Genomic DNA, 57,671 nt, shown 5'->3' with positions numbered 1-57,671 from the left:
ATCCGAGCCATCCGGTCGAAGGCCGTGTGCCGCGTTCCGAGCCGGCCGCACCGATCCCGCTGACGCGGCCTCTGCGCGCCGCCTGACGGTCAGCTGTGGACTGGCGGGGCCGGCGGCCCCGTCAGAGTCTCCAATCATTTCGCACAGATGAGAGAGACCACGAATTTCCATGTCGAACGGCTGCGCCAGAACATCGTCGTGTTGTCAGGCAACACCCATAGGCCGTCGAAATCACGGAGGCTGGCGCATCATCTGGGTGAGGCACTGCGCGAAAAACTGTCGGTCACAGTGAATTTCCTCGATCTCGTCGATGCCGGCCGCGGTCTGGGTGCTGCGTTCACGCGTAAGGAATCGACGCCGGAGGCGCTGGATGTGGTGGCCGCGGTCGAACAAGCCGACGCGCTGATCGTGACGACGCCGGTCTATAATGGTTCCTATGCTGGCCTGTTCGACCTCATCGATCCGCTGGCACTCGTCGATCGCCCAGTCCTGATCGGCGCGACGGGAGGCGGCCAGCGCCACGCGCTGGTGGTCGAACACCAGCTTCGCCCGCCGTTCGGCTTCTATTCGGCGCTGAGGGTGCCGAGCGTCGTCTATGGCAGCGACAGCGATTTTGCCGACGGCAAGCTTTTGGATCCAACGGGCCTGGGCTGGCCGCACAGGCCGTGGACCAGTTCGCGACGTTGCTTTCAGCGCGGCAGCCGAAGAGCCAACCGGTCAGGCTGGCTTCAGGCTGACGGGTATCGGGCTCGGCCAGGTGCCGGCTGCCTCGGCAAACGGAACTAAGGGGTTCGGGAAGGTCGTGAACATCTTTTAGTGTAGTAGGGTGATGGCTGCCTGGAAGTTTCGCTATTCGTGCTCCATCTGAAGGCCAAACACCGAGCGTTCGGTGCTTTGGCCGTCCTCGGAACCATACGGAACGATGCGGGAAGATTTCTGATTTTTGCCCGCGAAAAACCCAACAAAATCGACGATTTTCGTTCGCCCTCCGGGCCTACCAGTCGCCTTGATGAACAAGGCTTTGCGTCGAGGGTAGACAACCTGGTTAGACAGTCGGTCAGACAAACCGCTTCAGAAGCTTCGCCATGCCCTCCACGGCGAGCCGCTCCTGCTCCGTATCGACTTTTTTATTGAAATCCCGAATTCGGTGGCCTTACAAGACCGATGTTGCCATTGCTCGTAGGTCGGCTGTGATGGATAACGTGGTTCCATTCCGCAAGGCCGTGCCTTGCGTCGAAGTGACAGAAACCTGCGGCGAATGGTTCGTCCGCGTGGTTGAGAAAGATCAGGAAATTGCCAGGTCATTCAATCAGGAATCGTTCGCGTTGTCCTTTGCAGAAGGCCAGCGGATACGCCTAGGGCTAGCGAAGGTCGTGCGCCTGTAGGGCGCTGTGGGGCGGCATTGTAGGCATTCAAGCATGAGCGGAACCTAATTTGCAGCCGCAAATTAATGTCCAATGAATGAACTCCCAAACCGGAAAAAACTCGTGCCTGACCCTCAACCTCGGCGCGGCTCCAACAAAGGTGTGTTGCTAGCGGCTGCAGCGCTGCTGTTTGCCTTTCTCGCTCTTATTCTGTTTGGGTTTTTTCAGTAAGTGCGCGCGGCGCCGGCTTCCTAGAGAGGGCAGAGCACCTGCCGACGTGATCTTCGATCGCTCGCGTCCTTGCGGCGGGGCGACTATCCAAGCCGGCTCGGTTCGTCGCTCCTGACGGGTTCGGCGGTCCCACCACAGCAGGATGATCATTCGGCAATTTTTGGCAGCGCCGGTATTCAACTCACGCCCAAAGCGATTGAACTGAAGCTGGCCGTCGATGTCGTGACTGACGCAGCATGAGCCGAACAGGCGAGGCAAGCGCAAGCCTTGGGGCCCAACCTCAGACAGACGAAGCACGCTCGTGCAGTCTGGAGACAGCGCAACGAGTTATTCATTCGGGCGCCTTCGCATCACCAGCGGAACGAAAGAGTTAACTGGCGGTTTACTAGGGAAGGATTGCAGGATGAAAAACATTGAGGATTTCTGCCATGACAATGTTGTTCGAACCACTCGACTCTGAAGGTTACAAGCGCAGCGTGGTCTACCATGCGGCACGCTTGTCCATGCTCCACAATCGAATGCTGAAGCGTTTCGACAAGGTCGATAAAGCGGCTGAAAAGGTTGAAGCCGAGGTGGAGTTGTTTGATGAAGCTGTTCGCACTCTCTACGAATGAGCGGCATGTTGACCGCCGACGTTCCTGCTAGCGCGTATACGGGCGCGGGGTTCACCGTTGCGTCACCAGGCGATGTCGCGCCGCGTATTTGGGCTTGATAAGCACGATCTAATGTATACGATTCACCCAGCCGGCCTGGCTCCCCCGCCATCGGGCCGGTCAGGCCCGACGGTTCAACGCACCACCCCAAACGACTGTCGGGCCGCTAGGACTCTCACTGCGCAGCCGGGTTCATGCTTTGCCTTTTTTTCTCGAAAAGCGCGAGCTTGGTCATATAACCAATTCTGATTTTTGCATGGCATTGGGTGCAGTTGAAGTTGGATATTACCTTCAACCACGATCCCTTTTTTATGATGACATGAGAACAGTTTGGACATTCCAGTTCCAGGTACTCGTCCCCCATATCGTTTGAAATCGGCACTACGACACTCCCCAACAGTTGCCCGTGAAACTTGCGCTTCGAGATCGGCCGGCACCTCCGTGCTCAAACCCCGAACGTGGGTCCTTGGCAGATGTTCCGCAATCCGACCTCTGGCGACCGGGATCGGACCTAAGTCCAAATCGCCGCAACAGGCCGAGAAGTGGAACCCCGGCGGATGCTTTTTGAACGCTGAATTTCCGTCCTCGCCGGTCGTAGTCCGCCGTCCTCATGGCCAAAGCGCCAATGTTGCCCTTTGTGAGACTGACCTCGTCCGGCCTACCAGGTCGCCAGGGCGCAACTCCGGTAATAATGCGGCGGAGCGAATGTCAGCGCGAAGCTGTGCGCAGGGACGCCAACTCGCTAACAGCAGCAAGGATGACAGCATCGGTTGCCGGCTTCGGCAGGAATCTGCAGTCGCGGAAAGCCGCGGGAACGTCGGCGGGGCCAAATCCCGACAAGAAGGCAAAGGGGATGCCTCGCGCCTGCAATATCCTCGCCACCGGCAGACCCGTTTCACCGTTCAGCTGGATGTCTAGCAACGCCACGTCAATCTTGTCCGATTCGACAAGACGCAGAGCGGCGGATACCGACGGCACAGGTCCGACCACCTGATAACCGGCGCGACGCAGCCGCGCGGCAGTGTCCTGCGCGACTAGCCATTGATCCTCAACAATCAGAACACTCACGCTTTCGCTCACGGCCCCTCTCTGCGATTGACCGGAAATGAGATGTCGATCCGAGACCTTCGGACAGTTGTTTCGACATGTCCGCAAACCTATAGGTAACCTCTCCATGCAGCAAGGTGAGGCTGATGCTGGAGCGGAGGCGCTTCCACCGACCACTTGCTGAATTACCGGAGCCGAAGATTAGCGCGTCAATGGAGCTGCGGTCCGCGCCTCCGCTCCATCAGAGTTGGATAGGCGTTTACCCCTCTCCACGATCCACAAAATCTAAAAGCCGCCGTACCGCGCCATTGGCTCTTCAAAGCATGAGCAGCACCTCTCTCTCCATCTTTGGCGACCTGAGATTGCAATCGGTCAATGAGCGTCAGAAGTGCGATGCACCGAGTTTGTGCCTGCAGTTTTTCGAAGGAAAGGCTTGAGAATTCATGATTTCGGAGCAGGTTTGGCTGGCGCATGAGCGCCGCAGATCTATACTGGGGAGATCAAGCGATGGGGTCGGCCATGAGCAAAGAGTTCAGTGTAGCTGATGCCTATGGCGCCGGCCGCGCCATGTTCATGGGACTTGAACTGCTGGTTTCGCCCGGTGCGCTCGTCCCCAGACCTGAGACCGAGTTGCTCGGCAAGACCGCGCTTGGTGTGTTGCATCAGATGAACCTGCCGGCTCCGCGCATAGTTGATATGTGCTGCGGCACTGGGAATCTGGCGTGCGCGATCGCCTACCATGTGCCCAGCGCCCTTGTCTGGGCAAGCGATCTCACCGATGAATGCGTCGAAACGGCACGCCGCAACACCTCACATCACGGCATGGCTGAGCGTCTTTCGGTGCTTCAGGGCGACTTGTTCGACTCTCTCATCGGCCTTGGGTTAGACGGAACTATCGACGTAATCGTCTGCAATCCGCCTTACATTTCTGAAAAGCGGCTCGAGGGCGACCGCGCCCATCTGATCGAGCTTGAGCCGCGCGAGGCGTTTGCAGCCGGCCCTTACGGCCTGAGCATTCATATGCGCGTACTGAAAGACGCACCGCGATACCTGCGGCGTGGCGGCATCCTGCTCTTCGAGGTCGGGCTTGGCCAAGACCGACAGGTAGCGGGTCTGCTGGAACGCAGCAAGGCATTCGAGAACATCCGTTCGGTCTCGAACGAAGCGGGCGAGGGCCGGGTGGTTCTGGGGCAAGTCAAGACGCAGGCATGAATCCTGCGACAATCAGACCAAATACGGGGCTGCTCTGGGCGTTACGCTTACCCATCAGTTCATTTTGCGGATGATGTATTGCTCGATCCCCTGGATGGAATCGAGGTTTTCAGGCAGAAGTTCGCTATCCTCGACGGTAATGCCAAAGGTCTCCTCGATGAAGCCGATAATCTCAAGCACACCCGTCGAGTCGACAATGCCTTGATCGAGCAAGGATGCGTCATCCAGCAATGCCTTGACGTCGCTGACGTAGAAATTCGAAACCAAGAAACTACGAATCTGCTCGCTGTAGATTCCGGTGCGTTCCTTGATGGTCAACATGAATTCGTCCTCCGTGGCGTCACCATTAAATCAGCGACTTGGTTCTGGCCCCGTATCATGACAGCGCCGTTTTCTTGAGTTTTCCCGTGTCCGTCATCGGCAGGTTCGCCACAACGACGATGGATTTCGGGACCATGAAGTTTTCCAGACGCTTCTGGCACTCCTTCTGCAGTTCCCTTTCGCCAATGGCTCTTCCATGCTCCATCACCACAAAAGCTTTCACCGCTTGCCCGAGGAGCTCGTCGGGAACACCTATGACAGCCGCTTCTCGGACTCCTGGAATGTCCATCAGTACATTTTCCACTTCCCTTGGCGCCACCTTCTCGCCTCGCGACTTTATGATCTCATCCCCACGGCCAACGAAGTAGAGGTAACCCTCCGTATCCATCCGGCAGTAGTCGCCGGTGTATAGGACCTGCTCGCCGGGCAGCGGGCCGGGTTTGAGTTTCCTGGCCGTTGCCTCGGGCTTGCCCCAATACCCGTTCATCACCGTTGCGCCGCGAATGACGAGTTGGCCGACAACGCCTGGGCCTATCCGCCTGTCATGCTCGTCAACGATCCACATCTCCGTATTCGGGATTGCGATCCCTACGCTCAATGGCTTTCGCTCGAGGTCCTCTGGCGGCAAATAGGTGCAACGTTTGCATTCGGTGAGACCGTACATCGAATAGATGCGTGCACCCGAAAACAGCTCGCGAAGCATGAAAATATGCTTGAGGGGTAGGGCTGCCGCAGTGTTTGTGACGTAGCGGATGCTCGAGAAATCCTGGTCTTTGAGGGACCTGAGTTCGGAGAGTGCGGCAAAGATTGTGGGCACGCCGGGAAAGCCCGTAACTCCCTCCTGCCTGATCAACCCGAGGATCTGTGCCGGGAAAGCGAACGAGCGTTCGAGCACCAGCCGGGCGCCGGTACGAAAAGCCATGATCATCTGGTACAGTCCATAATCGAAGGCGAGGGGTAGGACATTGAGGATCACCTCGTCCTCGGCAATCGCCAGGTAGGAAGCGACAGACGCGCACGCGGCCATCATGTTTCTGTGCGTCAGCATCACGCCCTTGGGTTCGCCCGTCGACCCGGACGTGTAGATGATGGCTGCCAGATCAACATCGATGCACTGCCGTGCCGGCGGCGTATCCGCGCCATTGGCGAGGGCGGCGTCCCAGCGCACGGCAAACGGCAGCTGGGCGAGTTCGACGTCGTCGATCGGTCCCGATACGATCACCCGCAGAAGTGACGGGCAGCCGCGCGCCGGCTCGCGGAAGATCGCTTGCAGATGGCCGTCCGTGATGAGCGCCGTCGGCCGGCAGTCGTTGAGCAGATAATCGAGCTTGTCGCTCTTGGTGAGCGGGTTGACGATGCACACCACCGCATTCGCCTTTAGCACCGCCCAGAAGCTAACCACCGTCTCGACGGTGTTGTCGGCGAAGATCATCACGCGATCACCGCGAACGACTCCGGATGCGGACAGGTCCCAGGCGATCGCGTTGGCTCGCGTTTCGAGTTCGAGGTAGGTGACACGCTGCCTGTTGCACACCAGCGCCACCTTACTTCCGTGTCGGACGGCGGAATGGGCGAGGTAGTCATGCAGCAATGGTACGGCATCATGCAACATACAGGCGCTCTTCCCGATGTTCGCAGTCGACGTCGACGCTGAGCGTGCATTCGAGCGTTGCACTGGGACAACCCGCGACGAACTGCTGATGAAGAAGTTGGGTCGACAACACGCCGACCAGCGCCATGTTGTCGGCATTGGACAGGTCGCCATCGCCAGTTCTGGCCTGGCATTTGGCAAGCAGGTGCGTGACCCCCTTTGGATCGAAGACATTCGCCTCGCGCAGGGCCTTCTGCGAAACCGCCTCGCGAGCGTAATCCGGAGCGTCTGCGCCGACGAAGCAAAGCGCGTTGGGCGCGCGGAAGGGCTGCTTCTTGCGGGCTACGATCTCGGAGGGCAGGATGGGTGCCGCCATGCGCTTCAGCACGTGCTTTTCGTCGAGGCCGCGGAGTTTGAAGGAGGGCGGCAGCGAATTCGCGAGCCTCACAAGTTCATCGTCCAGGAACGGGAAGCGCCCCTCGACGGAGTGAGCCATCAGCATCCTGTCGCCTTGCGAGGAGAGCAGATAGCCCGACATCAGTGTTTGCACCTCGAGATACTGGTCCTGCGCAAGGGGACTCCAACGGGCAAACTGCGCGGGCAGACGGGCGAGCAACTCGGACACGGCGTCGCGGCCCTGCGTTCGAGCCCGCATATCGGCTGTAAACAAGCGCTTGATGGCCCTGGTGGTTTGCCAGCGGGTTTCATGAGCAAAGCCCGGCGCGTCGTAAGCCTGAATATTTCGCCCGAAGAACTGACGCGCCATCGCCTGCTGTTGCACCGGCGAGCGGGTGAGATAGGGGTAAAGGCGTTCCAGGAGCCGAGAGCGTCGTGTCGAAGTCGGGTGGCGCCCCCAGAAGCGGCGGACCTTGCCTTCGCGGAACAGGTCGTAGCCGGCGAACATTTCGTCAGCGCCTTCGCCGGTCAGCACGACCTTGATTCCACGCTCGCGCACTAGGCGCGAGAGCAGGAAGAGTGGCGCCGGGGCAGTCCTCAGTATCGGGCGTTCGGTGTGTCGGATTACCTCCGGAAAGATTCCGGCTATATCTCTGCGCGAAACGACCACTTCATGGTGCTCACTGCCGGTCGCCTCGGCAACCATTCGCTGGAAGCGGGTCTCGTCATATTCGGCGTCGGCAAAACGCAAGGAGAAGGTTTGGAAGCGATCGCCCGCGAAGCGCCTCGCGAGCGCGGCCACAAGCGAACTGTCCAGCCCTCCGGAGAGGTAGCACCCGACAGGCACGTCGGCGCGCACCATTCTGAGCGCCGTCGCGGCCTCAAGAGCGCTAGACACGCGGTCCACCGCGTCGTTGGAGGACCCGGGGAACTCGCCCTGCCGCGATCCGAAATTGTCGGGATAGGAAGGCTGCCAAAAAATCCGCTCACGAACGGTGCCATCCTGATAGATGCGGACACGACCCGGCTCGAGTTCGTTGATTCCGTGGAAAACTCCTTGCGGCGGAACGACCGTCCAGAGCGTGAACGTCTGATCGATGCCGGCTGGATCAAGGGCGCGAGGTATGGTTCGATCGGCCGCGAAAATGGCTTTCACTTCGCTGGCGAAATAAAGCCGGTGCGCATGCTCGCTGAAATACAGCGGGCAAATGCCGAAGCGGTCGCGCGACAATATAAGACGATTGGCCACTGAATCCCAGATCGCAATTGCCCATTGGCCGTTCATCCGCTCGAAGGCCGTTTCTCCCCACTCACGATAGGCGTGTAGCGCGACCTCCGTGTCGCTGCGGGTTCGGAAGCGGTGGCCGAGCGCCGTGAGTTTTTCACGCAATTCGACGTAGTTGAATATCTCGCCGTTGAACACGATCCACGTCGTATCGCCTGTGTCCGCCATCGGTTGCTGGCCACTGGAAAGATCGACGATGGACAGGCGCACATGCGCCAGCCCCGCGCGTCTGTCCCGGTAGAGACCGCGCCCGTCGGGGCCGCGATGCGCCAGCGCGCCCATCATCTGCATCAGCGCCTGCCGCGAAGGAGAAGCCGCTGTGGCATTCAGCGCCACGATTCCAGCGATGCCGCACATGCTCAGTCAATCTCCGCCTTCCGCGGACAGCAAAGGCCGCGCGTGAAGATAGTGGGCCGCCCTTCGTTTCGCTTCGATGTCCTTGAACACTTTCTGAAGCTGGGGCTCGGTGAGGCCAGCAACCGCCGCGAGCTCATTGCTGGCGACCCCGTGGTTCAGGCCGTAGAGGCATAGATCCATCAGGTGATAGGGCAGCGCGAAATAGAATTCTTCCTGGCTTTGGGTCATGGAAAAGGTGTCGGTGGTCGGTGGCCGCTGCCGGATTTCATCATCCACCTCGAGATATTCCGCGAGTTGATAAACCTGGGTTTTGTAAAGGTGAACGATCGGCATCACGTCGGCGGCTCCGTCGCCCTGCTTGACGAAAAAGCCCTGGTCGTACTCGAGGCGATTTGGAGTGCCGACAACCGCGTATTTGAGGCGGTCGGCGTGATAGTATTCCGTCATCTTGCGCAGGCGCTGCTTGTAGTTTGTCGCAGCAACGATCTGCAGATAGGCAGCTGGCGGCAGACGCACGGTATCTACTTTACCCTGCGGATCCTGGACCGTGAGGCGGGTTATATTGAGCCCGCTGCTCTCCAGAACCGACGCGATCACCAGCTTGCATTTCCACCCTTCCCCATAGTCGGGAACGACGGTCTGGATCGCATCGATCTGCCGGCGGTAGGCCCCAATGGCCTCCAGTGCCGGTGCTATGTCCTCAAGGACGCTTTCAATGCCAAGCTGTGCCGCGACGCGGCGGCCAAGTCTCAGGGAGTCGCCGGAAGAATCCCGCTCCGGCATGAACAGTCCCAGGACCTTGTCTTTCCCGAACGCGCGCATGCACAAGGTCGCGACGACGGAGCTGTCGATACCGCCGGAAAGACCGACAACCACGCCGCGACGATGCAGGGTGCCGAGAACCTGAGTGCGCAAGGTGTCAACGATGCGATCGACCTCCGCGCGGGCATCGAGCGTCAGCATGTCCTTGCTGAATTCCGGAATTATGTCGATGACAAGTCCTCCCTTTTGCGAGATTCGGCGGGGGAATAGGTCTGCACGATGGCCGTCTCGATAAGCGGACGGTTGGTGGCAAGGTTTGGTTCGACGACAAGGTCGATGTGGCTGCCCGTGATCGAAATGACGTCCAGGTGTGCCAAGACGCTGTCCCAGCCCAAGGCCCGCGGCATTCCCTCCCTGCGACATCGGAACAAGGTACCGGAGAGGGGCAGAGCCGGTTTCGGTGCCTCAAGCCATTGGAAGAATGACTTCGCCCTTAAAACCTCCTGCAGTTCCAGTTTGGTCCTGAAGATCGTCGGGTTGAACTCTCCATTGGCAAATCTGTCCAGAATCCTGGCCAGACGCGCTTCGCCGCCCACGGCGACGGTGATCTTCGCAAGGGCTCTGCAAGCCATCCGATGCGCGGATATGCGGTTGGTGCGAATACGATAGAACGTACGGGTAAGTGTCTCCCAATGGTTGCTCGGCTCGTCCAGAAGGCTCGTGTCGAGGATGCCCAGGAACCGCACCGTTCGCCCGGCCTTCATGAGCCGTGCGGCAACCTCGAATGCAACCGCGCCACCCAGAGAATGGCCGAGAAGTCGCACGGGGCCCGCAGGTTGGATGCGGCTTATCTGCTCGAGTGCGGCGCCAGCCATGGCGCTGAGGGTGTTGTGTCCGTCCAGTATCGCCGCAAGGCTCGGATATCGGATCGGGTTTACACGGGCGACTTTCCCTATGGCGGCTGCGAACGCAGCCAGGCTCGGACCATAGCCAACGGACCCTGGAAACAGGAAAAGAACCGGGGGGTGGTGCTTCTTTTCGCGCCCTTCGCCCGACCGTGCAGAGACGACCGCCTCAACCATCTCGTCCAAGCTCATGCCGACGGTGAATGCTTCGAGGCCCAGCTCTTGCCCGATGGCGTTTTCGATCGCCATCACGCAGTGCAGCAGCTGCAGCGAATCTCCTCCAGCATCATCCCAGTTTCCCGTGGCAGTGCCTGTGTTGAGAACCTGCGTCCACGCGTGCTGCACTATTTGACGTGTGTCCTTTGCTCCTCCGGCGGGCGGAGCATCGAGAGTGGACGACCGGGCGACTCGCGCCCTCCTTCCGTGCGGACGATCTATCTCGGCCAGTGTTGCCAAATCGACCTTACCTCCCGACAGGCGTGGGATTGCGTCAACGGGGTGCAATCGCAAGGGACGCAATGGTGCCGGCAAGGTCATTCTGAGGAGCTGGCGAAGGTCGTCTGCAAAAGCGCCGCCTGCGAAGCGCTGGGGAACCGCGAAGGCGATGAGTTCCTGCGCGGCCGTTACCATCACCACGGCATCCGCCACCGAAGGCGCGCAACGCAAGACCCGTTCGAGTTCGGCGGGCTCGATGCGTCGACCATTGATCTTGATCTGGCGCCCTTTGCGGCCGACGATCCTCAAGATGCCATCATCGTCGAGCCGAACGAGGTCCCCGGTCGAAAAAAGCCGAGCCTCGGGATCGTCGGGGTCCGGCTGCGCGGGAACGACCACACCGTTCTCCCAATGACCAAGCAGGACATAGCGGCTTTTGATCAGAAGCTCTCCACTTTCGCCTGGCCCTACATTGCGCTCCGCTTCGTCGACGATAGCGAATGTCATACCAGGGAGCAGCCTGCCGACGGGAACCGACGCGTCTTGCTCGGGCCAGTCAGGCGGCAAGAACCATTGCGAACCGATGGTTTCAGTCGATGAGTAGCCGATCTGGATCAGACACTGGTCCGAAACGGCTTTGCGCAGCAAAGCGATGTCCATCCATGACACTTTCTCCCCACCGATCCGGGCCACTCTGAGCGGCCAGGAAGCGTCGGCGGGCGCCTCAGCCAGGAGGGCTCGAAGCAGTGCCGGCACAAGATAGGCGATCGTCACACCTTCGGACTGCAATCGAGCGCGCGTAGCGCGCAGGCCGACAGCCTCCACCTCGAGAAGATGCAACGTGGCGCCCGTCAGCAGCGCCGCAAAGATCTCCCGGCAACCGGCGATCGTGGCTGGCCCGGTCAGCGGCAGGAAAACGTCATCCGCGCTGATATGGCACGCATCGACATATTGCCGGACCCGCCATAGCAGGCTGCGTTGGCTGTTGACGATTCCCTTGGGGCGCCCGGTGCTGCCCGAAGTGTAAAGCACCAATGCGGGCGCATCGACCGAAACCATAGGGGGCTTATGCTGCTGTTCTGGGTGTTGATCGTTGGACGCCACGGCGGCCGCAATTTCGATCCAGACGATCTCTTGGGCCAATTCGACCGGGCGAACATTTTCGGCGCCTATAATCGCGCCGAGCCCCGCGGCACTGACTATATCGAAAATGCGAGAGGCGGGATCTCTTGTGTTGAGCGGGACCGAAGGCCGTCCCGCCGCCATGGTCGCCAACATCGCCACAGGATACCAAGCGGAGTTTGCTTGCAGGATGCCGATGGCCTGCCCTTCGGGGACGACGGCAGCGATATGAGTTGCCAGCGTCTCGACCGCCCGGAAAAGCTCAGAAAAAGTCAGGCGGTTCGCGCCGTCGCTGATTGCGAGCTTGTCAGGATACCGCCTGGCGACATCTCCAAGGTGGTCGAAGATTGGAGTGTCCGCAAATTTGGCACCCATCTGTCGGTAACGGCGCCAGACTGGCCCCCCTTGGTCAAGATCATATTCGGGAACGACTGACCACTTTCGGGTGGGTCGCAGATCCACCTGTAGGTTTTGATTTGCCACTTCCGAATGCAAACACACTGAGGACATTCAGGGCCCCGCCAAGCTGACGGTCGAACATCGCTCGCCGCGGAGATCTTTTCATCAATCATTCGGATGATGCCTCGATCTTGCCTAGCCAGCGCTTCCCGAGCGTCCTTCAGAAGTTTTGCCATCTGTGTCCAGCACCGGTCGTTTTTCCTTGCAAGCTCCGTCGAGCGCAAGACGGCTTGCCCAGGCGAACGGAGCGATCGGCATCTCCGCTAGAATCCGGGCTCGGTGCCCAGATTCACTGACTGGAACAATCATTCAAATGAACGTTGGTGTGATCTGAAATCCGGCTAAGCTTGATCCGTAGGGGAATGACTGCTCGTTCGGAGACGCTTGAGCATATGATCATCGAGTTGTTTGGGCCGCCTGGCGCGGGTAAAACCACGCTGCTTCGCGGCCTCTGCCAAGGGCTGGCGAGACACGGCATCAATGTGAAGACAGTAAATGGGTATCGCCTGATTGAACCTGGATCGGCTCAGGATGACGCTCCGGAAATCCGCCATGGCATAGGAAGAATTGGCAAAAAGATTGCCACATCCGGTCCTATCTTGCTGTCGACCTTGCCAAAGGACAGTGTCGCGGCCCGGCTTCTGGCATCGATCCCTCTTCGAAGCCGCGTGTGGTCATGGCGAATGAAGGTCGACATCGCCCAACTGTGCCAGTCCTGGCGCCAAGCGCGGGAGTCGCCCGGTTGCTTCATCTTCGAAGAGGGCATGATTCAGGCTTTGTGTGCGCTGGGTGTGCTGGCTAGAACTCCAAGCCTCGACGCGGTCCGCGAGTGCCTGGCGTTCCTGCCGCGGCCGGATCTCGTTGTGCAACTCGACGCGCCCCAGGAAACGTTACGCCGCCGTCTTGTGGATAGGCATGCGCAGCAACCGCTCCTCGAGGTTATGCTGTTCGAACTTGGCGTGGACAAAGGATTAAGGCAGGCCGAAATCTCAAGAGAGGTCGGCGAGTGCCTGCGCCAGGACCGATGGCCGTTGATACAAGTCAATGGTGCTGAACCTCACGACGTGGACGGGGTCGTCGCGCGCGTTCTGGGAGAGCATGTTGGTCATGCTGCCTAGGCTGGCCCATGACCTATGATCCATGACACATTTATGCATTTGGCGCCAAGCCGGGCAGCATCTGCCGCCAAGCGCGCAATCATGTCGAATCGTGCTGATCGAGCACTTCGAGCATGGTCGTCAACATGCTTCCGACTTCCTCAGAGATTTCCTCGGGGCGGATTCCCGCTCTGATGGCATCCGCCGTTGCTTGGTCCGCAAGTTTCGCCGCAAGAGCCGGATCGGCCTTGGTGTAGAGTGGGATCTTATCCTCTACCCATTTCTGCAGGAATTCGATGCCGCGCGCGCTCATACCAAGTACAAGCTCGGCGGGGCTTCTTGGTTCCGTCAGCCATATTCAAGAACGTCAGACCATCTTGCTCAGGCTGACGTCCCACGGTCACGTCACGATGAACGAGGACGCCGTCAGAGCCAGATGTGGCGATAGAGTGGCAAATTGGATCTGATGTGCGCCGCCCGAGCCGTCGCTGTCAAAGGAAAGCGCGCCGGTCGTGCTGTTATAGACGATGTGATCGCCGCTGTCGTGCGCGGCCCTGCCGGCGTAAAACGCCGAAGAGGGAAGGGCGCCTGTATGCAGGCCGGCAAACACGGTGTGGTCGAGTTGGATCTTGTCGTGGCCCACTTTGAAATCGGTGACCTTGTCGATATTGCCGACCTTGAGAGCCGAATCGAAGACAAAGACGTCGTTGCCGCCATGTCCGGTCAGAACGTCTCTCCCGCCACCGCCGTTGATAGTGTTGCTCCCGGAATTGCCATCGATGGTTTGGGCGAATTCGTTTCCCGTGAGCTTGATGGCGGCAGTTCCCAATTTGCTGGTGGTCGCAAGATGCTCGACCTGCGAGCCGGCCGACAGCGCGTAGCTCACCGATGCCAGCACGCTGTCGTTGCCGCTGTGCCGCAGTTCCACCACCTTGTCGCCGGCGTTGTTGACATAGTAGGTGTCGTTGTAGCCGCGGCCCATCATCGTGTCCGCGCCAGCGGTGCCGCGAAGCACATCCGCGCTACCCGTGCCGTAGAAAATGTGATCGCCGGTGCTGGTCGGAGGGACACTTGTGGGCGGAGGCGCTGTGCTGGTAGGCGGCGGCGTCGGTTCGCTGGCCGAAGGACCGCTTGCGGTGCTCTGGTTGTGTTGAAGGAACAGAGCCTGCAGCGTCGGCGAGCTCTCAAGCGCCGTGTCGCCCTGTTGAGAACCCCAAGCATAGGCATAGTCGAAGGCCGGCGAAGGCGCTACCTTGGCCCAGTGGTCCAACATGGTCTTTTCCTGAGCAACGCTGGGCAGGACATAGCGACCGCCCGTGTCGGTCGTCCAGTCGCCGCCGCCGAAGGTCTGATACACGGGAACGACCTGACTGAGCGGGATGCCCGAGGCGACGGCCGCCGCCACAGTCCTGTCGATCATGTTGTAATCAATCGTGCTTGTTCCGGTCCGTACCGGGTAGGGATCCAAGCCGTAATAGTCGATATGCGTGTTGGCAGGATTGAAGGTGTTTGAAAAGTCGGGGTTAGCGGAAGACCCCATGTTCATCATTGTTATGAAGGTCTTGGCGCCGGGCAGGTGGCTGTGGATCCAGTCTGACTCCGCCTTCAGATCAGCGGCGGTGGCATAAGTTCCCCATTTGCCGGTCGGGTCCGGCTCATCGACGAGGAAGAAGCCAAACACTTTCGGATTGCCGATGAAGGGCGTGACCTTCTGGATAAAGGAGGAGGTTGCACCATCTGCTTCATTGAGCCACACTAGGCCTTTCTGGCCGGCCGGCAAGGCGTTGAGCTGGTCCAAGGAAGATACATCGACAAGATTGAATCCGGCTTTCGCGACCTCGGAGGCCGACCCGCCCGAGGCGTAATGGAGTGTTGTCATTGACATACCCTTCGTCCGATTCGGTAGGCGCCCCACACCTGCCTAGGGAAAGGATCCATTAGCGACAAATCAAATACGGGCGTCCCTTGATAGAATCTTTGATCATCGTCCGGAAAACACAACAGCCTCGATGCTACGCTTGCGTCAGAGGTTTGTAGATGATCCAAGTATGTCGAGCGCTCAAGCCTGCAACGAAAGCATTGCAGCGAAGTCTGCCGGAGCGCCTGCGCATTTGCAGTGGCGGCAATCGGCCAATGCGCGCTTCGGTTGCGCGAGCCACCGCCCAAATGCGCGCTTCCGCAGGATTTACTTGAGCCCAGGCAGCAAAAGGAAGCGCGTCCCGGCGGAGCCTTCATTTCAGCCACTCGATGCTCCTCGTGAGCAAAGCCTCGGCGCCAAATGAGCAACAAGGCATTAGTCCGCAAGGTCATGCGAGGCGCGCGCCGCTGGCAATTGCGGAGAGGCACTGAACTGGATCCCGCCGGGTTCAACGGAAAGGCGGGCGTGCCGGTCCGAATGACGGCGAACATGGCAACGCGGTCGCCCATCCGCGGGAAGAGGCGGCTGGTGGTCCGACCATATCCAGAGACCGGGTGAAAGCCTGTTCCAGACGAAGCGGTCGGGAGAACTGCCGGTGCGAGTCATCACACCATCTGGGCGCGATGTTGATCCGGCGTGAGAAGGCGGGCGGAGATTGCTTTGAACGCGAGCGCGCGGACCTTCGAACACAGCCCTCTTTTTCTAAATATCCGGCCCGCCGTGTCGTACGCGAAGATGTCGTCCTTGCACCGTCAGACCGGATGAATCCAACTCACTGACCGAGGCGACAGCGATTGTGGCTGCATTGCCGCTTCGTTGATCAGCTTGCTTCATGCAAACAGACGAGGACAGCACGAAAGCCTGCTCCTAGCGTGGGACTGGCTGTTGTGCGTTCAGGGGCGATGAAACCGGCCATGGAAACCGCGGATAGGATCAGCTGTTTTACGCGATTGGTATCGCATCCAGGAGCGACAGGATGAGTCCGCATCTGGTTTGCGTTGGAGGCGAGGATCATAGACTAAGAATCCCGTTTCTTTTGGCGCTTCGCGAAAGGGGTTTTCAAGTCACTGCCGTTTCGAGTGATCTCGGAGCCGCCTTCTCACCCCATGGCATTGCCCATCGCCGATTTGGGTTCGACCGCTTTGGCAGCGGCGGTGCAGAATGGGGTGCTGTCAGCGCGATCCGTGAACTGATGTCCGAACTGCGTCCGGACATCATTCAAAGTTTCGACACCAAGCCCAATATCCTAACTCCACTGGCGGTGCGCGGGCACGTTCCCGTCGTTCGCACCATCAACGGGCTTGGTTGGACATTCTCGTCGCGGGAGCCGCGGGCCCTGGCATTGCGTCCTTTCTTTTGCGGCCTTCAGGGGGTGGCGTCTCGTTGGACAGCCATGACCGTCTTCCAGAATAGTGATGATCAGGCCTTCTTCGAGCGCTACCGGCTGGTGGCTCGCGGCAAAGGGCTACTGATCCGGAGTTCTGGCATCGACCCCGATGCATTCTCGATGGCAAGGTATCGTGGTCCTTCGGCTGCCACGATGCGCGAGGAACTTGGCCTACAATCGGCCCAGGTCATAATATTTGTCGGTCGGCTCACGCGGCAGAAGGGGATTCCAACCCTCATCGAGGCGGTTCCTCGCGTTATCCGCGAGAGGCCCAACGCGCGTTTCGTACTTGTCGGCCCGCAAGACTCCGAAGGTCCGTTTGCCGTCAGCAGAGCCGATATCGAGCGCCATGTTCCCCACGTTGTCGCATTGGGGCCAAGGCGCGACATTCCAGCCCTCCTTGGCATGGCGGATATCTTTGCGTTTCCGACGCAATATCGCGAGGGAATTCCGCGTGTCCTGCTGGAGGCGGGATTGTCCGGATTGCCGATCGTCGCCTCGAATATGCCGGGCTGCAACGATGTGGTTGAGGATGGCTGGAACGGCTATCTCGTGGCGCCGCGCGATGCGGATGGCTTGGCCTCCCGGATAGTCGATCTTCTTTCCGACCCCGCCCGTGGCAAGACGATGGGCAGCCGTTCCGTCGGATTCGTGCGGGAGCGGTTCTCGCTGTCGTGGGTGATCGACCAGTATTGCGACCTGTATAAGACAATACTGGGTGGCAGATATCGCAGCAGGCTTGTTCAAGCTGCGCAGGCGAATCCGAGGGAAGAGGCGGTGCCAAGCCCCCATCGACTGGGTGAGGCGCGGCAATGATGCGTGATGCGCTTCTGGCCTTCGGCGTGGCGATGTCCTACGCGGCGCAACTCAGCATCCCAGGGCTGCCCTTCGGCTACAGCGAACTGTGCCTCACGCTCTGGATAATGCTGTCGATGACGCGAATCCTTGCTGGCGGCCAACTGGAGGTTACGCCGGCCCTGGCCAAGCTTGGGCTTTTCTGGCTGATCCTGGCGCTTGCCATGGGCGTGGGTTACATCATCGGTTTTCTGACAACCACGTTGTTCCTGGATCCGTTGTTGCACGACACGCTGGCCTATGTGCTGTTGGCGTGCGTCACCTGTCTGGCCGCTGCGGAGCCCAACGCGTCTTTCCGTTTGCGTCGTATCGCCTGGTGGATGGTTGCTATCGCGAATGCGGGCTTCATCATTCAGGTAGGGCTTGGCTTCGGCTGGCTCCATCAGGCTGGGGTCGAGCCCTGGTACTGGGACCGCTTCTGCGGATGGTCCGACAATCCGAACCAGCTTGCGCTCTACTGCGCCCTGCTCGGTCCACTGGCCTTGCATCTTGCCACAACCACCAGCAATAAATGGGGAAGATGCCTTGCCCTATGCAGCCTCATATTCACCGTTTACGTCGGAAGGCTGACAAAAAGCGATACCTACCTTTATACCACGGTCCTGGCTTGTCTGATCCTTCTCGGGCTGCGGGTCCGGGCCTGGCTGACGAGCGACGGCAATAAGGCGAGCCTTTCGAGGCAGCTTGCCGTCCTGATGGCCGTTGGCTTCCTGCCGCTGGCCCTGTCTATTGCGCCTTATGCCCTCAGCGAGGCCGCCAGCGCCGAAGACTTCGCCAAGAGCCTGACCAAAGACAAGGGCGGGGAAGCGACTGCCCAAACCGCGGCGCTTCGCCTCTACCTCTGGAATGCAGCCTTGGAGAAGGGGGCACGATCGGGATCGCTTGGACTGGGTCCGGGCCCGCACCTAGATAGTCCCCCCGTGGTCAATCAACAGTTTTTGCCGCGGCCCTTCGAGGCGCACAGCACCATCCTGGATCTCTACACTCAGGGCGGCCTGATTTCGGTTCTAGCCCTGATGTGGATCTTCGGCTCGGCTGCGTTGTCCGCCTGGCGGGCGAAGCTGGATGCTCTGGTGGCGCTCGTGGCATCGATCGCCGTCTTCAGTGCTCCGCATTTGGTCATCCGCCATCCGATCGTGTGGTTCTGTCTGACCCTCTGCCTTGTCGCTGGGACGCCGGAAGCGATCCCCGCGATTGTTCGCCAGAGGAGATGCTAGAATGTGTGGGATCGCCGGAATTTTGTTGGCGCCCGATGCACCCAACGCAAGTGCGCTTAGGGCCATCGGACCGATGGCGACGGCGCTTCGTCATCGCGGACCTGACGGTGAGGCCTTCTGGGTGAGCCGTGAAGGGGGGGTAGCCTTCGGCCACCGGCGACTGGCCATCGTCGATCTGTCCGGAGCGGGTCGCCAGCCAATGCTCTCCGCGAGCGGTCGGTATGTCATCACCTTCAATGGCGAGATATACAACTTTCGCGATCTGCGCCGTGAACTGGAAGGGGCGGGCCATCATTTCCGCGGCGCCAGTGACACGGAGGTCATGCTGTGCGCGATCGAAAGCTGGGGCCTTGATGCAGCCCTCGCGCGCTTCGCTGGCATGTTTGCTTTCGGGCTGTGGGACCTGGAGAACCGAACGCTTCAGCTTGCCCGCGACCGAATGGGCAAGAAGCCACTCTATGTCGCCTTGACACGTGACGCGCTTGTCTTCGCCTCGGAGCTGAAGGCGATCACTTGCTTCCCAGGCTTCACTCCGGAACTCGATGTCGATGCGGCGACGACGATGGTTTCCAACGGCTGGGTGCCGGATGACCGTTGCATTTGGCAAGGCGTGTTCAAGCTGCCGCCTGGTTCAATCCTGTCGGTCACTGCGGCGCAATTCGCCGACGCCCGCGGCACCGGTTCGCTTGAGCATCGCATTCACCCTTGGTGGTCGCTGGCCGATGTCGCCAGCAAGGGACAGCGCGATCCGATAGCCGCCAGCGACGAGGACCTCGCGACCGAGCTCGACAGCCTGCTCCGCCTGGCCGTCAAGCAACGAATGATTGCAGATGTGCCGCTGGGCGCCTTTCTGTCCGGCGGAATCGACAGCTCGACTGTCGTCGCCCTGATGCAGGCACAGTCCCGAAGCCCCGTTCGTACGTTCACCATAGCGTTCGGCGAAGGTGGGTTTGATGAAGCTCCCCATGCGGCCGCGGTTGCTCGGCATCTGGGCACCGATCATACGGAACTTCATCTCTCGCCGGCCGCCGCGCTTGAGGTCGTTCCGGAGCTGCCCCGGATTTGGGACGAGCCGTTTGCCGATGAATCGCAGATACCGACGCTGCTGGTGTCGCGCCTCGCGCGTCAACATGTAACCGTGGCGCTTTCAGGCGATGGTGGCGACGAGTGCTTCGCAGGCTATTCTCGACACTTCCTGGCAACCCGCCTCACAAAGCAGCATGAGCTGCCATTGTCATTTCGCCGGCTGTTGGCATCGGGGGCTGGGTTGCTGGCCCAGGCCTCTCAGAAAGATATCTTCGGCAATCTGCCGCTTTCGGCGAATATGCGGCATGGCTTGCGCGGTGACCGCCTGGCTCGCCTTGCCCGCCTGCTCGCGGCGCGAGATGAGGACGAACTCTTTCTGCAACTGACAAAATCTTCAGCCAACGACCTTGTTCATCGCAAGCCGTCGACAGCACCTACCGACACCACAAAGCTCGACGGCCTGCTCTCGCGTCTCCTATTCGCCGACATGACAGGCTATCTACCGGGCGACATTTTGGTGAAGCTCGATCGAGCCACCATGGCCAACAGCCTCGAGGGGCGATGCCCGATCCTGGACCATCGCGTCGTTGAATTCGCCTGGCGCTTGCCAGCCCGCGCCAAAGTCCGAAACGGGAAGGGCAAATGGTTGCTTCGCCGACTGCTTGATCGTTATGTACCACGCCGACTGGTCGACCGGCCCAAGCAAGGTTTCGACGTTCCGGTCGGGACTTGGTTGAAAGGGCCCTTGCGCGGCTGGGCAACCGATATCATTGCCACGATCGGCCGCTCCGGGGACGGGGTCATCGACCGTGAGAAGGTCGACGCATGCTGGCGCAATCATCTGCATGGAAGCCAAGATAATTTCCGCGACCTGTGGCCGGTGCTCATGTTTCAGGCGTGGCGCAACGAAGCCATGCGGCCATCGACGGTCGCCACGCACCCTTCTTACCATATCGAACTGACAGGGGATTGAGATGGAAGGTTCCATAGCCAACCGCGCCCGGCGTCCGCGCGCCAAGCAGATGGAAGTTGGGACACTTGAAACCAATCTGCGCTTGATGCGGCCGCCACGCGAGCCAACGCAATCGTCACCCTTCCACCAGCTCGTCATCATCCTGACGACGCGAAAATGGTTCTTGCTTGCCATGGCCCTTCTGGGCGGCATTCTGGCCGGACTGGCAGGCTTCACCCGCCCGGTGCTGTTCGAGGCAACGACCCAGGTCATTATCGATGCCCCGAGCAGCAGTGCTTCGGGCGGCGTGGCATCCGCCCAGGACTCGCTGGAATCGAACATCGATGATCATCTGACGATGCTCTCCTCGCAAGGCCACCTGCGTCGGGTCCTGGCAGCACTGCGCAAAGCCCAACCAGTCGACGGTAACGGAAAGACCGTCGTCAATGCCGTCCCGCCCGCGGCTGGCTCGTTCCTCATCGATCTCCTGAACAGGGCCTGGAGACAGGATAACACGGTGGCGGAAAATCCGGACGCAGCGGACGCGCCCGAGCTGAAGGCGCTACGCAACGGAATCAGGGTCGGACAAGAGCTGCGATCGCGCGTCATCACCATCGGCTTCACCGATCCAAGTCCGGCGCGTGCGGCACTTGTCGCGAACACGTTTGCCCAGGTCTACATTCAAGATCTGGTACAAAAAAGCCGGGCATCGGATCAGGTTCATCTGGATTCGATAGTCGCCAGCCTTCCGCAAGTACAAAGGGATCTTGTCGAAGCGACAGATCGGCTGGAGACATACCGGCTCACGCATGGCGCCGTCGATCAGACTGCGGCCAACAACGCAGCCAGTGAGACAGCGGAACTCGGCCGGCAGATATTCCTATCGAGAGCCAGTCTTTCCGCGTCGGAAGCGCGCCTTCGCCGTATTGAGGACCTGCGCAAGGCGGGCGCCCCGGTCACGGCCATCGCTGAAGAAATCGGGTCGCCCGTGTTGACGGACCTGGTGACACGCCAGTCGGGTGCCGCCGCCGACGGCGATCTGCGCAACGCGATCGCCCGCGAAATGGAGCAAAGCCTTGCCCGAATCGCTGCCGAGGCAAATGTCTACCGGTCCCAGGCTACGGCTCTTGAAAGTCGCAAGGCGATGCTCGACGCGGCCGTGGCCGACACGGCGAGCCAACTTTCGGGGCTGCGTTCCCTTGAACCTAGGGTAGCCATCGTGACGCAGCATTACAACGAACTCCTGAGCCGGCAGCAGGATCTGATACGTCGCATCGCCGCTCCTTCGCCAGGCGTAGCGGTCCTTTCGACCGCCTGGCCGCCGTCGACCCCCGTGACATTGTCGCCGATTTTCCTGATTCCCCCCGGCATGGTCGTCTTTGGTCTCATGGGGGCGGTCATTGTCCTGGTCCGCAACGGTTTCAACCAAACCTTGCGCAGTGAAGCCGAAGCCGAGGCCGAGCTTGGGGTCCCGTGCGTAGGACTGCTTCCCAGGGTTGCGGGACTTAATGCCAGAAAGCTGCGGCATCTGGTTCTGAGCCAGCAGAACTTGCCGTTCAGCCGCGCCGTGACTTCGCTGCTCGTCACTGCGGCGCCAACTCAGGGGAAGGGGCAGCCGCCGCATATCATTCTCGTGACGTCCAGCATCCAAGACGATGCCAAAACCGAGTTGGCATGGAGCCTGGCGCTGGCGGCAACGCGGCTGGGAGGAAGAGTGCTTTTCCTCGATCTCGATCGCAAGGATGTACGGCTCACGAACGGGTTTCGTGGTGAATTCAGCACCGACAAGGCCCGGAACTCCTTCGGCGACTATGTGAATGAACGTTGCGTGCTGAAGGATGCAATTACGAGGATGCCGGAAATCGGTATCGACCTCATGGCCGCTCCAGCACCTTCCGATGATCTCCTGACCCTTCTGTCCACCGTCGACAAATGCCAGTTCACCGAGGAGCTGCGTTCGGCCTACGACGTGGTCATCATGAACGGTCCCCTGGGCCTCGGGGGGCCTGAAACCAGGCTGCTTAAGCGCTGGGCCGATTCGGTGCTTTTTGCCGTTCGCTGGGCAAGGACGAGGCGCAGCATTGCCCGTGGTGCTCTGGATGCAATAGGGACCGGCGGATCCGCCACCGTTCCAGTAGGGAGTGTGCTCACCCGGGTGAACCTGAAGAGGCTAGCCGGCTCCAGGCTCGGAGACAACGCCGATCTTCTGTTGGAGAGGGTTTGAAGATGCGTGTGCGATCTTCAACAGAAGCTCCAGGGAGCGATCGCGCCCCTAAATCGAGCCAGCTACACGATGATCATTGAATTTTTCGGACCTCCAGGATCCGGCAAAACAACCTTCGCACATGCGCTTGCGCAGCAGCTGCGCGGGAAAGGCTATCACGCCAAGGTCGCTCTCAGCTACAAGCCAAGCACCAGGGCCGCCAAATATGATCTCGGAATCTTTCTGTTCATATCACGGATCGTATCGGCGATATTTTCAACAGCCAGAATACTGCTTTTTTCGGCAGGGCGAGCCGATGATATTTCCAATTCCTTTGCAATGGTGAGGATGATACCGCCAAGAAACCGAATTTGGCGCGCGCGAATCTGGCGATACATCCTGCACCTTTCGCGTTGCTGGAAGTCTGCTGAGCAATCGCCCGAAATTATAATTTTCGATCAAGGATATGTTCAAGCGATTGGTTCGCTTGCGATGTTTAATGGGAGCACCAACCCCAGAGCGCTGGAAAAGGCGCTCAGCCTCGCACCGGCGGCCGATCTCACCGTCAGGCTCTTGGTGCCAGCTGCGGTCGTGGAAAGTCGCCTTCGTCGGCGGATGGAGCTTGAGCCGCCGGCGGAACGGATTTTCGAGGCCGACTTGAACGTGAACATGCGCTCGTTCGCCGTTTTTGAAGCGATGCATGACCTCCTGACAACATCTGGCCGGGAAATCATCTCCGTCGAAAACACCGATGGTCCATCGACCTTTAAAAGTATTTGTCGGATTGAGAGACAAATACTTTCTACATTGTCGCGCTTCGATAGGGCGGTCGGCGAAAAGCAAATTGAGTTGCCGGCTCATCGCGCAGATGTAACTGGTTCAGCAACCGCACCGCCGCGCAACAAGGACATGGGCTCGCGGCTCGCTTGGGCAAGCATATTCGCCTTGCTGATCTATATTGGTGGCGCTGGTTTGACCAGTCTTGCCCAGTTGGCAATTGCACGCCTTATCGGACCTCACAACTACGGCATCTATTCCTACGTTCAGGCTTGGACGTCAGTGCTCGCCTATCTGGCAACGCTTGGTTTTAATGTATCATTGTTGCGTTTCCTCCCGGCCTATAGGGCCAGTGGCAGGCTTGATCTAGCCCGCGGGGTGATAAGATTTGCGCTGCAGAGATCGCTGATAGCGGCAACCTTGTTCGGGATGATCGGCGCTGCGTCCGTCCTGTTCCTTTCAGATCCAACGGAAAGAGGGCTTGAGACAAGCATCGTGCTCGGCATGATGGCTGTGCCCTTGGTTACGGCCTATGCTCTCGGAGCCACGCTTGTGCGTGCTTTCGGCGGCGTTGTCTCGGCGTTGTTGCCGGAGCGCATCATGCGGGACGGACTCCTGCTCGTGTTGGTAGCGCTCCTGGCATTGTCGGGATTTCGAACAGTGGATGCGCCCTCGGTGACGATGGCGGTGCTTGTGAGTTCCGCTTTCACAGCGGCGCTGGTGTTCATCATCGCGAGGAGGTTTGAACCACCCGGCCTGGGACACGCCAAGCCAAGTTATGCCTCGAGGGAATGGTGGCTTGCCGTCCCCCCGCTCATGCTCATCACTGGGCTCGATGTTTTCGTCAGTCGGGCAGGAGTCCTGGTTTTGGGCTGGACAAGCCATATTGCTGAAGCGGGTATTTTCGCGCTGGCCTTGAATGTCGCGATGCTCGTGGGCCTGTCCCGTATCGCCGTGGCAACCATGTTTTCGCCAACAGCAGCCGATCTCTACGTCAGAGGCGATCGCAGAGGCCTACAACAGCTGTTCGCGCGCGCAACCCTGCTTTCTGCTGGCGGTGCCATCCTGGTGGCCGTCCCAATGATGGTGATAGTCGAGCCGTTCTTGAGCTATTTCGGTGAGGGTTATAGCGCGGGAGCGCCGATCGCACGGGTTCTGATTTTGGGATATGTCTTTGTCGCGCTGTGCGGGCCCCAACAGAATCTCCTGACCATGACTGGAAATGAATGGGCTGCGGCAACGACGATGGTAGCGGGTGCTGTGGCCAATATAATTGCCTGTGCAGCCGGAGTTGCGGTGTACGGCCTGCTTGGCGCTGCGGTGGGTGTGGCACTTGCACTGAGCATCTGGAGCATTGCCATGGCCGTTTATATCCGCAAGCGACTGAAAATCATGCCAGGCTTGGTTTTTGCCTTGCTGTCGATGAGGCCGAGCGCGGTCGATGCCCGTCAATGGCATTGGTTCTTGAGGGCGAGCAAATGAGACCACTGTTTTCGCTACGGTGATCGCCGTCGTTCGGGCAGGAAGTCACGAAGCCCGGATCGCACAAAGGCCATAGGGCTGCGCAGACGCTTCGGCGTATACCTGTTCCGGACACCCGCGTCCCCGCGGGCAGCCGATACTTTGCGGGCGGTGTCCGTCATTTGAAGGATGCATCAGTTTCGGAGGTGCACCACGGTGTGCTCACAATCTGCGGAGCATCCATGGAACAAGCCCGAATGGCGAGCGCCTCGGCGCCTGCAGTGCGCCGTCGCTCGGAGAGATCGACGCCTGTCGAGCGCAGCCAACGCGAAACCCTCACCCAGGTCCAGGTCCTGCGCGCCCTCGCGGCTAGTTCGGTCGCGCTGCGACACGCCCAGCATGATGCGGCCACCCTGGAATTACAGGCCGGCCGCACCTTTCAGAGCTGGAATCCGATACCATGGAGCGCTGGAGTCGATATTTTCTTCGTGATTTCCGGGCTTATCATGGTGCATACGTCGCGACAGCTGTTCGCAAAGCCCGGGGGCGCGCGTCTCTTCATTTCCCGCCGGATCGCGCGAATTGTCCCGCTATATTGGGCGCTCACCTCGCTCTACATTGCGGTAGCGGTGGCCGCCCCAAATCTTCTCAACCAGAGCTACGTCGATTTCAGGTTTGTAGTCGAATCCTACTTATTCGTTCCGGCCAGTCGCCCTGACGGCGTCGTTCAGCCGGTCTACGAGTTGGGTTGGACGCTCAATTATGAGATGCTGTTTTACGTGCTGTTCACGGCGACGATCGTGCTGCCCATGCGGTGGGCAGTTACGGTCCTGCTCACGATCCTGGTTGGGATGGTGCTCTTGGGCGCTCTTGCGGCTCCTTTGCCAGAGCCTTGGGGTTTCTGGACCAATCCGATCATCCTCGAATTCGCTTTCGGCGCGATGATCGGGGTCATGTGCGCCTCGGGCCTGCGGCCTTCCGGCCCAATCAGGGCCTGTATGGCCGCAACGGGACTGGGTGCCCTGATGCTTGCGGCGGCGTTTCCTGATATCTCGGCCGGCTTTGGTCGCTCTGTTGTGTATGGCATCCCGGCGTCTCTAATTGTTTGGAGTGCTGCCTTGGCACCCCCGGGTAAACTGAGGCATGACAGCCTGGCGGCGAGGTGGGCCGCTGGCGTTGGCGATGCGTCATACGCTCTTTACCTCATGCATCCATTCGTGATCCGCGCCATGCGCATATTGTTCTGGCGTACAGGCTTGATCTTTGTGCTCGGCCCGTGGGCCTTCATCGGTTCCGCCTTGGCGATCACCCTGGGCGTGGCATTTATCATCCACCGTCTGTTCGAGAAGCCGCTCACCCGCTATGCGCGGCGCCTTTTGGGGGTCGGGCACGGCACAGGACGGCAGCTTGGGTCCCTTCCATTGCCGGCGTATCCCAAGACAGATTGAAGGCGAGCCGCGACCCTGCCACACCAAGGAAATGCCGCTGTTGTGCTCACTATGCCGTTGCCGTAAGGCCGGTTGGTCGCACCTGTCCGACGGGGCATGCATGGAATTCCCGATACCATTCCACGAAACGTTGCACGCCGTCCTCCAGTGTTGTCGCCGGTGCGAAGCCAACGGCGCGGCGGAGGTCCCTGACATCGGCGCGGGTTTCCAGGACGTCACCTGGTGGTAAAGGTACGTTGACGCGAAGGGCGCGGCGACCAAGGGCCGTCTCGATGAGCGCGATCAGATGGTTGATTTCTTCCGGCCGATCATTGCCGATATTGTAGAGCCTATATGGCGCCGAACTGGTGGCAGGATCGGCAGCGCGACCGTCCCAACCGGGATCCTGACACGGTGGTTTGGCGAGCACGCGAACAACCCCCTCTACGATGTCGTCGATATAGGTGAAATCCCGCCATACGCGCCCGGCATTGGCGATTTCGATCGTTCGGCCCTCGGCGATGGCATGGGTGAAAGTATAGACTGCCATGTCGGGCCTGCCCCAGGGGCCATAGACGGTGAAGAAGCGCAGTCCGGTTACGGGGAAGCCGAACAGATGGCTGTAGGAATGCGCCATGCATTCGTTGGCGGCCTTGGTGGCGGCGTAGAAGCTCACCGGATGATTGGCACCATGATGCTCGGAAAAGGGTATGCGTCGATTGGCGCCATATACGGAGCTCGACGAGGCATAAACGAGATGGCTAACGCCCGCGTGTCGGCAGCCCTCCAGAACGTTGAGAAATGCGACTATGTTTGACTCCACATAGGCATGCGGGTCGACGAGCGAATGACGCACCCCGGCCTGGGCGGCCAGATGCACGAAGTGCGATGGCTGGAATTCGCAGAACAGCGCTTTCACCAGCGACCGTTCCGCCAGGTCGAAGCGCTTCGGCGTGAACCTCGGCTCGGCGCAGAGCCGTGTAAATCGCGCCTCCTTCAGCTTCAGGTCGTAGTAAGGCGTGAAGTTGTCGACGCCGATGACCTCGGCGCCGAGCCGCAAAAGGCGTGACGCAACATGAAATCCGATGAACCCAGCGGCGCCCGTGACGATGATCGGCCCCGTGTGCGTAAGGTTCGACGCAGCACCATCCTGCAGCGCGTGAACGATATCCGCCAGCTTGTTGACCTTCGAATCTGCTTCGGCCATGGCAAGTCACTCCCGTTTCCAGGTTCCGCGTTCCGCGCTATCTCGGCAGCGCTTGAACGATCGGAAATGGCGCCGCCGGCCTTGTGATCTACGCGACAGCGCGCTCAATGCGGGCCGCCGCTGTCTGAATCAAAGCGGATGCAGACAGCAGTCGATTTCTCATGGCAAAACCGAAATGCGCCCCAAAAGAGCCACTAGTTCCGCCTGACGCCTCGTGTCGGTCTTGGCGAACAGCGAGGCGAGCTGAGAGCGAATAGTCGTGCGACTGAGATGCCAGCTACGGGCGATCTCCAGGGGCGCGTCGCCATGGGCGAGGCGTAGCGCCAACTGCGTTTCCGCGCTGGTCAAACCGAACATCCTTTGCAACGTGCGAGGGTTGGCCGCCGATTTGTTATCCCGGTCCAGCAATGCGACGACGGTTGTCCCGTCCGGTGTAACGACGCCCGTCTCGTTCATGGTCACCGGCCTGTCGCCTCTGCTGTGGATCACTACCCATGAGAGTGAGCCCGGCTGGAGGTGGACCGGAACATTCGCGACCAGCCGCCTCAACCCGGCAGCAAGCTCGACGGCTGTATCAGTTGCTTCGCCCTGGCGTGCGAGGGTGTCCCGAGCGGCAGCGTTCCATTCTATTACTTTCTTGTCTCGGTCCAGGACGAGATAGCCGCAACCCATACGATCAAGCATGCCGGTGATGGATTCCAGGCTGCGTCGTCGAGATCCGCCGACCCTTGCGTCCGGTCGGTCCACAAGGCTTATCGGCCTTTCGTGGCGGGTATCGTTCAATACAATGTATTGCCTGCCTGCAAGCGCATCGTTTCGCGTTTCAATCAGTGTCATCGCTTCCACCCAACCCATTGCTACTGACGCAAATCAAATCTGATGAAGTTGCTGCTTCAACTTGAATTTCCACATACTGCGAGAAATCTGCGAATGGTTTTTTCGCAGCGTCTCTTGGATATATCTTTCTGAAGAGCGCTCCTGACACCATGATTTTATTCGCCGGCAAAGTCATGGCAATCGGGCATTGGGATTAGGTGCCACCCCTTCGGCCTAGTCTCGACGGACTAGACCGAAAGTTGTAGTCTTTGCGCATGGGTTCGGACCTGCGCTGGCTCAAATCGAATGTGTCGAGCACTACGTGGGCTCATCTAGCTTCGCTTTTGGTGTTTGCAGCATCGATAGCATTCGAGGCGATAGGTACGGTATATGGCGGCCAGCCGTTGCCGCTTGTTGCGTTTATCCCCATAACCGTTGTCATCGTGTATCTTGAGGGCCGTTTTGTTGCCATCGCAGCAACGCTTCTGATGGCGGTCGCCGGCTTGTGGATGCGACACCTGTTGGACGGTCACCTCACTGGTCGAGACTGGACCGGGGCCGTCTTCCTTCTGGGTTCGGGTAGCCTGATCGCAACCGTGTTCCACCGCCTGCGACAAGATCTGCACGGCGCGCTCAGGGTGGCAGAAGCGAGGCTCGCTGCCATCGATGCTGCCGCCTTGGGCTTTGCTAATACCAATCGCCATGGCGAACTGCTGCAGTCGAACAGACGGCTTTTGGAGATGACCGGCTACGCGCACAAGGAACTTGCCCAACTGGAGCTGGAGGAACTCATTTTCCCCGACGATCGAGGTACTGTGCGGAAACTTTTGCAAGATTTGGGCAATGGGACCGCGTCGGCGACGGATATCCGCGTTTTGCGCAAGGATGGCACGGCATTTTGGGCTCACCTGGCCCTGTCTTCGTCGCGGCCGGACGAGGCGCCAAATGAGAGCGTATTCGTGGTGGTTGACGATATTTCCGAGCGACAAGCGGCACGCGAGGCCCTTCGGGCTCAGAAGGAATGGCTCGATCTCGCCGTATCTGCCGGGCGCCTGGGCACATGGCAAATAGACATTGAGGATGGGACAGTCGCCGGCTCCGGCAAGTTCTGGGACATCCTTGGTCTGCCTCCGGCCCCAGTCCGCCGCTTGGAAGAACTCTCGGCCGTAATCCATCCCGTCGACTGGCCGAAGTTGTCCGCCTCGGCAAAGCCTTCATCGGCATTGAACTTTGACGTCGAGATTCGCGTCCGGCAAGTGGATGGTCACACACGCTGGATTGCATTGCGTGGACGGCAGGAAGAGCACGGCGACCGCAAAATGCGCATCGGGGTGGCGGCGGATCTGACCGAACGTCGACAAACAACTTTGCTTCGCGCCGCCGTAAAGAGACGCGAGCGCATAATGCGCGAAGAGCGCCATCGGTTCAGCAATGTGTTTCCAGTGATTAGAGCTCTGGTCAACATGATCGATATTCCCGACAATGATGTTGCCAAATACAAGGAGATGTTGATCGATTGGATTCGAACACTGGAGGCGACCCATCGCATCCTTTCTCGTCATGCCAACCTGTCAGGGATGCTCCATGAACTCGTGGACCGGGAATTGCAGCCCTTCAAGGAGACACGCGACATTACGATCAGTGGACCTTCCCTCACTGTGCCAAGCGGCGCCGCCGAGGGCTTGGCGATGATCCTTCACGAGTTGACGACAAACTCGGTGAAACATGGTGCGCTGGGTGACCCAAATGGCAAGGTCGAAGTTAAGTGGCGATTTGCATCCGAGGACGAAGGTGACGACCTCGTGTTCGATTGGGTGGAATCGGGCCGACGGAAGAGTTCAAAAGTCGTACGCCGCGGGTTCGGGTCACTGATAATCGGTGTGGACAGCACGCCGCTTGTCGGGCATTCCCCGAATATGGAAATAACCGAAGATGGCGTTCGATATTCGCTGCGTGTATCGCGCAAAGAAATTGAGGAATTTGGATTGCAATAGAGCCCCTACAAGTCGAAGCCGAATTGGCCAATTAACCGATGGTGTGGGCCCTTTGCTGCGATTTCCTGCAAGCAAACTCGGGCCGGTTCGAGGGGCATACGTCAACTCGCCTGTCTCGTCAGCCAGCTTTGGAGCAACACAGCTGCTTCGGTACGGTTTCTAACCCCAAGCTCACGCAGCACGGCTGCGGCATGGATTTTCGTTGTCGCCTCGGCAATGTCCAGATTACGGGCAATCTCCTTATTCGAGTACCCCTCTGCCATCAGCTTGAGGACGTCCTTCTGTCTAGACGTCAGCCTAGCGACGTCGCCCGAGCCCTCGTGCCGGCGGCTGGGATTTTGAACCGGAGGTGGGGGGGCATGCGATCTCTGGTCGGCAGACGTTCGAGATAGCAGAGATGGCACATAGATCCGGCCAGCGAGGATTTCGTTTACAGCCAGCACGACTTCTTCGTCGCTCTGCGATTTGACGATATACCCGTGAAGTCCGATCGAAAGCGCGGTCAGTATCTCCGAGCGGGAATCATCCCCGGAAACGATCGCAAAGCGAGTGTCAGGATAGGCAGCCATAAAGTCGCTGAGCACTTCCTGATGGAACAGCCCAGGCATGTTCAGATCGAGGATCGCAAGATCGATGGACGCCTGCTCCTCTAGAAGATTGACCGCGGCATCGAAACACGAAGCTTCGAATATTTCGGCGCTTGGAATTCCAGCCATGAGTGCCAGCCGGAGACCACGCCGATATAAGCCGTGATCGTCGGCAATGACGATCCGAGCCATGCAACTACCCCAACGCGTTACTCGGTTCCCGACGAGAAAACCCGCTGGAACCTCCCATTCGCCTATGATCGACAATCCGTGGTGGTCCTAAATGGCGGCCATCCACTGGTCAACGCATCACAGTGATGTCCGCAGCGTCCCATCCACGCACATCCAGAACGTCTAATATAATACTAAATTGCGAAGCTCATCCATAGATTTTTAACCCTGGCGTGCGGTGCCTGTCCGCAAAACGATGCCGGTTTCCCATCTCTGGGTCCAAGCCAGCTGTTCAGGACCATCGTAATCATGTGGCATCTGTTATGTCGCCACCCGCTGTCGCCGGACCTGTAGGCCGGTCCGGCCCTGGCGGATCGCAGCTTTCTTGAAAGCAACTGTTTTCGTTTTATCGGCGTCATGATCAGTGCCCAATCGCGCTTCTGTAGGCTGTTGATCTCGTGGCCATCTAATACCTTGAACGTTTTGAATCCCTACCATTCGAATGCACGACGACAGCCGCCCCGGCTGTCACATACCTTTTCGCATATGATGTTCGGATTGCCGCCGAGGTTTGGCCGGATTTGAGGGTGTGCCCTGGCCGGACAATGGAACACCGATCCCGAACAAAGCCAACTGCAGATCAGGAGGATCGAATGAAAGCGGTGATTCAATGTGGTGGGATGGGTACGCGCCTTCGACCGTTTACATCGGTCCTGCCGAAACCATTAATGCCGATAGGGGCCAGGCCTGTTCTTGAGTTGCTTTTGAAGTGGCTGCGGCGCAACGGCATTGAAGAGGTATATATTACGACAGGGTATCTAGGACATTTGATCCGGAGCGTCTGCGGCGACGGATCGCAATGGAACTTGAAGATCAAATATACCCAGGAAATGGAGCCACTCGGCACCGTCGGACCTCTCTCTCTGATTAGGGATGAACTGAACGAAACATTTGTCGTTCTGAACGGCGATGTCCTCACAGATCTAAGCCTGAGCCGGTTTGTAGCCGCGCACCGCTTGCATAGGGATCCCGTTACGATCGCCACGGCGTGCCGTCATATCAAGATGGACTTCGGGGTCATCGACGAGATCGACAATACCGTCCAGCTCTTCCGGGAAAAGCCGACGCTTTCCCATCTCGTCAGCATGGGGATTTACTGCATGAACCCAGATGTCCTGCGGTTCATTCCGTCCGGGATCCCATTTGGGTTCGATGACCTGATGCTGCAGATGATGCAGGGCGGCACGACCGTGCATGTTTACAAGCATGACGGTCTTTGGCTCGACATCGGTCGTGTCGATGACTTCCAGAATGCACAGGCAATTGCCTGGGAAGATCAGTCGTCCTCAATCGAGGTCGCGGCTGCCGCTGCAGCCGCATGAAAGTCTGATGCAGAGGTCTAGCCACTAACAAGGCTTTCAGGAGGTCAAGATGCTCTTGGTGAGCGCCCCGATCCTAGGCGTGCCAGAGAAGGCAGCCCTGTCGCAGGTGATTGATAGCGGCTGGCTTACGATGGGGGACAGGGTACGAGAGTTCGAACAGGCCTTTGCCAGCATGCATGGCGCGCGAGATTGCGTCGCGGTTGGTTCCTGCACCGCAGCGCTCCATCTTCTCCTCCATGCTTTGGGCATCGGCCCTGGCGACGAAGTACTGGTTCCTTCGCTGACGTTCGTGGCGACGGCGAATGCGGTGCTGTATGTAGGGGCGACGCCGGTCTTCGTCGACATCGAGTCCGTCGACGTGCCGTTGATCTCGGTTGCGGAAGCCGAAGCGCGGTGCACGACGCGCACGAAAGCGGTCATTCTCGTTCACTTCGCCGGGTATCTCGCCGATCGGGAACAATGGCAGCGGTTCGCCCGGCTTCGCGGGCTGCATATCATCGAGGACGCTGCGCACGCGCCCGGGCTTAGGGAAGTCGGGACCTTCGGCGCCGCGGCCGCGTTCAGCTTCTATGGCAACAAGAACATGACAACGGCCGAAGGGGGCGCCGTGATTGCACGTGACCCCGATCTGCTCGACAGGGTTCGCCTGGCCCGCGGGCACGGAATGACCACGGGGACGCATCAGCGGCTGAACAGTCGTACGCCGCAATATGATGTCACGATGCTTGGGTTCAACTACCGAATGGACGAGATGCGAGCGGCAATAGGCCTGGTTCAGCTGCAGAACCTGCAAGAGTGGAACGAAATCAGGCGTATCATAGCTGTCTTGTACCGACGCCTGATCGCGGACCGTTGCCCAGCTATTGTCATTCCATTCAGCGAACCCCGGACGTCGGCTTACCACATCATGCCGATCGTCCTGCCGCGCTACGTGAGCCGGCAGGATGTCATCGACGAGTTGCGGACACAGGGCATACAAACCACCATCCACTACCCGCCGGTGCACCAAATGACGTTCTACCGCGAGCGCCTTCCCGGCGTGAGTTTGCCCCACACAGAGGATTTCGCTCAGCGAGAGCTCACAATTCCGCTGCACCCCCAGGTCACTTCCGCCGCCGCCGAATCAGTCGTGGCTGCCCTGGCAGCCGCGCTCAAAACAGGCGCGCTCAAAGCAGGCGCCCAAAGAGGAACTGCTGCATGAATGCGTTAGACCCTGCCTTTCACCGGATGTTCGTTCCAAATCCTGATCACGGCTTTGCGAGACGCGCAATCGATCTTGCGGTGGCGGGCATCGCTACCGTCGCATTGGCGCCATTGATGCTGCTGATCGCCGGAGCGCTTCTGCTCGAGGGCGGTGGCTCGATCTTGTTCGCTCAGACCCGCATCGGGGCCGGCGGCCGAACCTTCCGCATGTACAAATTTCGCAAATTCGGTGTGAACTGCGGCTCTCAAGGCCTTGCGCTGACGGTCGTGGGCGATACACGCATGACCACCGTTGGCCGCTTTCTCGCAGCGACGAAGCTGGACGAATTACCGCAGCTGTGGAATGTCCTCAAAGGCGAAATGGCGATCGTCGGTCCACGACCCGAGAGCCTAGCTTTCGCCGATTGTTTCCGGGGCGAGCTTAGGGCCGTGCTGCAATACAAGCCAGGCCTGCTGGGTCCAGCCCAGGTCGTTTTTCGGCACGAAGCACATTACTTCCCCCAATCCGTGGATCCGATCGTGTTCTACCGGGAGGTCATGTTCCCCGCCAAGGCAACACTGGACCTCTCATATTATCCGCGACGCACCATCGTCTCCGACCTCGCGTGGATGGTGCGGGGAGTGCTGGCAGTGGTCGGTTGGGTTCCGGTACCGCCGATCGACGTTTGAATATCCAAGGGAAGCGTTCCAAACAGCCAAGAGAATGCGCAGTGATGAGCTACAATGGAAAGAAAGTCCTGGTGACCGGCGCGGACGGATTCATCGGTTCGCATGTCACGGAGGCGCTTGTTCGCAACGGGGCAGATGTCACAGCCCTTGCCCTTTACAATTCCTTTGACAGCCATGGATGGCTAGACGATCTGCCGGACACCATCCGCAGCCAGTTGAGGCTCGTCCGTGGTGACGTCCGCGACAGTGCGTTCCTTAACCGGATCATGCGCGGCCAAGCCGCGGTTTTTCATCTGGCGGCGCTTATTGCGATTCCATACTCCTACGCCGCTGCCCAGTCCTATGTGGAAACCAACATCTTAGGCACGGTGAATGTCCTCGAAGCGGCGCGCCTATGGGAGACGGAGCGGGTGATCCATACCTCGACGAGCGAGGTCTATGGAACTGCCCAAACCATGCCGATCGGCGAAACACACCCCCTGCAGGGACAGTCACCATATTCGGCATCCAAAATCGGCGCCGACATGATGGCGGAGTCCTACGCCAGGTCGTTCGATGTCCCTGTGGTCATCATGCGACCCTTCAACACGTATGGCCCGCGCCAGAGTGAGCGCGCCATCGTGCCGACCATTATCCGGCAAGTCCTCGACCCGAAATGTCCTGCGATCATGGTCGGGGATACCAGCCCGATCCGCGACCTGACCTATGTCGAAGACACCGCGACAGCGTTCCTGACCGCAGGTCTCGCCCAGCTCGAGTTCGGCCACGCGTACAACGCTGGCAGCCAACGCGCTGCGACCGTCTCGGACGTATTGGCCATTGTTCTTGAGTTGACCGATTGCAAAAAGCCGGTCCGTCGTGATGAAAGCCGCCTGAGGCCGCAAAATTCCGAAGTTCGCGCCTTGCTCGCCGATTCCTCGCGCTTTGAACGTGAGACTGGATGGCGGACACAGACCAGCCTGCGCGATGGGCTGGAGCGAACAATCACGTGGTGGCGCGAGCGCCTTAGTGAAGGCCGGGTACGGCGCGAAGTGGGTTACATGACATGACCCTGGGCGGCCGTCATGCGTTGGCGCTGTTGCTGGCTGCCGGTGCCATATCTCCCAACATCTACGTTGCCGGCGGCCGTCAAAGCAAGGCAGCGGAGGCGGCGGCCACAGCGGTTGTGGACAACCTGCCGGGCTATGTGCACGAAACAAGGGATCCTTGGTCTGGCATGGTTTTCGCACGGATCACCAGACCGGGCGTTCTCGGCCGGGCAGGTGTATGCGGGAAGAAGTACTGCACCCACCGTTACTCAAGCGCACAGGCTTGGAATGCCGACCAGAGCCTGCTCCTGATCGCCAATGGTTGCGGTGGCCTGTGCTTTCTCGACGGACAAACCTACTTGCCTTTGTTCCACCGCAACCGCGCTACCGAATGCGAATGGCATCCCACTGATCCCGAGTTGATGATCTGCGTCGGGGGCCGGCAGATTGCGACATGGGCGCCACGTACCGATCATGAGGACGTCGTGTTTGCCTCCGCAGCGTACTCCAACCTCAAATTTGGACCCAACAAAGGCAATCCGAGCCGCGACGGCAGCCGGATTGCGGTGCGTGCAACGAACAATGACGGCAGAGCGGTGGTCTTTGGCTACGATCTAAAGCTACGGCAGAAATTCCCCGATATCGATCTTGCCGAATTCCCGGGAACAACCGGCTCCTGCTCGATCTCACCACTCGGAATCAACATATTGTGTTCCCAGCAATTACCGGACGGAATCGAAGCGAGTTTCGTCTTCTCCATAGACGGCATATTGCGCCAGAAGTGGATGGAGCACCATCGACCAGGCCATGGCGACATGACGGTCGATTCCGACGGAAGCGAAATCTATGTCGGGATCAGCAAATCGGATCCTGACAAATATCAGGTGATCAAGCGCCGCTTGGCTGATGGCAAGGCTACCTCGCTGATGAAATATGGCGAGGCCATGCATGCGTCACTCAGGTCGCTCGGCAGGCCCGGCTGGGTGTTTCTGAGTTATGGCGGCGCGCCAGCCGAACTATCGCAGCACCCGGATTGGGCGCCTTACGCTCAGCAAGTCATTGCGCTGTGTCTAGACGGCAGTGGAGAGGTCCGCCGTGTCGCAGACACGCACAACGCGCCCTTCGACTACTGGAGCGAGACGCATGCCTCTCCGTCTCCAGACGGCACCCAGGTGGTCTGGTCCAGCAACTGGGGCGTGCCCGGTGGCCCGGTATACGATTTCGTTACTCGTGTTGAATGGCCTTTGAAGCCGGTGTTCGACCGGAAGGAGATTGTCGCAAATGACCTTCAGTAGACGATACGTTCTTGGCGCAGTCGTGATGATGTCGCTAACCTCGATGGCTTGCGCAGGCGAGGTCGAGCCCTATCAACTCTCACCTGGCGATACGGTCGAGATAGGAATAGCGCCGATCCCTGATCGGACGCAGCGCGCCGTAGTCCAGATGGATGGCAATATCGCCCTTCCGGAGGCGGGGATGATCATGGTCGCAGGCCTGACGGCGTCTCAATTGCAAAGGCGAATGCAAGAGCTCTTGCCAAGCAAGATTTTTCACGTGCGTCTGACTGACGGGCGGGAGCAGACAGTTACTGTCGAGCCCGACGATGTCACAGCAATCATAGCGGACTATCGCCCGATCTATGTAACGGGCGATGTGCTCACCCCAGGACAACAGGCCTACCGTCCGCTCATGACTGTACGGCAGGCGCTGGCCGTTTCCGGCGGCTTCAGTCTTTTGCGATCACGGGCAGGCCAGGCCGGGCCTGATCCGGTTGATCTCAAGCGCGATTACGAAATGCTCTGGGGAGATTACACGAAAGAATACCTTCACGCCGCCCGCATTCGCGCCGAGCTTCAGGGCCAGGCGGATTTCGACAAGAAGACACCACAGGGATCACCTCTTTCGCCGAGCGTTGTAGCCGCGATGGCACAGGCTGAAGCAGAGGCGCTGAAGGTTGCGCTGAGTGATTTCCGGCAGGAACAGGATTTTCTGGAGAAGGGCCGGACGGACGCTGCCGAGCAAATTGACGTTTTGCAGAAACGCGAGCAAGTCGAGGGCGAGAGCGTGAAGGCGGATGAGCAAGATTTGGCGCGAGTGACGAAGGCATTCGATGCAGGCAATCTGACCAACACCCGGCTCGCGGATGTCAGGCGCGCGTTGCTTCTGTCTTCAAGCGGCGCGCTTCAAACCTCGGTCGAGCTGATGAGGGCGCGGCGCCAGCAGGAGGACTTTGTCAGACAGCACGAACGCAACGACAATCAAAGAAGGATTGGCTTGCTGACGGATCTGAAGGACACCAACGCTCGGCTAGCGGATGTCACCGCCAGGCTCCATGCCGCCAGCGAGAAGCTGCAGCCGACTGGAGCATCCACACAGCCATTGCCGATTGCCGGCGAAACGGTACGGGCCCAGGTGACCATCGTGCGCAAGATCGGCAATGAATGGCGCAAGCTGTTGGTTGACGAAGATGCGATTGTGCTGCCGGGGGATACTGTCGAAGCCAGATTCAGCAGTGAACTGCAAAGTGTGGCGGTCCAATAGGGCGTCAGCCGCAGTCCGTGCGGAGCTTACTGTTCTATCGGGGGGGGCGAACCCAACTGAACGGAGATCCAAGGTGAGGCGCATTTTCAACCAGGGAGCGACCCTGACACCCTCAACGAACGCGGATCAGATGACGCAGTCTGCAAGTTATGCTTCCCATATGCCGTCAGCGCGAATTGTGCGGTCCAGGTCGCGCGCCGGTGAGTCCGGAAATTGGCAGGAATTTACGTCCAGCAAGGAGAGCAATGCGCAGGGCGGCTGGGTGTCGGACGGCTATAGGACCAGCCATTGCGCGCCCGGCTACGGCCTACATTACAACAAAACGCACAGTTCCGGCTATTATGGCGCGCTTTGGGAGAACATCGAAAAGCCCCTGATCCTCAACGTTCTTCGCCCCTTGAGCGGAGCGAGCCGAAACTGCCTCGATTTCGCATGCGGAACAGGTCGCATCGCCGAGGTAGCCGCCGGCCTCTTCAGCGAGGTGGTTGGCGCCGACGTTTCCAGAACTATGCTCGACAGCGCTCAAGTACCGCCCAATGTGAGTTTGCGTCACGTCGACCTGACAAGGGAGAATTTGGGTATGACGTTCGATGTGGTAACCGCATTTCGTTTTTTCCTGAACGCAGAGGATGAACTGAAATGGCATGCACTGAAAGCGATCAATGAGCACCTGAAAGATGGCGGGCGGCTTGTGTGCAACGTTCACATGAATGCGACGTCGCCCGTCGGCCTGGCGTGCCGGCTGCTCAATCGAGTGTCTGGACGCACAATTCGCCACACGCTGAGCGCGGCGAGGTTCAAGGCCCTCCTGACTGCCTCGGGATTCACCGTCGAGCAGACGATACCGTACGGTTACCTGCCTCGGCCGGGAAACCTGTTGCCAGGGTTCTGTGAAATGATGATGCAGCCTGTCGAGAAGGCCTGCAGAAGGCTTTGCGTTCCTGGCCAGCTGGCGCAACACTTCCTGGTTGTTGCGAGGAAGCGCTAAAGCGCGAAAATGTCCCGAAAAAAGGGCAGGGGGTGGTTTTCTTGGGCCGCTCCGCTCGGCATGAAGCCCCGCCCAAATACCATGGAACGGCAGTTTTCCCCCGATTTGACATGTGGGTTCCGGGTTTCTGAGGGCAGCGCCACGATTTTGCTACATTTTGACTAAAGTCCAAGCATGTTAGTGGGGCGTAATATTAGAAGGCTAAGGGGATACGCTCCTGAACAGCAAGAGATTGTCGGTGCCCAGTGGGGCCAGTGAGCTTGCGCAACGATCTCTCACGGGAGGTCGAAGCCTATGAACCCTGGTGGAAGGAGTTCGTCGGATCTGCGAGGCGCAATGCTTGGGACCGTGCCTGGCCTGGTAGGCGTCGGCATCTTCTCGGCAGTCATAAACCTTCTCGCCCTGACCGGCTCGGTCTATATGCTGCAAATTTACGATCGCGTTTTACCTTCGCAGAGCGTTCCGACGCTTGTCGGGTTCACCATCGGAATGCTGGGTCTTTACGCTGTCTACGGGCTGCTGGATTTCGTGCGGCTGCGCCTGCTGGTTCGAGTGGGCAATCGTGTCCATAGGAATTTGAAGCAGAGGGTGTTCGGCCTCTCGCTGTCCTTGCCGCTCATCGGCGGGCAGGATGCGAACCGGATACAGCCCCTCCGTGATCTCGATCAGTTACGCGGCTTCCTTTCCGGAATGGGGCCGACTGTTATATTCGACGCTCCGTGGATTCCATTTTACCTGCTGATCATCTATTTCCTGCATCCTGCGCTCGGTCTGTTGTCCACAAGCGGTGCGATCATTGTCGTGCTGCTCACGGTCATGGCGGAAGTTCTTGGCCGCACATCGGTGACACGCGCGTCCGAGACGCTGGTGTCGCAACGCAATCTCGCCGAATCCGGACGCCGCAACGCGGAAGTCGTACGCGCGATGGGCCTTTCCGCACGGCTTGCCCACCGCTGGGGCGAGATCAATAACGCATATCTGCGGCACCAAGAGAGGCTTTCCGACGTCGTCGGCGCCACCGGGGCACTCTCTAGGGCACTGCGTTTGGCCTTGCAGTCCTGCGTTCTTGGACTGGGTGCCTACCTGGTGATAGGAGGCGAAGCCTCGCCAGGTGTGATCATCGCATCCTCCATCTTGCTGGGTCGCTCATTGGCTCCTGTTGACGCCGCTATCGCGAACTGGCGAGGCTTCGCCGCGTTCCGGCAAAGCTATTCGCAACTGGCAACGGCGCTGGCCGCTTTTCCTGACCGGGACGAACATATGGAACTTCCGCGCCCCCAAGCGGAGCTTGCGGTCGAGGACCTGACCATAGCGCCACCGGGCCAGCAAAAACCGACGGTAGCCAATGTCAACTTCCGCCTGGCTGCAGGGACGGGAATGGCCGTTGTCGGCCCGAGCGGCTCTGGCAAAAGCACGCTTGTGCGCGCGCTGGTGGGCGTCTGGCAGCCACTTCGCGGCACGGTGAGGCTGGACGACGCCTCGCTTGACCAATGGGACCAAGAACACCTTGGCGCACATATTGGCTACCTGCCCCAGGACGTCGAACTGTTTGATGGAACGGTTGCCGATAACATTTCGCGATTTGGCGGGAAGGGCGACGCCAAGGGCGTGCTGGCAGCTGCCAAGGCAGCGGGCGTCGACAAAATGATAATGCGATTGCCGAACGGTTTTCAAACACGCATGGGCGAGGGAGGAACAGCCTTGTCGGCTGGACAGCGGCAACTCGTAGGGCTTGCAAGGGCACTTTACGGCGATCCGTTTCTTGTCGTTCTGGACGAGCCGAATTCAAATCTGGACGTCGATGGCGATACCGCCTTGGCCGGCGCGATCCTGGCAGTGCGCAGACGTGGAGGCATCGTCATCGTAGTTGCGCACCGTCCTTCTGCCCTTACCAACATCGACAGGGTACTCGTAATGTCCAATGGGATGCTTCACGCCTTCGGCTCACGCGAGGAGGTCCTGGCCAACGTCATCCGCCCCTTTGCTGCGCCGGTTGAACGCCCGGCAGCGGCCGTCGCGATGCACAAAGGGGTGAGCGGTCACGCATGAGGAATATTTTTTTGTCTGAGGCGACGATGGCTCCATCGGCCCCGATCGGCAATGGGAGCCGGCGCAACGCGATTTCGGGCACGCGCGATGGAATCGGGGCCAACCTGATCCTGGGTGCGGCGGTCACGGTTATGTTGCTTGCCGGCGGCGGGCTCTGGCTCGGTCTGACCAAGATTGCTGGCGCGGTAATTGCGCCGGCGACCGTGGTGGTCGAGAGCAACATAAAGAAGGTGCAGCATCTGACGGGCGGCACGATAGGTGGCATCTTCGCGCAAGACGGGGATCATGTACGGGCCGGCGATGTGATGGCACGGTTGGACGACACACTGACACGAGCCAATCTGCAGATAATTAGCAAGGATCTTGATCGGGCAACGGTTCGGCTTGTGCGGCTGGAGGCAGAGCGGCAAGGCCTGTCGGAGATGCAGCTTCCGTTCAGCCTTCAAGCGCGAATGGGCGAGCCGGAGCTGGCTGCGCTGGTGAACGGCGAGCGCACGCTGTTCGACAGCCGCGCTACGGCCCTCAACGGGCAGAAGGCACAATTGCAAAGCCGCTCAAAGCAACTCGAACGCCAAGTTGAGGGCCTCAAGGCGCAACAGACCGCGGAAGAACAATCCGTGGTCCTGCTGGATGGCGATCTTGTCGATGTACAGGCGCTTTTTACAAAGAAACTGGTGTCCAAAGAGCGACTTAGCAACATCAGACTGGATGCCACCCGGGCGCACGGAGAATCAGGGCGCCTCGCGGCGGCAGTTGCCGAGGCGCAGGCCCGGATCAGCGAGACCGAATTGCAGATTCTTCAGCTCGATGAACAAAGGCGTAGTGACGTAACGAGCGAACTTCGTGAAACGGAAGCCAAGCAAACCGAACTCAGCGAGCGCAAGGTTGTGGCACAGGACGAACTGGCCAAAACCACCATCCGCGCGCCGCAATCGGGAACCGTACAGGAATCTTCCATTCACACGATCGGCGGCGTGATTGCCGCGGGCGAGGTTCTCATGATGATTGTCCCTGACACCGGCAACCTTGTCGTCGACGCGCTGATTGCGCCGTCGCGCATAGATGACGTTCGTCCAGGTCAGCGGGTCTCGATCCGGTTTCCGGCTTTCGACGCCGGCACTACGCCTGCCTGCCAAGGGTCTGTCAAGCGCATCTCGGCGGACCTGATAAAAGATCAACAGCGCCAGCTTTCTTATTTCTCGGCGCGCATCAATGTCGAAGACAAGTCCACCTGTCTGACCGATGCCAAAGTGCTCAAACCCGGTATGCCAGCGGAGGTTCACATAAGTACGGACGAACACAGCGTCTGGTCTTATCTGCTGAAGCCGCTTACCGACCAGATGTCGAGGGCTTTCAGGGAATGACATGGCGGCTGTGAGCGGTCGACCGCGGGAACACGGCAGGCGTGCTTGCTGACATATTAGGGTAGGCGACGTGATGCCACAGGGGTGACGCCTGCGGCCGACGCGCGAGGCTCGTCTGGGACATTGTCCCGGCTACAAGGATGCCCCAACAGGATTTTCCTGGCCGCCTCACCAAGTCCTGCCCCGACAACAGCGTTAGTGTCCTGTCATCTTTTGCGCAACAAACAGCGCATACCGTTCCACGATCATCGACATGGGCAATTGCCTCACGAGGAGAGGTTCTTTGCTCCTACGACGCGGCGAGGGCCCTGCGGCGGACACGGCGTGCGGCATGCACCGTTCGGTCTGCAGTCACCGCTACATTTGCCACGTCAGATGTATGCGGCAAGGCGTTCGCGCTTCCATGCGACCTCTTGTAGGGCAGCAATTCCCTGACCCGAGCATTGACCGAGGCAATCTCGACCCGCAAGTCCTCGCATTCCTGCCGTCTCACATCGAGTTCAATCTGATCGGACGCCTGCTGCATGGACAGCTGTGCAAAATCTGCGGCGATCTTGGAAAGGTTCACCTTGTTGGTTTCGGCCTCCTCGGTGAGTGCGGCCAACCTTTCGTCGGTCACCTGTTTTTCGGCCAGGGCGTCGCTCCATTGTAGCTGGAGCCTGGCGATCTCGGCCGCGGCCTCGTTGTTTGCGTTTGAGGCGAGTTCGAAGCGCGATTGGAGACTTTGAATTTCTGAGCGCAATCCTCGGTTCTCAGCCTGGCAGCGTTTAAGCTCGCCATCCATGTCCGCCTGCATAATCCTGGCTGCTTCGGTCACCTCCCATAGCTTCGCCTGCGCAACCTCGAGTGAGGTGTGCAATTTGATTGCCTCTTTTTCGCTCTTGCCGAGCGCACTCAGCATTTCGGAATTTCGCGCAGCTTCGTTGGCATGGATCGTGGAGAAGGCATCCAGCCTATGCCGTGCCTCTTCCTCCCGCTTCATGGCCTTTTCCAGGTCAATAGACAGGCTCACATTCTTTTCACGCAGCTGTTTGTTCTCTCGGGAGCGCCTGTCGGCCTCGACATTTGCGGCGGCAAGCATGTTCGTGAGGTCGCCAAATTCCGCTTCGTTCTTTGTGGTGGTGTTCGCCGCTTCGACCAGCTCCAGCCTTGCCGCGGCCAACGCGCCACGGAGCACTTCACACTCCTGAACAAGGCTTGCCTGGCGCTGCTGCAATGTCTCGACGGTGCCTTGACGCTCACAGTACCGTCTGTTCAGGTCATTGAGTGTTTCCGACAAGTTCCTTTGATCTGCGATCAGATTTTGATTCGCCAACTCCAGTTCGTTGGCACGGAGAATGTCCGCGTGAAGGATGTGAAAAAACTCGGACGTCAGTTGACATGTGCTTGTAATTTCGGAGATTTTTGCGTTGATCTCCTCGAAATGGAGCTTGGCATCGTGGAACAAGCCGTTAAACGAGCTCACGGCAGCAATTCGGCTCTGCGTATGTGAGGTCATCCGATGCGCTGGTATCGGCGAGCTATCATCGTCGTCGCCGGCACCGTCCTCGCTTGGTACGCTGTCATCCTGTTCGTTGTTTTCGCCTGCCATGTTTGGCACGTCGGCGACATCCTCCAAATCGAGGCACTGGTCGACAGCGTTAGCCAAGTCAGCTTCGAGATCGTCGAACGACCTCTCCACATTGTCCTCGGCGCGTCTGATCAAATCCCTGAACTTCATGACTTCATCCCCTGCAGCCGCATGCCCGGACCATTGAGGCACGAGGACTGAGATGCTTTTGTATCGAGAGCTCAACTCAGCGTCTTCGTTCAATCAAACGATGCCAGGGCGCCGGCGCCGCGAGGAGCCGAGAGCTGCGATCGGAAGGCCCTACATCGGTCTAGGTGCCTGCTGACTTATTCTTGAGGACTGCGCGGCTCCCCTTCTTGCCATCGTCTTGGCGTCAATGGTGTGTTGCCTGGGCACATTAACAACTCAGGTGCAGAAGCCCCGACGAACGGCCCGGCACAGCCTCTTGTGGGGCGCATCAGGCGGCCGGGCCTAACCGGCGGTTGAGTGTTTTGGTTTGCCGGCTGACTCACCATGCGACATTGGCGAGGCAAGCGCATCATTCGAACGAATTGGGGACCGGCCGCCTGGCCGCTCAATCGCACTAAGCTTCCGTTGCCGGAGCTGGCGACGAGGTGCTTTGCCTTGAGCCTTGGTATCTACATACGAAGCGGCAATACGCGCCGATGGAGCAGTGGTCCGACCCGTCAAACTATCGCTGCAAAATGCGCGGCGGAAGGCATCCGAGGATATTCTCCGTTCAGCGGTAGGAGATCGAACGCGGGCGATCTTGCTGAACTCCCCAAACAATCCCGGCGGATATGTGTTCGGCAAGGAGGATCTGGAAACCATTGCCACATTTGCCGAGCGGCACAATCTATGGATCATCAGCGATGAGGTTTACCGCAGCACAGTGTTCGACGGCGACTTCCTCTCAATAGCATTCAGTCCCGGAATGAGAGAGCGGACGATAATTGTGAACAGCCTGTCGAAGTCTCATGCAATGACCGGCTGGAGGCTAGGGTGGACGCTTGGGCCGGTCTCGGCATCAGTTCATCTGGAAAATCTTGCGCAATGCATGCTCTTCGGATCGCCGACCGTATTCAGGATGCCGCAGCGGTGACTCTCGATGAGGCGGTGACGCAGAGATGCGTTTCTTTTCGGACGCCCTTCTGCCGTTGATGTTGACCAATGCTGTGCGGATGTTCGCCGGGGATATGCGTGAACCTTATCGTCCGCTGCGGCGCTCAATTTGCTTGGGGTTCTTGGAACCGTTCCGAACTTTCTCCTTGCGCCTCCGATCGAGTTGCGCGTGCTCATGCGGGGCGCTGAGGTGTCTCGATCCGCAGTGGCGCGGCCATTATGCGACGATCAGCTTAGTTGAAATTTGTCCCCAGCGGACGGGAACGACGCTTGGCCATGTTAGTTGATGTGAATGGAGCAGCTAAGAAAAGATCTGGCATTGCTTACGCGACCCGGCTTCTGGATAGCTTTCGGCATTTTGTTGCTGCTTTACGGGATTCAGGTCTTTTTTCTAATTCGGGCATGCCAATGCCTTTAGCCTGGAACATCGATACCCCTAGCTGGAACGCGGTCTGTCCATCTCCCGGCGGCTGCGCCGATAGCGTTGATCAACGATATATTCATTTATAAGCCTGCTATTCCCGGGGATGCCGAGGTTGGCAGCGCCTGCATCGTTGACTACGCACGTGGCGCTCCCCTCAAGGTAGGTGGTTACCATTCTCGCGCAGCCGGTGAGCATTGGAGCCCGCACTGTGTTGGACGTGCGCTCATGCGTCGGGAAATTTCTTATAGACAGGGGAGGGTCTGTCAGGCTGGAAAATCACAAGCTGCCCCGCGAATGAGGAAGCAAAAAAGGTGCAAGACCAGATCGATTTCTTCCAGGCAACTCGGTCCTCGCATCATCGCCGATCAGCGGCCGTACCGTCGAGAACCAAAATGCGCACGATCTCAGCCGGTCGGCTTCGACCAAAACATGCGGACTACCGGACGGGGACAGTCGGTGCCGCGTCCCATCCTGTGGCCGGCGCTATGCTGACGCTCCTACGGTATCCCGTTCACCGCCCGCGCAGGAGGGCGAATTTCCTCCGTCCTGCGCGCGACAACCGTCCACTGTTGCGGCCGCACGCAGGACTGCGGCTTATACGCCGTTCTTCCTTTGAGCGGCGTCCAGTTCGCAGGGCTAAATCACCATTGGTATGCAGACGAGCCTCTCGGCGTCTGGACAGAGATCAATTGCGCTTTGCACCAGGGTTCCTGGATCGTAAGCTCCAAACACGCTGCAGTCGCCTGATATGGTCCACTACGTTGGCCGGCTCATACGGCTTCGCAAGGTGCGGGCCTTCCTGACAAAGGTCGCCCGCCGCGATCGCAGTTCGTTCTACTGCGGCGGAAAGCACTATTTTGACCTCGGGCTTGTTCTCGCGAACCCACTTCGACAGTTGGAACCCGTTCATGTTGCCCGGCAGGTCAACGTCACACAAGACGGTGTCGACACCGAACTCCGCATAGTTCAACGCTTGTTGCGCCTCACGTGCGAAATGGGCCTCAATCACCCTGTAGCCACAGTGGCGGAGATAGTCCGCGATGACGCATCGGGCGATGACGTCGCCGTCAACCACGAGGATCGTTTGGCTCTGTTGGTTCGGGGCTTCCATTGACGGAGAACGGTCAGCAACCGGCAGGGTTCCACGCATCATGACCTGCGCGGGATGCCGACCGAAGATCGCGGCGAGATCCTGCACGAAATGATCCCTGCCGGCGGGCGCATTCAATTCAGCGGAGCGATGCCGCACTGGTGACGCCGTCTACCACCTGGTCGACGAGACGGGCTAGAAGACATGGTCTCGAAGCTCAAGGGCAGCCCATATCGCAGCGGCAAACGAGCGCTTGGCGCAAGATCAAGTGCTTTGAGGAAAAGGAAATGCAAATCATCGGTGCACAGCGCGAGCGCGGCAAAGCTACCCAGGTGATCATCGCTGAAAAGGGCCTCTATAAAGGCGGCGCACTCGTCAACTTCAGTGCCGATGAGCGGCAAGCGCTTTGGGATCGCGTCCAGGGCAAGGTTGGCGGCCCGGTCCCGAAGGGGCATAAAAAGGACAAGGCCGAGTGGCTGAAGCCCGGACTGGTTGGCTGGGTCAAGACCCTCAAAGGCGAAGAGAAGCTAGGGCACGCAAGGCTGCTGGATTTCCGGGAGGATGATGCAAATGGCCATGCCTAAGAAAGATCAGGAACGCGCCACCTACGCCTGGATGTACGGCGCCCAAGCGCGCAAGGATGGCAAGGAGCGTGAGGCGCCAGCTTACTGGCAGGAACATGCCGATGCGTGGCTGCAGGGCTTTGACGGTGTGGCGATGGCTGGTTTTGGTAAGACCAAGACCGTCAAAGACGAGATGGAAGCCGAGGTCGACGAAGCCGCCGTCGAGCGGCCCGCCGAATAGCCATTTTGCCGTATGCTGTATGGTCGTTTTTGATTGAAGAAAGGGCTTCGTTGGGCCTATAGAGATTGCGTTTACCATTGCCTTTTTTGGGAGGATGCGATGGTTGCAACGCCCATAGAAATCGCTCAAGCCGCTACTGCGACTACGGCCACCTTGCTGAAGTGGCAGAAGTCCATGGAGGAACGCGCCACGTTTCGCCAGAACATGGATCAATCGCGCAGGGCGATCCAAGCCTCACGCGAACTGCTGAAGCGCCTTCGCCAACGTCATCGCGACGAGATGGCGGAAAGTTCGGAAAATGCCGACCCGTCTACTGCGCCGATATCGCAACGCGCCGGCAGCTAGCGGGAGGCGACCAGAGCCGATGTGATGGGGAAAGTTTCACTGGCCGTTCCTTGGGTGGGCAGGCAAGTTAAACTTTGTCAACGAGCGGCCTTTTTCGCGCTCGCGGAAGCGCCACGTTGCTTTCGACCAGGCGCACGTGCTCGGCGTCGACAGTCACCAATGGCCGGAGGCTGACGGTTACCTTGTCCCCGTCGATGCGTGTGACAGGGCCGATCAATTCCATATGCTGGCCAATCACAGCCTTCCAAGTCGAATCGACAACAGAATGCGGGAAGTCGTAGGAGGGGATCGTCACGCTTATGCGATCGGGCGTCACCCGGCCGCGCACAATCGCCGTGACTGCGACCTCGTCGCCAACTTTGATACTTCCCCGAGCCATGCCCAAGACTTTGGAGCAGCCGGCGCCGGCGTCAAGATGAGGGGGAGCTAATAAAACCCCTCCGCGCCGCGATTGTGACGCAGGGCGATCCGATCGCCGCCAGCGACTTAGCAGACCAATTGACGACAGCGGCCGAGAAGCCTGGCATCCCTGCCGACCAAATCAACGGCGAAATCGAAAGCGTCTTCGAACTGCTCTTAGAGGTGATGCGGCGCGAGAGTTGCGCGAGGAGAACCAGCCCGGAGGCTTCTCCGGGGCTGTGCCGGTCCTGTCCCGTTCCAGCGGATGAACTGCGCCTTCTGGCCGGTGACCGTCTCAATCGACTTCAACAGGGGTCCATGGGCCTCAGGTAGAGCTTGGCAGTGCTCCCTGTGGTACGCCAGGAGCGGCCCGGCGATGCTCTTGTGCAGCGCTTCGGCTGCCGCCAGGAAGCGCTCGATTTCAGCCCGGGAAAGCTGTTCGGAAGGTTTGTTCTGGCCATTGGCGCTCTCCATTGAGGGCGTCGCCGCAACGAGGACCATAATTCTACATGCCAGGCCGTCTGACAAGCGCCTCGCCGGCCTTACCCAAAGGAAGACGCAGGGCCACGGCGCCAAGCGGAGCCATCAGGAGCAACCCGCAAAGATGAGCAACGGCAGGCCCGGCGACCTCCTTTGGCACACGGGACAAACAAGAAGGGCGCCGAGCCTTACCGGCGCTGCTTTGTGAGGGAGACGACGCCGGATGATGAGAGTATGCGATCATGCTAGTGTCTGCGAACCATGCGAATGAAGGAAAGCCGCGTGGCAGTGCCAATCAACGACGTTGAGACCAAGGTCGGCGGGTGCGATCAGGTTCGGACCATGATGACGGGCTGGTTGGCCTGCACATGGTGGTGGCTACCGCGCTACCGCCTTGCTTTGCGCCAGCCGGCGGCCCATGCCTCTGCCTCGCTGCACAGCCAGCGCTCGCTGTACTGAAACTGATCGTCGTCTTCCAGTAATGCTCCTGCCCTGGAACGTGATAAATCGCTCATCGGTACTGGTGGAAATGTTGCCCTTGATATCGCAGCTCCCCGCGCCGGCCGTGCGGGTGCCACTCAGCCAGCCAGCTGGGATGAGCCGGTCAGGGAACCATCACCAGCGCCGGCAGATATTGCCGTCGCCACATCCACCGCCCCTTTGCGTTCTTGCGCCAGCGGTCGGCCTGATCCGCACCTTGATGACGCTGGACTTTGCCCACGCCCTCTCCCCCGAGTGCAGAATGCTTCCAAAGCGGTAGCGAGTCCAGACCGGAACATTAGCGCCGTCTAACGGTCATTTCGGCAGTGTTCCGAACCGTGATTGGTAGAGCGTTGGTGGCGTTTCATCTTGTCTATTTTTCCGGCCTGACGGCAGACCAGCTGCTAGGCAGCGCCGTTTCTATGATAGTGTGTTTGCTGCTTTATCACGCTTTCCTGTAGAAAACGCTGACCCTCCGGGCCTACAAACTTACTACATCAATGGATTACGCTTAATTCTTAAAGTTTGAATTGAGCATTATCGGCTAAAGTCTTTCCGCTCGAGCGAAATGGCTTTGGGCCTGTTCGTCAATTTGTCGGTCTTTCGTTGGCGCCTGTCACAGTAGCTCAAGCCTCCCGGTCTCGAAAGAACCTGCAACCATGCGTGCGGTAATCGGCGGCAACCACGTGCAATTAGGCGGGTTCTGAACTCCGTATGGCGAGGACACGTATGAAGACGACTACCTGGGCGCATCCAGATCGTCATCCATAAGAATACGCTCGGCCTCGGATCGCCAAGATCTATGGCCTTCCGCATGCGATGACCGATGCCGGCATTTCCTATGGGTTTCACGGGCTTTCCTATAGCCATATCGCTTCGCAGCTTCGGACCCGCTACGGACCCGCAGCTGGCGGCAAGGTGATCGTCGCCCATCTCGGCAGCGGTGCCAGTCTGTGCGCCATGAATGCTGGAATAAGTGTTGGGTTTTCGACATTGGACGGCCTCGTCATGAGCACGCGTTGCGGCGCGCTCAATCCTGGCGTCACCCTCCATTTGCTGAATGACCGGAAGCTGGAGACGGACGATTGGTCACCCTTCTCTACGAGCAATCCGGCCTGCTCGGAGTGTCAGGGATATCCGGTGATATGCGGACGCTAATCGACTCCGATGATCCTCTTGCCGCCGAAGCAGTCGATCTCTTCGTCTATCGTATCGCACGCGAGATCGGGTCGCTGGCCGCTGCGATAGGCGGACTGGACACGCTGGTGTTCAAGGCAGGCATAGGCCAAAACGCGCCATATATTCGAGAGAGGGCCGGGGCTGTGGCCGCTGGCTTGCGGTTAATATCGACCACAAGCTGAATGGGCGAGGCGACGAGGTCATCAGCCTTGCTGGTTCCGACGTCGACGCGCTTGTGATCCCCACCGATGAAGAGAGAGCCGTGGGGATCCAGCATCTGTGTGCCTCAAGCTTTGTCGCTCGTACCCTGAGCGCCGAACCTGATGCTAATCGCGCGGCGGGTGTCTCGACCTGTCAAGAGTTCGGCGGCAGCAGCATGGTCCGATAGCCGGCCATCAAGGCGATCAAGGTTGCTGCAACCAGCGGCAACCAGAACTTGGTCGGTCCGGCAAATACTGCCAGCGATGCGCGGCGATGCCGTCAGCACCGTCAGGAACCAGACCTCCCACGGGTTGAAACCGCCCATGGGTCAATCGTCCGGTTTGGCAACAAGGGCCAAGATGATCGCTGCCGCAGCCGTGCGGCAAGACATTTGCGGCGGTGTTCCTCCGGCAACGACTTGTTTCAGCTAGTTGTGGAGGTGCGACAATTGAAATCCGGGCTGGCGTTCGACGCCGGATAACAGCGATTCCGCCGATCGGAACATGTCCTCGAATTCCAACTCGTTTTCAAACACCACGCCGCCGACGCTGATGGTCAGCGTGTCCGCGGTTCCTTTTGGCGCGAAATAGGCTTGGGCCACGCGCGCCCGGATACGGTCGCCGATCTCCCTGGCGTCGTCTTCTGTCGCACCGGGCAGAAAGACCCCGAACATGGAGGTTCCGATCCGGCCCACCAGATCTTCCTTGCGTACCGATGACTGGATGGTCGAGGCTATGAGCCGCAAGGCTTCGTCACCCCAGCCAAGGCCGAAGCGCAGATTGATGGACCTGATGTGTTCGGGATGAATGACCAGGAAGGCGCCAGATCTTGGACCAGACGATTCCGGCCTGGTTGCTCTCCTTTCGACCATCGACGTGAAGACTGTCCGGTTGAGGCAGCCTGTCAGGCTGTCAAAGGTCGCCGACTTGTTGAGTTCTCTTCGATAACGGACGAGCTCGGTCCGCTGCAGTCCAATGAACAGGAAAAGTGGGCCACCGACGATGACCGGCAACAGGATCGCTGTGACCATGCTGCGGCCGAAGGGCGTCAAGGCTTCCGAGAACAGAAGCAGATAATTTAGGCCAACCGAGAGGAGCAGAATTCCCGCCGATCCCAGGGCAGTCAGCCATGCGATATCTTTCCATTGCCGGGGCGAGCTATTCGCCATTGGTGTCATCATTAGCCAATCTCCCGCCTGATCGGCTGTCATAAGGCCAAGGTGCTGCACTTTCAGTTTCGAGGAAACATACAATTTTAGTAATGGCGCAATCACCTACCATCGGCCCGAAATCAGCCCTTCAAAAGCAAGGCTACGGCGGCAAAAGCAACGACACCGAATTATCGGCTATTGCGGCGGGCCGAATATCCCCATCTGCGCGTCTCTGGCCACTGCCTCCGCCTTGCCATAGATGCCACTCGCCAGGGCCGTCGCCCAGCCATTGGAAACAAGCCACGCGCCGACATCCTGCTTGCCCAAGCTGCACGGTGCCGCAATGGCAAAACGATCGATTTCCGGCGGCACGACGCATTTCAGCGCCCGGCCGCGCAGCCAGGAATTGAACGTCGCGCGCGCACGCTGGCCGCAAGGCCAGGCGATGCCACGAAAGGAACAGGTCTCATCCAGGTCAATGCCTTGGATCCCGCTGATGGCTACCTTGCGCCCCATCGATTCGAAGGTTGCCGACGAGGTGGCAACCGGTTGGTACAGCAGGACCTCTTTCCAATGCTTTGGCATCCGCATCCCTGCAGGCGAAGCCAGACCAAGGTCGCTGAGCGGCAGGCGCGGCTCGACCCGTTCGATTTGCGCCGGATCAAGCTGTGGCGGCGCGATAAGGTCCTGAGCAATCTTGCGTGCCCGTCCTCGCCATGGCGTATTGGCGACGGTCGCAACTGGTCGCAGTGGCTGGCTATCGTCGATGGATTGACGCGACGCTGGTATCGGCCGATCGATGGGAAGCAGATCGGCGGCCCGGATGATCAACAAGACCCCGGCCAGGAGGAGCAGGCTTCCGAGCGCTATCAAGCGATTGTGCCTCAGCCAGCCCATCAACTCAAGCAAGGTTCCTTGCCCCTCAATACCCCGATGTCGATTTGGCGACCAGCTTGAGTGCGCCTTTTCGAACCTGGTAGAAGGGCATGGATCGCTCACTGGAGCCATCCGCCCGAAACCGGAACAGGCCGGTCGATCCGCGAAATCCGCTCCGATTTTCGAGCACCTGCTTGCTGAAGCCGTCAGGCCCGGCCGAACTTGCAATTCCTGCTGTCAGGGCGACCATATCATAGGCGTAGGCGACATTGGCGTCGGCTGGATAATTGTAGGTCGTCTTGAAGCGGTCGGCGATCGGGCCGGTTTCGGTTGGGTCGAGCGTGGCGATGTAGGAGCCTTCAAACAGCGGCTCCATCGGATGTTCCAGCCAGCGGTTGGTTCCAACGACGGCAATTGCTTTTCCAGGGATGCCTTTCGTTTTGAGCGCCGCAAGGATCTGCGCCGGATTGTCGTCGCCGCTGGCGATGATGATGGCATCGGGAGCCTCGACCAGCGAGCCCATATCATTGACCACTTTGGTGCCGCCATCGCCGGCCGGATACGGAATGGTGACGGCGAGCGTCGCGCCATAGATGCTGAGGCTGTTGGCGACCCGCTTTTCAACCGCGCCGGCATTCGCTCCTGCCGCAACGAGCAACACGAACTTCTTGCTGCCTTTGGCCGCCAGGCCGGCTGCGCCCGCGGCCGCGCTGTCGGCCTCGTTGAGGCGGACCGCATAGACGCCTGGGCCGCCAGCGAAATTGTCGGCCAACGCCAGCACCGGCGGCCGCTTCGATCCCGACAGCTTGGCTATGTGCTGCGCGGCCGCGAGTTCGACCGGGCCGATGACGATCTTGGTTCCAGTGGTGATCGCCTTCACAGCCAATTCGCTGGCGTGCGCGCTGTCGCCCTTGGTGTCCTCGACCGTGACCGTGAGCAGTGCGCTGCCAAGGTCGGCCATTGCCAGCTTGGTCGCATCGAGCATCTTCCGGCCGTTTTCGCCGGCGCTGCCCGGGGCCGACAAAGGCAGCAGCATCGTGACCTTCGTCGACCCGGTGCCGAGCGATTGCGTCGCCTGGGCGGGACCGGCAACGGCGCCGGTGACCGGCGCTCCAGGTGCGGCGATCGCCGCCGGGTCGAGCGCGTCCGAGACGCTGCCTTTCGACTGGCAGCCCGACACTATGCCCGCGAACGCAAAGACGATCGCCCACGTCCACGAACCGTGTCGCTGCCGGCCAGAATCCATGATGCCTCCCTCATATCCCGCCGGGTATTTGTCCCGGTCTCATCCGTTCATCTTACGGCAGACTTGCCTCGCCGTCTTTGCAATTGCTGGATTATGGCTCAGCCGTCGAAAAGTCTTGCCCGGAGCGCCTTGATCATTCTGGCTTGCCCGGCGCTTCGATAGTCCGTGCATTTCATGTATCGCGGGCCCGGCACGAACAGTCGGCGCACACAAATCCGCCTCGCCGGGGCAGGGGCACCATCGTCTCCTGCTGTCGGGAATGCGGAGAATCCGAACGTCGCCACCGGTAGCGGGCCGGCCACCGCAAAACCTTCTCTCGCCAGGATTGCGCGCGCATGCCGGCAGTAGCGGACCGAAAGTTCGGAGAACCGGGTTTCACCGTGCCCGGCGCGATACTTCATGACGGTGGTGCAGAGATCGCCTGCGGCAAGGCTGTTTGCCTGCGCCAGATATCTGACGCCGAGCGCGATGTTGGTCGCAGGGACCGCGAGTTCGTCGAGCGAACCGCGAAAGCCGAGCATTCGCGCCGTCGCCGGCATCACCTGCATCAACCCGACTTCACCATCGGCGCCGTGCACATCGGGATCGAATCCGCTTTCGATCTCCATCACCGCATGCGCCAGCACCGGCTCCAGGCCGTAGAGCGATGCCTGGCACGTCGCGAACGCCTTGAATGTCTCGCGCGTCCATTCCGGAGCGACATCGCAGCGAACCGGCCGCGTCAAGCCGGACGGAGCTTGCTGCTCGAGGGCAGGTCGTTCCAGCCAGTTGGCACGGGCTTCAGGGGCAAAAACGGCCAGTGCGATCGCTCCGGCAATCGCTCTCGACAATCTTCCACGGGCGATCATCGTCAGCCTGTCGGCGCGACTTGATCCCTTTCGGTCAGTTCATGTACTCGACCATGCGGTCGTGGAAGCACTCGCACTTGTTGAGCGTGTCCTCGTCCTTGTAGTTCGTCTTGAGGTAGCCATAGGCCATGCCGCAGGCGACCTTGGCTTCCGACGCCCAGACGAAGGCGGGGCGGGACGAATTGATCCATTCCGAGCTGTTGGCGACGGCCACCGACTCGTCCATCAGCTTGACCACCTGGACCTTGAGATCGACGATGTTGTCGTTCAACACCAGGTTCGATGTGCCGACGGTCCGGCAATAGTCGGCCACCGGCCCGTCGATGATGTCGGCGGCATAGCCCGTCGATCCGACTGCCAGAAACAGCGTCGCAGCGGAAACCAACAGTCTTACGGAACGTTTCATGATGAGATCCCCTCTGTATTCCTAATCTCTAATACATAGCATAGTCGCGTGGCCCCGCACCATGCTCCTAGACCACGTTTGCCGTTGTCGTATGCTGCGTCACTCCGTCATCGTAGAGCAGGGTGATCGTGTTGGCGACGGGTGCGTTCGTCAAGGTGGCCACGTCCACGAAATTGGCGCCGTTGGCCAAACCGTCGGCGTCGACGCTGAGAGTGTTCGTTCCCGCATTGTAGTTCACGAAGTCGCCGACATTGGCCCCTCCGGCGGCTGTATCGAACAGTGAGGTAAGGTCGATGATGTCGCCATGGCCGCCGACACCGCTGTAGTCAGCGATAAGATCTTTGATGTCGAGGTGCTCGAGCTTGAACGTATCGACGCCTATACCACCGGTGAGCGTGTCCTGACCGGAACCGCCGATCAGCAGGTCGTTGCCGTCGCCGCCGAACAATATGTCCGCTCCCGAGCCGCCGTAAAGCGTGTCGTTACCGGAGTTGCCCGACAAGGTATCATCGCCGCGTCCGCCGGAGAGGATATCAGCCTGGAGATTGAGTCCATTGAGGGTGTCGTTACCGTCCTCGCCGAGCAGCGTGGTTTCTGTCGCGGTCGTGGTGTGAGTGTCCACGCCCGAAGTTCCTTGCCAGGTGCTGAGATCGGGCGAAAGGTGTGCCGTCACTGACCCGGCAATTGGGTCGCCGTCACCGTCGGTCGCCGTGACCGGGATCGAGATGTCGAACGGTGTGACGGCGTTGGCGGTCGTGTAGGTGACCGGGCCTAGCTTGAAGTCATTCGAGCCTACATTGGCCGAAATTTCGATTGCGCTGAACGGGTCCGAATTTGCAACCACGGTAAAGGTGTCGCCTTGCGCGAGACCGGTGATCGTCCACGTTCCGTCCCCATTGTTCGTTGCGGTCGGAGTAGCTCCGCCGGAGCCGTTGACGACAGTGACCAAGGCGCCGAGGGCCGTGCTTTCGCCGGTAACATCACCTATGTAGGTGTTATCATAGTCGGCGTTGACCGGGCGGATCGTTATCGAAACCAGGCCCGGTCCCGAGACATTGCCAATCCCCTGTGTATAGCTAGCCACCTCGTAGTGATCCGTATAGTGGGTTCCCGCCCCGATGCCCGCGGGGGTTCCGGCGATGGTGCCGTCGGTGGTTGCATTGCTGACGAAATCGAAGCGGATCTTCTCACCAGGGCTGATGCTGTTTCCGCCATCGACGCCCCAACTGCCTGTGCTGGTGTTCACGAAATTGGGGCTGTTGGCGGTTGCAAGCAGGTCGCTGGTTGAGCCGATGGAGTCCAGGACAATCGCTTGGTTGTTGCCGCCGCTTGGCGAGAAGTTCGCCGTATTGAACTGGTTGCCGGCAAACATCGTCGCGGCCTGGGTGTATGTCCAAGTATCTGTCGCCGGGTTCAGGGTCGCCGTGAAAGCGAGGTCGCTGCCGTTCGCGGCCGAGGTCCGTCCCTCCACAGTATGCGTATCGACGACGTGGAAGAAGACCTGCTCGCCATTCAGGAATATGTTTGTGCTGCCTGATGTGACGGCCGCGCCTTCGGTCACGTTGAACACGACATTGCCAACGCCGTCAGCACCGGCGCTCGCGGCAAAATTGATGCTCTCCGTCAGCACCGTATGCGTGGTGTTTTCCACGAAGATGCCATCCGGCTTGAATGGCAGCGGAACGTCGTCCAGGACCGTCAGATTGACCGATCCGGAAACATGATCACCGCTGGTGTCGGTTGCCACCACCTGAAGCCCGTTGATGGTGACGTTGCCCGAGCCGGCAAGATGCTGGAGCTGGTCGGTCAGTGTCGCGGTAACGACGGGTGTCAACGAACTGTTGGCGCCGGCGCTTGTGTTTGACAGCGCCAGATAGACGAATGCGCCGAGGTTCACGCTGCCGGCCGTTTGTATCAGACTGCCGACGAGTTGGTTGCCGACGAGCGCCCAGCTGATTGTGTATCCAGAGGCTAGGCCAGAAACAGTCGGCGCCACCCAGTTTGGATCGCCGGTCGGGTTGGCGAATGCAACATTAATGGCTTCGCCGGTCGTGGTGAAGGTGATGCCGCTGATTGCTTGCGCCGTCTCGCCGCGACTGCTCGGATTGGTGCCGGTCACGGCCCCAGCTTGGAGATCCGCGGGCGCCGAGGCATCGAGCGTAGTGTCGAGCGCGGCTTCGTTCAATGTCAACGACGCTGTCCCGCCACCCGATGGAACGGTGTTGGTCTGCACATTCAGGGTCACCGTGGCCGTCGAAGTGTCGCCGTCACCGTCTTTGATCGTGTATGTGAAAGAGTCCGAGCCGATATAGATGCCCGTCGGCGTGTAGGTGAACGTTCCATCGTTGTTGTAGGTGACGGTGCCGTGAGCACCGTTGGTGGCGGTCACCTGGCCGCTGACCGGATTGTTGTCGGTGTCGACGCCATCGGCGCCAAACTTGTCATTGGTCAGGAGGCCGGTGAGGACCGTCGCACCGGTGATCGTTGGCCCCCAGGTGTCATTCGTCGCGGTCGGCACGTCGTCGACGATGGTGATGACGAGATTGCCGGCTGGAGCGCTGTCGCCGTCGGCGTCGGTGACGACGACCGCGA

The 57,671-nt window shown here is 59.5% G+C and carries 47 protein-coding genes and 2 pseudogenes (1 of these 49 running past the window's edge); 28 read left to right on the top strand and 21 right to left on the bottom strand.

The features are described 5' to 3' along the window. The 4 genes from NKJ80_RS10350 to NKJ80_RS10335 all read left to right on the top strand — a co-directional run. Nucleotides 1-86, top strand: the final stretch of a protein-coding gene (locus tag NKJ80_RS10350) for an aldo/keto reductase (RefSeq protein WP_023670876.1). 970 nt of this gene lie to the left of the window's left edge; only the last 86 of its 1,056 coding nucleotides appear in the window; its start codon lies beyond the left edge, outside the window; it ends in the stop codon at nt 84-86. A gap of 61 nt (nt 87-147) precedes the next feature. After that, nucleotides 148-786 carry an NAD(P)H-dependent oxidoreductase gene (locus tag NKJ80_RS10345; protein ID WP_023670877.1) on the top strand — a complete coding sequence of 213 codons (639 nt, stop codon included), beginning with the start codon at nt 148-150 and terminating at the stop codon, nt 784-786. A gap of 299 nt (nt 787-1,085) precedes the next feature. Further along, nucleotides 1,086-1,385, top strand: a complete 300-nt coding sequence (locus NKJ80_RS10340) for a hypothetical protein (protein WP_023729588.1) — start codon at nt 1,086-1,088, stop codon at nt 1,383-1,385. A gap of 638 nt (nt 1,386-2,023) precedes the next feature. Further along, nucleotides 2,024-2,209, top strand: a complete 186-nt coding sequence (locus tag NKJ80_RS10335; RefSeq protein WP_023681021.1) for a hypothetical protein — start codon at nt 2,024-2,026, stop codon at nt 2,207-2,209. Between the two features lie 747 nt (nt 2,210-2,956). On the opposite strand, the gene NKJ80_RS10330 is transcribed toward NKJ80_RS10335, so the two are convergent. Then, a complete protein-coding gene (locus NKJ80_RS10330; protein ID WP_023670881.1) occupies nt 2,957-3,328 on the bottom strand; it encodes a response regulator in 372 nt (123 codons plus the stop codon). Between the two features lie 486 nt (nt 3,329-3,814). On the opposite strand from NKJ80_RS10330, the gene NKJ80_RS10325 reads away from it, so the two are divergent. After that, nucleotides 3,815-4,507, top strand: a complete 693-nt coding sequence (locus NKJ80_RS10325) for a N5-glutamine methyltransferase family protein (RefSeq protein WP_023689767.1) — start codon at nt 3,815-3,817, stop codon at nt 4,505-4,507. A gap of 54 nt (nt 4,508-4,561) precedes the next feature. Here NKJ80_RS10325 and NKJ80_RS10320 read toward each other — a convergent pair whose 3' ends face one another. From NKJ80_RS10320 to NKJ80_RS10300, 5 genes are read right to left on the bottom strand one after another with little or no spacing between them, the layout of a single operon-like run. Then, on the bottom strand, nt 4,562-4,828 hold the full coding sequence (locus NKJ80_RS10320; protein WP_023670883.1) for an acyl carrier protein: 267 nt from the start codon (nt 4,826-4,828) through the stop codon (nt 4,562-4,564). 55 nt (nt 4,829-4,883) lie between these two features. Then, nucleotides 4,884-6,440, bottom strand: a complete 1,557-nt coding sequence (locus NKJ80_RS10315) for a class I adenylate-forming enzyme family protein (RefSeq protein ID WP_023830100.1) — start codon at nt 6,438-6,440, stop codon at nt 4,884-4,886. Next, entirely contained in the window at nt 6,430-8,457 is a 2,028-nt protein-coding gene (gene asnB / locus NKJ80_RS10310; protein WP_023697128.1) for an asparagine synthase (glutamine-hydrolyzing), read from the bottom strand. The genes NKJ80_RS10315 and asnB (NKJ80_RS10310) overlap by 11 nt, the downstream gene beginning before the upstream one ends. Nucleotides 8,458-8,463: 6 nt before the next feature. After that, nucleotides 8,464-9,444, bottom strand: a complete 981-nt coding sequence (gene nadE / locus NKJ80_RS10305; protein WP_280790677.1) for an NAD(+) synthase — start codon at nt 9,442-9,444, stop codon at nt 8,464-8,466. After that, nucleotides 9,441-12,191, bottom strand: coding sequence for an AMP-binding protein (locus NKJ80_RS10300; RefSeq protein ID WP_502902196.1), 2,751 nt, complete (start codon nt 12,189-12,191; stop codon nt 9,441-9,443). The genes nadE and NKJ80_RS10300 overlap by 4 nt, the downstream gene beginning before the upstream one ends. 341 nt (nt 12,192-12,532) lie before the next feature. On the opposite strand from NKJ80_RS10300, the gene NKJ80_RS10295 reads away from it, so the two are divergent. Further along, nucleotides 12,533-13,258 (top strand): AAA family ATPase, encoded by a 726-nt coding sequence (locus NKJ80_RS10295; protein WP_023670888.1) that lies wholly within the window; start codon nt 12,533-12,535, stop codon nt 13,256-13,258. A gap of 79 nt (nt 13,259-13,337) precedes the next feature. On the opposite strand, the gene NKJ80_RS10290 is transcribed toward NKJ80_RS10295, so the two are convergent. Together NKJ80_RS10290 and NKJ80_RS10285 are read right to left on the bottom strand one after the other, a co-directional pair. Continuing rightward, nucleotides 13,338-13,550: a DUF768 domain-containing protein gene (locus NKJ80_RS10290; RefSeq protein ID WP_023670889.1), complete on the bottom strand. Its 213-nt coding sequence runs from the start codon at nt 13,548-13,550 to the stop codon at nt 13,338-13,340. Nucleotides 13,551-13,637: 87 nt separating this feature from the next. Next, the gene (locus tag NKJ80_RS10285; RefSeq protein ID WP_023681029.1) at nt 13,638-15,116 is read right to left on the bottom strand and encodes a M10 family metallopeptidase C-terminal domain-containing protein; all 1,479 of its coding nucleotides are present in this window, start codon (nt 15,114-15,116) and stop codon (nt 13,638-13,640) included. A 1,015-nt stretch (nt 15,117-16,131) separates the two neighbouring features. Here NKJ80_RS10285 and NKJ80_RS10280 point away from each other — a divergent pair. The 6 genes from NKJ80_RS10280 (at nt 16,132) to NKJ80_RS10255 (ending at nt 26,481) form a co-directional block, all read left to right on the top strand. Next, entirely contained in the window at nt 16,132-17,358 is a 1,227-nt protein-coding gene (locus NKJ80_RS10280; RefSeq protein ID WP_352497524.1) for a glycosyltransferase family 4 protein, read from the top strand. Then, nucleotides 17,355-18,614, top strand: coding sequence for an O-antigen ligase family protein (locus NKJ80_RS10275; RefSeq protein WP_352497523.1), 1,260 nt, complete (start codon nt 17,355-17,357; stop codon nt 18,612-18,614). Before NKJ80_RS10280 ends, NKJ80_RS10275 begins: the two co-directional genes overlap by 4 nt. A 1-nt stretch (nt 18,615) precedes the next feature. After that, entirely contained in the window at nt 18,616-20,613 is a 1,998-nt protein-coding gene (gene asnB, locus NKJ80_RS10270) for an asparagine synthase (glutamine-hydrolyzing) (protein ID WP_352497522.1), read from the top strand. A 1-nt stretch (nt 20,614) separates the two neighbouring features. Further along, a complete protein-coding gene (locus tag NKJ80_RS10265) occupies nt 20,615-22,816 on the top strand; it encodes a GumC family protein (protein ID WP_352497521.1) in 2,202 nt (733 codons plus the stop codon). A 69-nt stretch (nt 22,817-22,885) separates the two neighbouring features. Continuing rightward, the gene (locus NKJ80_RS10260) at nt 22,886-25,054 is read left to right on the top strand and encodes a polysaccharide biosynthesis C-terminal domain-containing protein (protein WP_352497520.1); all 2,169 of its coding nucleotides are present in this window, start codon (nt 22,886-22,888) and stop codon (nt 25,052-25,054) included. A gap of 221 nt (nt 25,055-25,275) precedes the next feature. Next, complete coding sequence (locus NKJ80_RS10255; protein ID WP_352497519.1) at nt 25,276-26,481, top strand: acyltransferase family protein; 1,206 nt, start codon at nt 25,276-25,278, stop codon at nt 26,479-26,481. 49 nt (nt 26,482-26,530) lie between these two features. Here the strand turns inward: NKJ80_RS10255 and NKJ80_RS10250 are convergent, their stop codons facing one another. After that, on the bottom strand, nt 26,531-27,667 hold the full coding sequence (locus NKJ80_RS10250; RefSeq protein WP_352497518.1) for an NAD-dependent epimerase/dehydratase family protein: 1,137 nt from the start codon (nt 27,665-27,667) through the stop codon (nt 26,531-26,533). A gap of 159 nt (nt 27,668-27,826) precedes the next feature. After that, entirely contained in the window at nt 27,827-28,504 is a 678-nt protein-coding gene (locus NKJ80_RS10245; RefSeq protein ID WP_023689781.1) for a helix-turn-helix transcriptional regulator, read from the bottom strand. A 254-nt stretch (nt 28,505-28,758) separates the two neighbouring features. On the opposite strand from NKJ80_RS10245, the gene NKJ80_RS10240 reads away from it, so the two are divergent. Continuing rightward, on the top strand, nt 28,759-30,477 hold the full coding sequence (locus NKJ80_RS10240) for a sensor histidine kinase (protein WP_352497517.1): 1,719 nt from the start codon (nt 28,759-28,761) through the stop codon (nt 30,475-30,477). A 101-nt stretch (nt 30,478-30,578) separates the two neighbouring features. Here NKJ80_RS10240 and NKJ80_RS10235 read toward each other — a convergent pair whose 3' ends face one another. Continuing rightward, the gene (locus NKJ80_RS10235) at nt 30,579-31,256 is read right to left on the bottom strand and encodes a LuxR C-terminal-related transcriptional regulator (protein WP_023670902.1); all 678 of its coding nucleotides are present in this window, start codon (nt 31,254-31,256) and stop codon (nt 30,579-30,581) included. A gap of 632 nt (nt 31,257-31,888) precedes the next feature. On the opposite strand from NKJ80_RS10235, the gene NKJ80_RS10230 reads away from it, so the two are divergent. From NKJ80_RS10230 to NKJ80_RS10190, 9 genes are all read left to right on the top strand, one after another. Then, complete coding sequence (locus NKJ80_RS10230) at nt 31,889-32,617, top strand: nucleotidyltransferase family protein (RefSeq protein WP_023681041.1); 729 nt, start codon at nt 31,889-31,891, stop codon at nt 32,615-32,617. Between the two features lie 49 nt (nt 32,618-32,666). Next, complete coding sequence (locus NKJ80_RS10225; protein WP_023689783.1) at nt 32,667-33,818, top strand: DegT/DnrJ/EryC1/StrS family aminotransferase; 1,152 nt, start codon at nt 32,667-32,669, stop codon at nt 33,816-33,818. Continuing rightward, entirely contained in the window at nt 33,815-34,489 is a 675-nt protein-coding gene (locus tag NKJ80_RS10220; RefSeq protein WP_023681043.1) for a sugar transferase, read from the top strand. Before NKJ80_RS10225 ends, NKJ80_RS10220 begins: the two co-directional genes overlap by 4 nt. A gap of 44 nt (nt 34,490-34,533) precedes the next feature. Further along, on the top strand, nt 34,534-35,538 hold the full coding sequence (locus NKJ80_RS10215) for an SDR family NAD(P)-dependent oxidoreductase (protein ID WP_023681044.1): 1,005 nt from the start codon (nt 34,534-34,536) through the stop codon (nt 35,536-35,538). Further along, complete coding sequence (locus NKJ80_RS10210) at nt 35,535-36,812, top strand: hypothetical protein (protein ID WP_023697136.1); 1,278 nt, start codon at nt 35,535-35,537, stop codon at nt 36,810-36,812. Before NKJ80_RS10215 ends, NKJ80_RS10210 begins: the two co-directional genes overlap by 4 nt. Continuing rightward, entirely contained in the window at nt 36,799-38,058 is a 1,260-nt protein-coding gene (locus tag NKJ80_RS10205; RefSeq protein ID WP_023697137.1) for a polysaccharide biosynthesis/export family protein, read from the top strand. The genes NKJ80_RS10210 and NKJ80_RS10205 overlap by 14 nt, the downstream gene beginning before the upstream one ends. 73 nt (nt 38,059-38,131) lie before the next feature. Continuing rightward, nucleotides 38,132-39,046 carry a class I SAM-dependent methyltransferase gene (locus NKJ80_RS10200; RefSeq protein ID WP_023727376.1) on the top strand — a complete coding sequence of 305 codons (915 nt, stop codon included), beginning with the start codon at nt 38,132-38,134 and terminating at the stop codon, nt 39,044-39,046. A 336-nt stretch (nt 39,047-39,382) separates the two neighbouring features. After that, nucleotides 39,383-41,095, top strand: a complete 1,713-nt coding sequence (locus NKJ80_RS10195; protein WP_023737037.1) for a type I secretion system permease/ATPase — start codon at nt 39,383-39,385, stop codon at nt 41,093-41,095. Nucleotides 41,096-41,121: 26 nt separating this feature from the next. Further along, nucleotides 41,122-42,459 carry an HlyD family type I secretion periplasmic adaptor subunit gene (locus NKJ80_RS10190; protein ID WP_023701101.1) on the top strand — a complete coding sequence of 446 codons (1,338 nt, stop codon included), beginning with the start codon at nt 41,122-41,124 and terminating at the stop codon, nt 42,457-42,459. Nucleotides 42,460-42,748: 289 nt separating this feature from the next. On the opposite strand, the gene NKJ80_RS10185 is transcribed toward NKJ80_RS10190, so the two are convergent. Next, nucleotides 42,749-44,179, bottom strand: coding sequence for a coiled-coil domain-containing protein (locus tag NKJ80_RS10185; protein ID WP_023821907.1), 1,431 nt, complete (start codon nt 44,177-44,179; stop codon nt 42,749-42,751). 481 nt (nt 44,180-44,660) lie between these two features. Here NKJ80_RS10185 and NKJ80_RS10180 point away from each other — a divergent pair, with 481 nt between their 5' ends. Continuing rightward, the gene (locus NKJ80_RS10180) at nt 44,661-45,131 is read left to right on the top strand and encodes a pyridoxal phosphate-dependent aminotransferase (protein ID WP_352497516.1); all 471 of its coding nucleotides are present in this window, start codon (nt 44,661-44,663) and stop codon (nt 45,129-45,131) included. Nucleotides 45,132-46,260: 1,129 nt separating this feature from the next. Here the strand turns inward: NKJ80_RS10180 and NKJ80_RS10175 are convergent. Then, entirely contained in the window at nt 46,261-46,773 is a 513-nt protein-coding gene (locus NKJ80_RS10175; RefSeq protein WP_023753040.1) for a response regulator, read from the bottom strand. Nucleotides 46,774-46,952: 179 nt separating this feature from the next. Between NKJ80_RS10175 and NKJ80_RS10170 the strand changes: the two genes are divergently transcribed. The 4 genes from NKJ80_RS10170 (at nt 46,953) to NKJ80_RS10155 (ending at nt 49,152) form a co-directional block, all read left to right on the top strand. Continuing rightward, nucleotides 46,953-47,249 (top strand): ATP-dependent DNA ligase, encoded by a 297-nt coding sequence (locus tag NKJ80_RS10170; RefSeq protein ID WP_023701099.1) that lies wholly within the window; start codon nt 46,953-46,955, stop codon nt 47,247-47,249. Then, nucleotides 47,236-47,469 carry a hypothetical protein gene (locus tag NKJ80_RS10165; RefSeq protein ID WP_352497515.1) on the top strand — a complete coding sequence of 78 codons (234 nt, stop codon included), beginning with the start codon at nt 47,236-47,238 and terminating at the stop codon, nt 47,467-47,469. The genes NKJ80_RS10170 and NKJ80_RS10165 overlap by 14 nt, the downstream gene beginning before the upstream one ends. A gap of 99 nt (nt 47,470-47,568) precedes the next feature. Beyond that, a complete protein-coding gene (locus NKJ80_RS10160; protein ID WP_352497514.1) occupies nt 47,569-47,814 on the top strand; it encodes a hypothetical protein in 246 nt (81 codons plus the stop codon). 1,146 nt (nt 47,815-48,960) lie between these two features. After that, nucleotides 48,961-49,152: a hypothetical protein gene (locus NKJ80_RS10155; protein ID WP_023733238.1), complete on the top strand. Its 192-nt coding sequence runs from the start codon at nt 48,961-48,963 to the stop codon at nt 49,150-49,152. Here NKJ80_RS10155 and NKJ80_RS10150 read toward each other — a convergent pair. Continuing rightward, nucleotides 49,080-49,414: pseudogene (locus NKJ80_RS10150) on the bottom strand (sunset domain-containing protein). The gene NKJ80_RS10155 and the pseudogene NKJ80_RS10150 overlap by 73 nt on opposite strands. Nucleotides 49,415-49,992: 578 nt before the next feature. On the opposite strand from NKJ80_RS10150, the pseudogene NKJ80_RS10145 reads away from it, so the two are divergent. Continuing rightward, nucleotides 49,993-50,534, top strand: a pseudogene (locus NKJ80_RS10145) (hypothetical protein). 104 nt (nt 50,535-50,638) lie between these two features. Here NKJ80_RS10145 and NKJ80_RS10140 read toward each other — a convergent pair. The 7 genes from NKJ80_RS10140 to NKJ80_RS10110 form a co-directional block, all read right to left on the bottom strand. After that, nucleotides 50,639-50,878, bottom strand: a complete 240-nt coding sequence (locus NKJ80_RS10140) for a hypothetical protein (protein ID WP_352497624.1) — start codon at nt 50,876-50,878, stop codon at nt 50,639-50,641. A gap of 102 nt (nt 50,879-50,980) precedes the next feature. Continuing rightward, entirely contained in the window at nt 50,981-51,733 is a 753-nt protein-coding gene (locus tag NKJ80_RS10135) for a GGDEF domain-containing protein (RefSeq protein ID WP_023687765.1), read from the bottom strand. Nucleotides 51,734-51,898: 165 nt separating this feature from the next. Next, a complete protein-coding gene (locus tag NKJ80_RS10130; protein ID WP_352497513.1) occupies nt 51,899-52,612 on the bottom strand; it encodes a thermonuclease family protein in 714 nt (237 codons plus the stop codon). Between the two features lie 13 nt (nt 52,613-52,625). Continuing rightward, a complete protein-coding gene (locus NKJ80_RS10125; RefSeq protein ID WP_352497512.1) occupies nt 52,626-53,825 on the bottom strand; it encodes an ABC transporter substrate-binding protein in 1,200 nt (399 codons plus the stop codon). Between the two features lie 98 nt (nt 53,826-53,923). Continuing rightward, nucleotides 53,924-54,673, bottom strand: coding sequence for a lytic transglycosylase domain-containing protein (locus NKJ80_RS10120; RefSeq protein ID WP_352497511.1), 750 nt, complete (start codon nt 54,671-54,673; stop codon nt 53,924-53,926). Nucleotides 54,674-54,707: 34 nt separating this feature from the next. Then, nucleotides 54,708-55,079 (bottom strand): hypothetical protein, encoded by a 372-nt coding sequence (locus NKJ80_RS10115; protein ID WP_023704351.1) that lies wholly within the window; start codon nt 55,077-55,079, stop codon nt 54,708-54,710. Between the two features lie 67 nt (nt 55,080-55,146). Beyond that, a partial coding sequence (locus NKJ80_RS10110; RefSeq protein WP_352497510.1) for a beta strand repeat-containing protein occupies nt 55,147-57,671 on the bottom strand: 2,525 nt, incomplete at its 5' end.

Origin of the sequence: Mesorhizobium sp. M0030, from assembly GCF_040323695.1 — a bacterium.
Lineage (GTDB): Bacteria > Pseudomonadota > Alphaproteobacteria > Rhizobiales > Rhizobiaceae > Mesorhizobium.
This window is presented reverse-complemented; position numbering and strand designations above follow the sequence as displayed.

Coding starts and splice junctions, on each gene's coding strand:
- NKJ80_RS10345 (WP_023670877.1), top strand. CDS start 148: ATGAGAGAGACCACGAATTTCCATGTCGAACGGCTGCGCCAGAACATC.
- NKJ80_RS10340 (WP_023729588.1), top strand. CDS start 1,086: ATGCCCTCCACGGCGAGCCGCTCCTGCTCCGTATCGACTTTTTTATTG.
- NKJ80_RS10335 (WP_023681021.1), top strand. CDS start 2,024: ATGACAATGTTGTTCGAACCACTCGACTCTGAAGGTTACAAGCGCAGC.
- NKJ80_RS10325 (WP_023689767.1), top strand. CDS start 3,815: ATGAGCAAAGAGTTCAGTGTAGCTGATGCCTATGGCGCCGGCCGCGCC.
- NKJ80_RS10320 (WP_023670883.1), bottom strand. CDS start 4,828: ATGTTGACCATCAAGGAACGCACCGGAATCTACAGCGAGCAGATTCGT.
- NKJ80_RS10315 (WP_023830100.1), bottom strand. CDS start 6,440: ATGTTGCATGATGCCGTACCATTGCTGCATGACTACCTCGCCCATTCC.
- asnB (WP_023697128.1), bottom strand. CDS start 8,457: ATGTGCGGCATCGCTGGAATCGTGGCGCTGAATGCCACAGCGGCTTCT.
- NKJ80_RS10300 (WP_502902196.1), bottom strand. CDS start 12,191: ATGTCCTCAGTGTGTTTGCATTCGGAAGTGGCAAATCAAAACCTACAG.
- NKJ80_RS10295 (WP_023670888.1), top strand. CDS start 12,533: ATGATCATCGAGTTGTTTGGGCCGCCTGGCGCGGGTAAAACCACGCTG.
- NKJ80_RS10290 (WP_023670889.1), bottom strand. CDS start 13,550: ATGAGCGCGCGCGGCATCGAATTCCTGCAGAAATGGGTAGAGGATAAG.
- NKJ80_RS10285 (WP_023681029.1), bottom strand. CDS start 15,116: ATGACAACACTCCATTACGCCTCGGGCGGGTCGGCCTCCGAGGTCGCG.
- NKJ80_RS10280 (WP_352497524.1), top strand. CDS start 16,132: ATGAGTCCGCATCTGGTTTGCGTTGGAGGCGAGGATCATAGACTAAGA.
- NKJ80_RS10275 (WP_352497523.1), top strand. CDS start 17,355: ATGATGCGTGATGCGCTTCTGGCCTTCGGCGTGGCGATGTCCTACGCG.
- asnB (WP_352497522.1), top strand. CDS start 18,616: ATGTGTGGGATCGCCGGAATTTTGTTGGCGCCCGATGCACCCAACGCA.
- NKJ80_RS10265 (WP_352497521.1), top strand. CDS start 20,615: ATGGAAGGTTCCATAGCCAACCGCGCCCGGCGTCCGCGCGCCAAGCAG.
- NKJ80_RS10260 (WP_352497520.1), top strand. CDS start 22,886: ATGATCATTGAATTTTTCGGACCTCCAGGATCCGGCAAAACAACCTTC.
- NKJ80_RS10255 (WP_352497519.1), top strand. CDS start 25,276: ATGGAACAAGCCCGAATGGCGAGCGCCTCGGCGCCTGCAGTGCGCCGT.
- NKJ80_RS10250 (WP_352497518.1), bottom strand. CDS start 27,667: ATGGCCGAAGCAGATTCGAAGGTCAACAAGCTGGCGGATATCGTTCAC.
- NKJ80_RS10245 (WP_023689781.1), bottom strand. CDS start 28,504: ATGACACTGATTGAAACGCGAAACGATGCGCTTGCAGGCAGGCAATAC.
- NKJ80_RS10240 (WP_352497517.1), top strand. CDS start 28,759: ATGGGTTCGGACCTGCGCTGGCTCAAATCGAATGTGTCGAGCACTACG.
- NKJ80_RS10235 (WP_023670902.1), bottom strand. CDS start 31,256: ATGGCTCGGATCGTCATTGCCGACGATCACGGCTTATATCGGCGTGGT.
- NKJ80_RS10230 (WP_023681041.1), top strand. CDS start 31,889: ATGAAAGCGGTGATTCAATGTGGTGGGATGGGTACGCGCCTTCGACCG.
- NKJ80_RS10225 (WP_023689783.1), top strand. CDS start 32,667: ATGCTCTTGGTGAGCGCCCCGATCCTAGGCGTGCCAGAGAAGGCAGCC.
- NKJ80_RS10220 (WP_023681043.1), top strand. CDS start 33,815: ATGAATGCGTTAGACCCTGCCTTTCACCGGATGTTCGTTCCAAATCCT.
- NKJ80_RS10215 (WP_023681044.1), top strand. CDS start 34,534: ATGAGCTACAATGGAAAGAAAGTCCTGGTGACCGGCGCGGACGGATTC.
- NKJ80_RS10210 (WP_023697136.1), top strand. CDS start 35,535: ATGACCCTGGGCGGCCGTCATGCGTTGGCGCTGTTGCTGGCTGCCGGT.
- NKJ80_RS10205 (WP_023697137.1), top strand. CDS start 36,799: ATGACCTTCAGTAGACGATACGTTCTTGGCGCAGTCGTGATGATGTCG.
- NKJ80_RS10195 (WP_023737037.1), top strand. CDS start 39,383: ATGCTTGGGACCGTGCCTGGCCTGGTAGGCGTCGGCATCTTCTCGGCA.
- NKJ80_RS10190 (WP_023701101.1), top strand. CDS start 41,122: ATGGCTCCATCGGCCCCGATCGGCAATGGGAGCCGGCGCAACGCGATT.
- NKJ80_RS10185 (WP_023821907.1), bottom strand. CDS start 44,179: ATGAAGTTCAGGGATTTGATCAGACGCGCCGAGGACAATGTGGAGAGG.
- NKJ80_RS10170 (WP_023701099.1), top strand. CDS start 46,953: ATGCAAATCATCGGTGCACAGCGCGAGCGCGGCAAAGCTACCCAGGTG.
- NKJ80_RS10165 (WP_352497515.1), top strand. CDS start 47,236: ATGGCCATGCCTAAGAAAGATCAGGAACGCGCCACCTACGCCTGGATG.
- NKJ80_RS10160 (WP_352497514.1), top strand. CDS start 47,569: ATGGTTGCAACGCCCATAGAAATCGCTCAAGCCGCTACTGCGACTACG.
- NKJ80_RS10155 (WP_023733238.1), top strand. CDS start 48,961: ATGAAGGAAAGCCGCGTGGCAGTGCCAATCAACGACGTTGAGACCAAG.
- NKJ80_RS10140 (WP_352497624.1), bottom strand. CDS start 50,878: ATGGGCGGTTTCAACCCGTGGGAGGTCTGGTTCCTGACGGTGCTGACG.
- NKJ80_RS10135 (WP_023687765.1), bottom strand. CDS start 51,733: ATGATGACACCAATGGCGAATAGCTCGCCCCGGCAATGGAAAGATATC.
- NKJ80_RS10125 (WP_352497512.1), bottom strand. CDS start 53,825: ATGGATTCTGGCCGGCAGCGACACGGTTCGTGGACGTGGGCGATCGTC.
- NKJ80_RS10120 (WP_352497511.1), bottom strand. CDS start 54,673: ATGATCGCCCGTGGAAGATTGTCGAGAGCGATTGCCGGAGCGATCGCA.
- NKJ80_RS10115 (WP_023704351.1), bottom strand. CDS start 55,079: ATGAAACGTTCCGTAAGACTGTTGGTTTCCGCTGCGACGCTGTTTCTG.